At 66.3% G+C, this 57,671-nt stretch carries 49 protein-coding genes, 1 tRNA gene and 3 pseudogenes (1 of these 53 running past the window's edge); 28 read left to right on the top strand and 25 right to left on the bottom strand.

Going from position 1 to position 57,671, the window contains the following annotated elements; all coding sequences use genetic code 11:
- Positions 1-760: 760 nt before the first annotated feature.
- From J3P31_RS17350 to J3P31_RS17375, 6 genes are all read right to left on the bottom strand, one after another.
- Positions 761-2,404, bottom strand: a complete 1,644-nt coding sequence (locus tag J3P31_RS17350) for a primase-helicase family protein (RefSeq protein WP_210529774.1) — start codon at positions 2,402-2,404, stop codon at positions 761-763.
- A gap of 83 nt (positions 2,405-2,487) precedes the next feature.
- Positions 2,488-3,738, bottom strand: coding sequence for a bifunctional DNA primase/polymerase (locus J3P31_RS17355; RefSeq protein WP_210529775.1), 1,251 nt, complete (start codon positions 3,736-3,738; stop codon positions 2,488-2,490).
- Positions 3,739-4,066: 328 nt separating this feature from the next.
- The gene (locus J3P31_RS17360) at positions 4,067-4,564 is read right to left on the bottom strand and encodes a hypothetical protein (RefSeq protein WP_210529776.1); all 498 of its coding nucleotides are present in this window, start codon (positions 4,562-4,564) and stop codon (positions 4,067-4,069) included.
- Between the two features lie 391 nt (positions 4,565-4,955).
- Entirely contained in the window at positions 4,956-5,411 is a 456-nt protein-coding gene (locus J3P31_RS17365; RefSeq protein WP_210529777.1) for a hypothetical protein, read from the bottom strand.
- A gap of 1,015 nt (positions 5,412-6,426) precedes the next feature.
- Entirely contained in the window at positions 6,427-6,747 is a 321-nt protein-coding gene (locus J3P31_RS17370; RefSeq protein ID WP_210529778.1) for a hypothetical protein, read from the bottom strand.
- Complete coding sequence (locus J3P31_RS17375; RefSeq protein WP_210529779.1) at positions 6,744-7,082, bottom strand: hypothetical protein; 339 nt, start codon at positions 7,080-7,082, stop codon at positions 6,744-6,746. The genes J3P31_RS17370 and J3P31_RS17375 overlap by 4 nt, the downstream gene beginning before the upstream one ends.
- Positions 7,083-7,554: 472 nt before the next feature.
- On the opposite strand from J3P31_RS17375, the gene J3P31_RS17380 reads away from it, so the two are divergent.
- Positions 7,555-8,418, top strand: coding sequence for a GIY-YIG nuclease family protein (locus J3P31_RS17380; protein ID WP_210529780.1), 864 nt, complete (start codon positions 7,555-7,557; stop codon positions 8,416-8,418).
- Positions 8,419-8,450: 32 nt separating this feature from the next.
- Here J3P31_RS17380 and J3P31_RS17385 read toward each other — a convergent pair whose 3' ends face one another.
- Together J3P31_RS17385 and J3P31_RS21890 are read right to left on the bottom strand one after the other, a co-directional pair.
- Positions 8,451-9,440 carry a tyrosine-type recombinase/integrase gene (locus tag J3P31_RS17385; RefSeq protein WP_246849625.1) on the bottom strand — a complete coding sequence of 330 codons (990 nt, stop codon included), beginning with the start codon at positions 9,438-9,440 and terminating at the stop codon, positions 8,451-8,453.
- 192 nt (positions 9,441-9,632) lie between these two features.
- Positions 9,633-10,088, bottom strand: a pseudogene (locus J3P31_RS21890) (Arm DNA-binding domain-containing protein); the annotation flags it as partial.
- Positions 10,089-10,612: 524 nt separating this feature from the next.
- On the opposite strand from J3P31_RS21890, the gene J3P31_RS17390 reads away from it, so the two are divergent.
- The 4 genes from J3P31_RS17390 to J3P31_RS17405 all read left to right on the top strand — a co-directional run bounded on the left by J3P31_RS17390 (position 10,613) and on the right by J3P31_RS17405 (position 15,639).
- Complete coding sequence (locus J3P31_RS17390; RefSeq protein WP_368373105.1) at positions 10,613-11,500, top strand: mechanosensitive ion channel family protein; 888 nt, start codon at positions 10,613-10,615, stop codon at positions 11,498-11,500.
- A gap of 152 nt (positions 11,501-11,652) precedes the next feature.
- On the top strand, positions 11,653-14,847 hold the full coding sequence (locus J3P31_RS17395) for a response regulator (RefSeq protein ID WP_246849639.1): 3,195 nt from the start codon (positions 11,653-11,655) through the stop codon (positions 14,845-14,847).
- Entirely contained in the window at positions 14,840-15,217 is a 378-nt protein-coding gene (locus J3P31_RS17400) for a response regulator (RefSeq protein WP_210529783.1), read from the top strand. The genes J3P31_RS17395 and J3P31_RS17400 overlap by 8 nt, the downstream gene beginning before the upstream one ends.
- A complete protein-coding gene (locus tag J3P31_RS17405; RefSeq protein ID WP_210529784.1) occupies positions 15,214-15,639 on the top strand; it encodes a CBS domain-containing protein in 426 nt (141 codons plus the stop codon). Before J3P31_RS17400 ends, J3P31_RS17405 begins: the two co-directional genes overlap by 4 nt.
- 10 nt (positions 15,640-15,649) lie before the next feature.
- Here the strand turns inward: J3P31_RS17405 and J3P31_RS17410 are convergent, their stop codons facing one another.
- Positions 15,650-16,159, bottom strand: coding sequence for a DUF533 domain-containing protein (locus J3P31_RS17410; RefSeq protein ID WP_210529785.1), 510 nt, complete (start codon positions 16,157-16,159; stop codon positions 15,650-15,652).
- Positions 16,160-16,332: 173 nt separating this feature from the next.
- Between J3P31_RS17410 and J3P31_RS17415 the strand changes: the two genes are divergently transcribed.
- Positions 16,333-18,117: an SLC13 family permease gene (locus tag J3P31_RS17415; RefSeq protein WP_368373106.1), complete on the top strand. Its 1,785-nt coding sequence runs from the start codon at positions 16,333-16,335 to the stop codon at positions 18,115-18,117.
- Between the two features lie 207 nt (positions 18,118-18,324).
- A complete protein-coding gene (locus tag J3P31_RS17420; protein WP_210529786.1) occupies positions 18,325-21,012 on the top strand; it encodes a PAS domain S-box protein in 2,688 nt (895 codons plus the stop codon).
- A 141-nt stretch (positions 21,013-21,153) separates the two neighbouring features.
- Here the strand turns inward: J3P31_RS17420 and J3P31_RS17425 are convergent, their stop codons facing one another.
- Positions 21,154-21,807, bottom strand: a complete 654-nt coding sequence (locus tag J3P31_RS17425; RefSeq protein WP_210529787.1) for a hypothetical protein — start codon at positions 21,805-21,807, stop codon at positions 21,154-21,156.
- A 392-nt stretch (positions 21,808-22,199) separates the two neighbouring features.
- Between J3P31_RS17425 and J3P31_RS17430 the strand changes: the two genes are divergently transcribed.
- Positions 22,200-22,670 carry a hypothetical protein gene (locus J3P31_RS17430; RefSeq protein ID WP_210529788.1) on the top strand — a complete coding sequence of 157 codons (471 nt, stop codon included), beginning with the start codon at positions 22,200-22,202 and terminating at the stop codon, positions 22,668-22,670.
- Positions 22,671-22,962: 292 nt separating this feature from the next.
- Positions 22,963-23,418, top strand: a complete 456-nt coding sequence (locus tag J3P31_RS17435; RefSeq protein ID WP_210529789.1) for a hypothetical protein — start codon at positions 22,963-22,965, stop codon at positions 23,416-23,418.
- A gap of 448 nt (positions 23,419-23,866) precedes the next feature.
- Here J3P31_RS17435 and J3P31_RS21475 read toward each other — a convergent pair.
- Positions 23,867-24,405, bottom strand: a pseudogene (locus J3P31_RS21475) (IS5 family transposase); the annotation flags it as partial.
- 108 nt (positions 24,406-24,513) lie between these two features.
- Here J3P31_RS21475 and J3P31_RS17445 point away from each other — a divergent pair.
- The 3 genes and pseudogenes from J3P31_RS17445 to J3P31_RS17455 all read left to right on the top strand — a co-directional run.
- Positions 24,514-28,218, top strand: coding sequence for a PAS domain S-box protein (locus J3P31_RS17445; RefSeq protein ID WP_210529791.1), 3,705 nt, complete (start codon positions 24,514-24,516; stop codon positions 28,216-28,218).
- Entirely contained in the window at positions 28,211-28,588 is a 378-nt protein-coding gene (locus J3P31_RS17450) for a response regulator (protein WP_210529792.1), read from the top strand. Before J3P31_RS17445 ends, J3P31_RS17450 begins: the two co-directional genes overlap by 8 nt.
- Before the next feature lie 227 nt (positions 28,589-28,815).
- Positions 28,816-29,076, top strand: a pseudogene (locus tag J3P31_RS17455) (IS110 family transposase); the annotation flags it as partial.
- A gap of 1,608 nt (positions 29,077-30,684) precedes the next feature.
- Here J3P31_RS17455 and J3P31_RS17460 read toward each other — a convergent pair.
- Positions 30,685-30,774 (bottom strand) — tRNA-Ser (locus J3P31_RS17460).
- Between the two features lie 534 nt (positions 30,775-31,308).
- Here J3P31_RS17460 and J3P31_RS17465 point away from each other — a divergent pair.
- From J3P31_RS17465 to J3P31_RS17480, 4 genes are all read left to right on the top strand, one after another.
- Entirely contained in the window at positions 31,309-31,467 is a 159-nt protein-coding gene (locus J3P31_RS17465) for a hypothetical protein (RefSeq protein ID WP_210529794.1), read from the top strand.
- 378 nt (positions 31,468-31,845) lie between these two features.
- Entirely contained in the window at positions 31,846-32,883 is a 1,038-nt protein-coding gene (gene obgE, locus J3P31_RS17470) for a GTPase ObgE (RefSeq protein WP_210529795.1), read from the top strand.
- A complete protein-coding gene (gene proB, locus J3P31_RS17475; protein WP_246849637.1) occupies positions 32,880-33,986 on the top strand; it encodes a glutamate 5-kinase in 1,107 nt (368 codons plus the stop codon). The genes obgE and proB overlap by 4 nt, the downstream gene beginning before the upstream one ends.
- Positions 33,986-35,251: a glutamate-5-semialdehyde dehydrogenase gene (locus J3P31_RS17480; RefSeq protein WP_210529797.1), complete on the top strand. Its 1,266-nt coding sequence runs from the start codon at positions 33,986-33,988 to the stop codon at positions 35,249-35,251. The genes proB and J3P31_RS17480 overlap by 1 nt, the downstream gene beginning before the upstream one ends.
- 280 nt (positions 35,252-35,531) lie before the next feature.
- On the opposite strand, the gene J3P31_RS17485 is transcribed toward J3P31_RS17480, so the two are convergent.
- Positions 35,532-36,080 (bottom strand): HD domain-containing protein, encoded by a 549-nt coding sequence (locus tag J3P31_RS17485; RefSeq protein ID WP_210529798.1) that lies wholly within the window; start codon positions 36,078-36,080, stop codon positions 35,532-35,534.
- Positions 36,081-36,134: 54 nt separating this feature from the next.
- Positions 36,135-36,764, bottom strand: coding sequence for a histidine phosphotransferase family protein (locus J3P31_RS17490; RefSeq protein ID WP_210529799.1), 630 nt, complete (start codon positions 36,762-36,764; stop codon positions 36,135-36,137).
- Positions 36,765-36,829: 65 nt separating this feature from the next.
- Between J3P31_RS17490 and J3P31_RS17495 the strand changes: the two genes are divergently transcribed.
- The 3 genes from J3P31_RS17495 to olsA all read left to right on the top strand — a co-directional run bounded on the left by J3P31_RS17495 (position 36,830) and on the right by olsA (position 38,682).
- Entirely contained in the window at positions 36,830-37,024 is a 195-nt protein-coding gene (locus tag J3P31_RS17495) for a DUF3553 domain-containing protein (RefSeq protein WP_210529800.1), read from the top strand.
- Positions 37,025-37,087: 63 nt separating this feature from the next.
- Positions 37,088-37,873, top strand: coding sequence for a GNAT family N-acetyltransferase (locus tag J3P31_RS17500; protein WP_246849624.1), 786 nt, complete (start codon positions 37,088-37,090; stop codon positions 37,871-37,873).
- Positions 37,870-38,682: a lyso-ornithine lipid O-acyltransferase gene (gene olsA, locus J3P31_RS17505; RefSeq protein ID WP_210529801.1), complete on the top strand. Its 813-nt coding sequence runs from the start codon at positions 37,870-37,872 to the stop codon at positions 38,680-38,682. Before J3P31_RS17500 ends, olsA begins: the two co-directional genes overlap by 4 nt.
- 5 nt (positions 38,683-38,687) lie before the next feature.
- Here olsA and J3P31_RS17510 read toward each other — a convergent pair whose 3' ends face one another.
- Positions 38,688-39,311, bottom strand: a complete 624-nt coding sequence (locus tag J3P31_RS17510; RefSeq protein WP_210529802.1) for a thiamine phosphate synthase — start codon at positions 39,309-39,311, stop codon at positions 38,688-38,690.
- A gap of 104 nt (positions 39,312-39,415) precedes the next feature.
- Between J3P31_RS17510 and J3P31_RS17515 the strand changes: the two genes are divergently transcribed.
- From J3P31_RS17515 to J3P31_RS17555, 9 genes are all read left to right on the top strand, one after another.
- On the top strand, positions 39,416-40,156 hold the full coding sequence (locus tag J3P31_RS17515; RefSeq protein WP_246849623.1) for an RNA methyltransferase: 741 nt from the start codon (positions 39,416-39,418) through the stop codon (positions 40,154-40,156).
- A gap of 103 nt (positions 40,157-40,259) precedes the next feature.
- The gene (gene ctaA, locus J3P31_RS17520; RefSeq protein ID WP_210529804.1) at positions 40,260-41,402 is read left to right on the top strand and encodes a heme A synthase; all 1,143 of its coding nucleotides are present in this window, start codon (positions 40,260-40,262) and stop codon (positions 41,400-41,402) included.
- Positions 41,399-42,868 carry a carboxypeptidase M32 gene (locus J3P31_RS17525; RefSeq protein ID WP_210529805.1) on the top strand — a complete coding sequence of 490 codons (1,470 nt, stop codon included), beginning with the start codon at positions 41,399-41,401 and terminating at the stop codon, positions 42,866-42,868. Before ctaA ends, J3P31_RS17525 begins: the two co-directional genes overlap by 4 nt.
- 311 nt (positions 42,869-43,179) lie before the next feature.
- On the top strand, positions 43,180-43,641 hold the full coding sequence (gene rplM / locus J3P31_RS17530) for a 50S ribosomal protein L13 (RefSeq protein ID WP_210529806.1): 462 nt from the start codon (positions 43,180-43,182) through the stop codon (positions 43,639-43,641).
- A gap of 1 nt (position 43,642) precedes the next feature.
- Positions 43,643-44,137 carry a 30S ribosomal protein S9 gene (gene rpsI, locus J3P31_RS17535; RefSeq protein ID WP_210529807.1) on the top strand — a complete coding sequence of 165 codons (495 nt, stop codon included), beginning with the start codon at positions 43,643-43,645 and terminating at the stop codon, positions 44,135-44,137.
- Positions 44,138-44,466: 329 nt separating this feature from the next.
- Positions 44,467-45,357: an ABC transporter permease gene (locus J3P31_RS17540; protein WP_210529808.1), complete on the top strand. Its 891-nt coding sequence runs from the start codon at positions 44,467-44,469 to the stop codon at positions 45,355-45,357.
- Positions 45,354-46,166 carry an ABC transporter permease gene (locus tag J3P31_RS17545; RefSeq protein WP_210529809.1) on the top strand — a complete coding sequence of 271 codons (813 nt, stop codon included), beginning with the start codon at positions 45,354-45,356 and terminating at the stop codon, positions 46,164-46,166. The genes J3P31_RS17540 and J3P31_RS17545 overlap by 4 nt, the downstream gene beginning before the upstream one ends.
- Positions 46,163-47,248, top strand: coding sequence for an ABC transporter ATP-binding protein (locus J3P31_RS17550; RefSeq protein WP_210529810.1), 1,086 nt, complete (start codon positions 46,163-46,165; stop codon positions 47,246-47,248). The genes J3P31_RS17545 and J3P31_RS17550 overlap by 4 nt, the downstream gene beginning before the upstream one ends.
- Positions 47,249-47,441: 193 nt before the next feature.
- A complete protein-coding gene (locus J3P31_RS17555; RefSeq protein WP_210529811.1) occupies positions 47,442-48,194 on the top strand; it encodes a hypothetical protein in 753 nt (250 codons plus the stop codon).
- 40 nt (positions 48,195-48,234) lie between these two features.
- Here J3P31_RS17555 and J3P31_RS17560 read toward each other — a convergent pair whose 3' ends face one another.
- The 10 genes from J3P31_RS17560 to guaA form a co-directional block, all read right to left on the bottom strand.
- Positions 48,235-48,852 (bottom strand): TetR/AcrR family transcriptional regulator, encoded by a 618-nt coding sequence (locus tag J3P31_RS17560; protein WP_210529812.1) that lies wholly within the window; start codon positions 48,850-48,852, stop codon positions 48,235-48,237.
- A gap of 2 nt (positions 48,853-48,854) precedes the next feature.
- Positions 48,855-49,736 (bottom strand): polyphosphate kinase 2, encoded by an 882-nt coding sequence (gene ppk2, locus J3P31_RS17565; RefSeq protein ID WP_210529813.1) that lies wholly within the window; start codon positions 49,734-49,736, stop codon positions 48,855-48,857.
- A gap of 45 nt (positions 49,737-49,781) precedes the next feature.
- On the bottom strand, positions 49,782-50,780 hold the full coding sequence (locus tag J3P31_RS17570; RefSeq protein ID WP_210529814.1) for an alpha/beta fold hydrolase: 999 nt from the start codon (positions 50,778-50,780) through the stop codon (positions 49,782-49,784).
- The gene (locus tag J3P31_RS17575; protein ID WP_210529815.1) at positions 50,755-51,675 is read right to left on the bottom strand and encodes a homoserine O-succinyltransferase; all 921 of its coding nucleotides are present in this window, start codon (positions 51,673-51,675) and stop codon (positions 50,755-50,757) included. Before J3P31_RS17575 ends, J3P31_RS17570 begins: the two co-directional genes overlap by 26 nt.
- A 74-nt stretch (positions 51,676-51,749) precedes the next feature.
- A complete protein-coding gene (locus J3P31_RS17580) occupies positions 51,750-52,625 on the bottom strand; it encodes an ATPase (protein WP_210529816.1) in 876 nt (291 codons plus the stop codon).
- Positions 52,622-53,533: a DMT family transporter gene (locus J3P31_RS17585; protein ID WP_246849621.1), complete on the bottom strand. Its 912-nt coding sequence runs from the start codon at positions 53,531-53,533 to the stop codon at positions 52,622-52,624. The genes J3P31_RS17580 and J3P31_RS17585 overlap by 4 nt, the downstream gene beginning before the upstream one ends.
- A 112-nt stretch (positions 53,534-53,645) precedes the next feature.
- The gene (locus J3P31_RS17590) at positions 53,646-54,788 is read right to left on the bottom strand and encodes an OmpP1/FadL family transporter (protein WP_210529818.1); all 1,143 of its coding nucleotides are present in this window, start codon (positions 54,786-54,788) and stop codon (positions 53,646-53,648) included.
- An 80-nt stretch (positions 54,789-54,868) separates the two neighbouring features.
- Positions 54,869-55,765, bottom strand: a complete 897-nt coding sequence (locus J3P31_RS17595; protein ID WP_368373108.1) for a DMT family transporter — start codon at positions 55,763-55,765, stop codon at positions 54,869-54,871.
- Positions 55,762-56,754 carry an alcohol dehydrogenase catalytic domain-containing protein gene (locus J3P31_RS17600; protein WP_210529819.1) on the bottom strand — a complete coding sequence of 331 codons (993 nt, stop codon included), beginning with the start codon at positions 56,752-56,754 and terminating at the stop codon, positions 55,762-55,764. Before J3P31_RS17600 ends, J3P31_RS17595 begins: the two co-directional genes overlap by 4 nt.
- A 60-nt stretch (positions 56,755-56,814) precedes the next feature.
- Positions 56,815-57,671, bottom strand: partial view of a glutamine-hydrolyzing GMP synthase gene (guaA, locus tag J3P31_RS17605; protein WP_210529820.1) — the 3' portion only. The gene runs 727 nt beyond the window's last position; only the last 857 of its 1,584 coding nucleotides appear in the window; the start codon falls outside the window, past its right edge; the stop codon is at positions 56,815-56,817.

The raw sequence follows: 57,671 nt of genomic DNA on the forward strand, positions 1-57,671 counted from the left end.
CCGAGCCGCTTCGCCGGCCACCCCAGCCGTAGCCGCCAAACCCGTCATGCATTAAGACTGAACCCGGACCACCCGATGGGGGCAGGCCATGACCTACTGGAGCCGCTGTTGAACCAGCAGGGCCTGACCGTGGACAGCGCGGTTGTCCGACAGGAACTGCCTTCAGGACGGGCGTTCGTGAGGTCTGGCGATATAAGGATCGCTTGCATTCGAGGCCACTCAGCGAGGCAAGCCGTGGTTCCTGGCGTCGTGGCCGACTTGATTGGCAAGAGGGCTGGGGGTTACCGGGGGGCTGTGCCGCGCAAGTCCGCCGCGACCGGTACAACCCTCAGGAAACTCATCGCCAGAAGAGGTTCCGTGTTTTTCCCATTGAAGGGCTCCAATCCTACTATTCTTCCATTCCTCTGAGATTACTGAGGGTGTTGAGGGAAGAGAAGAAAAGGCCAACGACTTCGGGAACTTGGACCGGAGCCTTTACCCTCAGGACTTCGGGCGACCCGCAGGATGCTCTGAGGGCGAACCGGCGGTCCTGGGCTCCGGGAAAGCGCAAGCGTCGATCCTCGACCACTGCATCACTCTACACTCCGTCAGTGCACCGGTGCCTCACGGCTTCTCTCCCTCTCTCCACGTGGTTCGCCCAACTTGCTCGCCCTAGCGGGCAGCGCGGGGTCGGCTTTGCAACGCAGAAGGCGATGGCTGCACCACCGCCTCACTGCCTGCCTACCTCACTCTACCACTGTCTCAGTGGCCAAGTGCTTCACTACTCTTCGCTTTGCTCCCCTGCGCCGAGGTCCTCGCGAGGTTCGCCAAGCGGAGCGATGCCCTGGCTCATGCCCCACTTGGCAAGCCGCTGGCGACACTCCTTAAGCGACGGGATGCGATAAACGCGGGTGCGGATGGTTACGACATCACGCTCGTCCTCACTCATGCGGGTGCAGTAGCGAAAGTTGTCAACCTGCGTGGGCCGGTAGACGTCGGCACCCAGCATCATGTCGATGGTCCGCTTCGGCGCACGGGCGTTGCCACCGTGGCGACCGGCACGAAGAGCTTGGTTCATGTGGACTGTCGCAATGTCGGTGTAGGTGTCCTCGTTCAGGACGTAAACGAAAGACTCACCGGACGCCATGTGACCGGCCACAACGCCATCCTCGATGGCCATCACGAGCGCGGCCTGCTCCCCGGTGACGGAGTGCTGGGCCTGCTCCTGCCGGGCAGCGGTCTCCGGCGCGCGGCGTAAATCGTCCCAGGCCATCCCGTAGGCGGACGGGTCCAGGGTGCGAAGCTCTTCGAACATGGCGCCGACGCCACCGGCATGCTCCATCTCGTCGACGATCTTGGCGAAGTAGCCCACGTTCTGGGCCTGCGCGTTCCCGGCCTCCAAGACGAAGTAGCGGCGTGCATCACCGCTGCGATCCGCGGGGACCAGCCATTCATCGTTCCCGATGATGCCCATGCGGATGTAGTTGGAGCGCTGCACGGCGGCGGTGTGCTTCTTGTTGATGGAGATGTCGTCCTCGGTGATGAGCGCCTTCAACTGACCGGCAGCCTTCTTGTCGCCGCTCCATGTTGCCTCTTCGGACAGCACGAACAGCTTGCCGTCCAACTGCGAGTTGAACGAGCCGACAAGATCATCACCGCGCGCGGTGGAAAAGGCGAGGTCGCCCAGCGCGCGGCGGAGATAGCGGAAGAACAGGCTCTTTCCGACGCCTTCCCGGCCACGGACTACAACGCAGGTCCCGAGCTTCCGCCCCGGGTTCTGGATGATGTCGGCGCACCACACCAGGAACCAGCCGAACTTCTTCTTGGCGTCCGCCTCGTCCCGGGCGTTGGGGCGAATGAGGTTGTCATAGACGTGCGTCTTCAGCAGGTCCCAGGACGGACCGACGTCGGCATGGACCGGGAACCCGGACCACAGGTTGTAGTAGCCGGGCCGGACTTTGCGGGCATCAGGCTCCCAGCAGGAGCCCTGGAAGGTCTGCCGGTCGTGGTTCTCCATGAAGAGCTTCACCGGGTCGATGACCCGGACCTTCTTATCCTCGTCGAGATACTTGTACCGTTGGTTGGCGAAGAGGTCGTCCATGCCTTTGCGGCTCAGCGCCATGGGCATCGAGCCGGGCTTGGGCTTGCTGTAGAAGACGCCGGGCATGTTCTCGACGACGACGAGATTGAAGCGGTTCAGCATGGAGGCGAGGACCTGCGCGCGGACCTTTTCGACGGACTTGCCGGGGATGATCCATCCGTCGGCCACGAGCTTGGGATCACAGAGCCGGTCCCAGGTTGCGGTGGAGGCCGGCGCCTTTTTCGGCGGGCCAAGAGTCTCGAAATCGACCACCTCCTCGTCCGGGTTGGGACGCGGTGCCGGGTTCTCGATGACGGTAAAGGAGTGTTTGGGTTGTTCGGTCACAGTGTAAGTCCGTGTTTGAGGAATGTATGGAAGCAGAGGAGCCCGCAGCGCAGCCGAGTTCGGCGAACCTCACGGGCCAGCAGTCAGAAGTTCTCGACCGCGTAGTCGTGGGCCCGGTTGATCTGGCGGTGCAGGTCGTCTTCGGGGCCGCCGAAATAGCGGCTGACATCACGCCCCGGACCCTTGGGCGCCGCCTTGATGGCCGCTCGCAGGAGGCCGAGGAGCTCGCCCTTGTCGGCCTTGATGCCCTCCCGGGCGAACCAGGACAGGGCGGCTTGGAACAAGACGTCGTTGAACCCGCGCTTGCCTTCGCCATCCCCGAGGAGGCTCAGCTTGCCCTCAATGCCCGAGGGCCAGTCCGTCTCGGCCCGCTCCGCCATCGCCGCCGTGTGCATCTCGCGCACCCAGGCCGGGACAGCCGCCGACTTGGCGACCTTGTCGCTGCCGCGTCCGGTGGACTTCTTCGAGGCAGCCAGCATCAGGGCGATGAGCCAGTCCGGGGCTATGGCGATGCCGACCTCCATCGGGGTCAGCAGCCACTCGTAGAAGTTCAACGTCGGGTGGATACTGGGTCCGCACATCGCGAAGCCGCCCTGGCCTCGGGCATCCAGCCCTTCGCCCATCCGGCCCGCCGAGTTGGGGACCGCGACATCGGGCGTAACCCGGAGGAAGTATTGACGGCCGCCGTCGAGCCGGCCCGTCTTCTGCATCGCCGTTTCCGGCAGCTTGCCGTTGCGCTCCTGCAATCGGGCCAGTGAGGCACGCCCACCAGGGCCGTCCTCATCGAGGACAACGATGCCGTCGCCCGTCGCGATACCGACGCCACGCGGCGCTCGAATCCAAGCCACAGGGTACTCGATGCCGTCAGCCGTCGGCGGGTAGGTGTCGCCTTTCTCCGGAATGTAGAACCGGGTCACCTTTTCCGGGTTGCGCTCCGCCCTGATCTGCCAGCCCTTGGCGCGGGCCAGCTTGCACGAGCGGCCGGTGGATCTGCCGCTGTCGTACATGCTGTGGGTGTCCACGACCCGCAGTCCGAAGTCGGCCAGGGACGCCGCCATCGCGGCGCAGCACGTCGTGTGCTTGGCCGCGTTGATCCACTCCAAGGGCCCGAACGGGTAGTCCGGATCGGCCGCCTTGTAGCGTTGGATCATGGCTGCCAATGCGTCCTCGGGCAGTTGCGCCATCACCCGGTCCAGGGCCGCTTTGCCGCGCTGCGTGTGGAACGGCGAGGTCGGCGGGCACAGGGATTTGGGAACCCGGGCCGGACGCGGCAGGGCATCCTCCGGCACAGGAAGATCGTCATCAGCCACGGGGCTGAAGCGGTTCGTCGTCATCTCGGTTGTCTCTACTTGGGGGTATGGGGACGGCAATTGCCGCCGTCCCACCAGTTAGCGGGTATGATGTCTGCCCTTCGCTGGGGGGCAAAGCGCGGGGGTCAAGGCTCCGCCGCCCCACTGGCCCGCTTACAAAGGCCAGCCAGCGAGTCGGTCGGCTCACCGATGTGTCAGATCGCCATCCGCATCCGGCTGCGGGGCATTAGGATGATAGTGACATCGACAGAAGTCCTTCGCGGCCAGTTCATCCTACGGAGCATGTTCAGCCCGATGCGCGGGACGACTCCTCATCGACGGGCTTTCTTCAACCTGCGCGAGGCACAAATCGTCACACCTGCTGCGGGGCCAAGGTGGCGATCTCAGCGAGTAGCTCCTCAAAGGACCACAGCCGGGCCCTCGAGATGAGAGTAACGCGCCAGTTGGGTCGCGGGAGCGGCACCCACAGGAGGTCCCGCACTTGCTGTCGATACACGCCCCAGATCTTGTTCCATTGCCGTCGCGTCGGATAGGGCTGTCGAAAGCAGTAGAGGGCGAACGGGCAAGGCCAGCCATCACACTCGATGATCAGGTTCACGCCTGAGACAACGACCGGGCAAACCATGGCCCGAACGCGTCCTTGTGAGTCATAGAGCCGAAGTTGGTGCAGCCGCTCGGAAGGAACGCGAGCGTCGAAGTCTTCCTCAAGGTCGACTTCGAAGGTCGGTCCGTTCCAAGCCCTCCTTATCGCCACCGGACCGCAGTCAACGCCATAGATGTGCTCCACCACATCGCGTCCTCTGGCTCGGAGGTCGGTGTCGTTGGTCAGGACCACAGAGTTCTCACTCATTGGACGATCCTCTACTATCCGCCGCCTAAGGTAGAGACTCGGCGGTGCCGTGTTGCTGGAGGCGCTCAGGCGCCTGGTGATGTCAGGTCGGTCTCACCGGTCGCCGGAGGCTCGGCGTGACGAGCATCAGCGCCATATGGCTACTCTTCATTCGACGACGTTCTCCTAGGCCCATCTCGCGCTCAGGCGAGCAGGGTCTGAGCCGACAGTAGGCTGGGTTGGCTACCCGCCGGGCGACGGATCTGCCGGCTGCAGCTCTGTCTCACATCCTCAGGCACGGCGCAAGCAGATTTTTCGTCAAGCCATTGAAAAGAATGTTAAAATTAACGACGTTGCCTCTAGGGCAGCGTCACGTTTCGTGACACGCTGCCGCAGACTGCCGCTGAGAGCCCTACGGACTGCTCCCTCCTGCGCGGGGCACGAACTCGCGCTCATCCCAGAACACATCGTCAAACGTGGCCAGTCCCGCAGGCTCCCGCTCGGAACCGGAGGGCGCATCTGTCCAGACCTGTGCACCGCGAACTTGCCGGGCCCACACGCCCGCGAGGAGGAGTCCTAGGCGCGCGACCTTCCGGCCGCCGACCACTTCGGCGAGCGTCTCGAAATCCACGCGGGCATAGCAGGCATCGCTCTGTCGGCTCACGTCCGAGAGGTACCGGTCTAAGGCGCGCTCGAGGCAGAGGAGTTCAATCGGACAAAGGCCGTCGCCCTCGCTGTGGTGAGCCAGGAGCTCCGCCCAACCTTGGCGGTGGGCTTCCACGCTGCACTTGGGCTCGCCCTGGAGCTTGAGAGCCGACCGGGTCTGTCGGAGAACGGTGGCTGGGTAGATGATGTCAGGATGATGCATAGCAATGTTCCTTGCAAATAGGGCTGGATGAAAAGGCCCACCGAAGTGGCGAGCTCTGCGGGGACCGGCGAAAGAGGGGTGAGGAGGTGGAGCTTCACGCCCCGGCTGTCACGGACGCTGCACCAGAAGGGCAGCCAGCGATCTGCCTTGAGACGTGTGAGACTAGAGGCGGACGCCATTGCAAGTGGCACAGAACCCGTCTGGTTCTTGGAGGCGGTGCATGCGTGCGAGAAGCGCCCGAACGTCGGCAATCGTAAGCGTGTCAGCCGGGCTGGCGGGCACACTCGGCTCAAGTCGAGGCGAGACTGCCAGCATACGATCCAGCCGGCCCAGAGCTGCGCTGAGGGTCTCGGCTTCGTCGGCTGCCCGGCGCACGTTCTCGGGGGCAAAAGCGAGGTCTGCCAGAGCTGTTCGCAGAGCCCGCAGAGAGGCTCTCACAATCCCGACCAGGGCGAGAACCGTGTCATTGTCGGGACAACCGCTCATGAGTGAGTTCCAGATCCTGAGCTCTGCTGCGACCCGTCACAGGAGCAAAGGTGCAGTCGCTCCAAGGCGGCCAGGATCGGATCTTCGCCTTGACTATCAGGCGCTGAGGCGGCCCGGCTCTGTAAGCGCTGGACACGGCCGAGGTGCACCGTAGTGGCCCGGCGCAGGGCTGATAGCAGGGCCGGAGAGGCTCGCACCCGCTCGCCTTCCGTCAGAGCCGCCTGGAACGCGGCCGTGGCCTCGGCCATCAAGGTCCGGATCCCAACCTCGGTGATGTCCTGGGGCTCGCCCTGAACGCCTCGGGCCAGTTGCTCTCTGATGGCAGCGACTCTCTGGCCAATCGCCGGCTCCTGCCGAACGCGATGGGCGTTGGTCTTGGCCGTGGTAGGGCTCGTGACACCCCAGACTAAGGCATAGGCACGACTGGCACTCACAGCACCCCGAGCAAGGTGCTGGCATAGCAGCTCGCGTTTTCCATCAGGATGGGGCTGGTCCGGGCTCCAATTCGTCGGAACAACTCGGCCCATCATTAAGCCTGCTTGGACTGGTGGCGGGCCTGAGTCATGCGGAGTGCGGGCGACAGGCCGTCAGCATCCGATCTGTCCCGCTCCTCAGAACCGTGCTCGATTCCAAAGATCATCCGGCCCACCTCGCTCTGCTCGGCCTCGCCGATCACCTCGGCCAGGGGCAGAGGCGTGCCGCTGGCGGTGTGATAGCGAAACGCGCCAGACTCGGCAGCAGCGGCCACGAGACGTGCCAAGGCACGATCATTCAGATCGCGGTGCTTGCGGAGGAGCGCCTTCTCAATGGTCGTGCGGGCCAGGAGCTCCCGAACCTCTAGCGGGGTCACTGCTGTGCCTCCACCCCGTCGAATAAGCGGGCTGGCTGGGCCGACCGGGCGAGCTCAGTGGCTATCTCCGGGTCTAGGCCGCCGCCCATCGCCGCATTGAGCCAGACTAGAAGCCCATCAAGAGCCAAAAGGTCGGCTCCGCGCCCGGCGGCATTCCCGCGAGGGCGAACTACATGGAGGGCAGGACGCAACACGCGCCGGGCGGCGCGCAGGTCGGATACGGTTGCGTGCAGAGCTCGGGCAATATCGGTCATGCTGACAAAAAGAGTCATCGAAGGTGGTCCATGAAAAAGATCTGAAGAAAAAGAAGCGGAGAGCTCTTCAAGGCAGTTCATTCTCAGCTTGTGACCATAATATAAATCAATCGAGTCGGAATGTCAACAAGAATGACATAGGTGGTCGAAGAAATGTCACCTTATCTCCGGATTGGATCTGGCGGTTTGCCTGGAGCGACGATTGGAATGACTCGGTGTGCACCGGAAATGTTGGAGCCAATGCAGAGGCATTTCCTTGGCTGACGCAATTGGCGGAGTCACCAGCCAACAAGCCTTGAGTTGAGATAGATGGACGTGCCAGTAGGGCGGTGTTGGGGTAATTGGGGGTCGAAAATCGACGTGGTCGCAATACTCTCAAACTGAGCTGTGATGCACTCGCCCACTTATAGAATTCCGGCAACGAAACGAGATGACCCGAACGCCGGTCGTCGGTTATCCTGCTCAGCCGTGCAATGTAGCAGCAGGACCGGTCGCCTTGGTCCCGTCGATCCCACAAACAACTGTCAACCTTATCTAATTTGGAGCGATTACTGTGTCTGAAATCTCTGCCGAAGATCTGCTGAACATCGGCTTTATCGAGCTCGGCGTCTGGATGCTTGACGGGGACAGGATCGACTACCGAGTTGAGGGAACCCAGGTTGATGGCCGGCGCGCAATCATGGAGATCCCCAACGCTCTTTACGCGTTCGCCGAGGGCAACACGGTCAGTTACATTGGTAAGACCACGCGGGGCATTCGACGGCGCTTTGCAGGCTACCGCCGCCCCGGAGCCACGCAGCGCACGAACGTACGCTGCAACGCTAAGATCAAGGAGGCCATCGGCGCTGGGCGCGTGATCCGCATCCTGGCTTTCACGCCGATCACGCAGCTCAGATACGGAGAGTTCGAGATCAACCTGGCCGCTGGTCTTGAAGACTCGCTGATACGGCTCGTCAACCCGTCCTGGAATGGCGGGGACCGAGGCGCCGCCATAACGGAAACGGCGGAGCGCGAGGCATGGGAAGATGGCGAGTCGCTCGCGGAGGAGCCGGGCAGGGACGGGACCGGTAGCCAAGACTCAATGCCTATTGCTCAGTTCCGCATCATCTTGGCCCCGACCTACTACGAGCGGGGGATCGTGAACCCCGGGGTGGAGGCCAGCCGATACCTAGGAGAGGACGGAGAGCCGGTCATCATCCACTTCTCAGATAACGCCTCGCCACTCTCGTCGTCGATCAACCGAACGGCCAACAAGTCTGGCGCGGTCCGGCTCGTGGGTAGCAATCGTCAGATCGCGGAGTGGTTCCAGCGGCACTTCCGCAGAGGCGACCCAGTGACGTGCGAGATACTTGACGCTCACACGATCAGGTTCTGTTCTCCAAAATCCAGAACGGATGAAAAAACCGAAGAGACGTGACGCGCCACCAGTCAGACAATGGCGCACTCCCCTCAACTGTCGGCATCTGAATCAGTTCGCACCCGGTCCACAGGAATCCAGTCATTTGTATCCTCACCTTCCCAGCCGTCGAACCGAGTCCGCTTAAGTGCCTCAGTCACGCTCTCATGCGACTGCTTCCTGCTCTCCTCGGCTTCTGCTTCAGCAGCCACGTCCGCACGGCTCCAGGTTTCGACCATTCCATCCGGGTAGCGCCTTCCAGCGATAGTTTCGTGAAAAGTCTGGTCCGTGACGAAGTCGGCCCACTTAGCCATGATCTGGCGACGCTGCTCCAAGAAGTCACTCCGCAGGTAGGCCCGCGTCGTCTCGTTATCGACAGAATGGGCAATACAGCGCTCGGCCATCTCCCGGTCGCACACTTTGTTCTCAAGCGCCCAGTCTACAAAGACCGACCGAACGCCATGCGGCACCATATCAAATCCGAGGTCCGCCAGCCGCTTGCGCCACGAGTCCGGGTTAATGTGACCCACGTTGCGCTTGGAACCCGGACGCCTCCCTTTCCCTGAGGCGGGGAAAACGAGTCCTGACCCATTGTCGTGCCGTCGAGCTTGCCTGAACAGGTCATTGAGTTGCCAGGAAACGGGGACACGGAAGGGTGGGTCACCCGTGACACGTCCCTTCATACGTTCCGGCGGAACAAGCCACACGTCCTCCGTCATCTCACCCCAGCGAGCTGGAGCGACACTACCGGTTCGCAACGCGGTCAAGACTACCACTTTCAGGCCAAGGTCGGCAGCGGAAACTCCTAGGGCTGCATAAACGGCCGGCATCTGCTGCCAAGGCAGGGCCCGTTGAGGTTGTACCCTGTGACCCTGACCACCAAGCTGGACCTTGGCCAACTCGACGATTTCTATCGGGACTGAAGGATCCACCGCTCGGGCGTGCTTGAGGATACGTTCCAGACGCAAGAGCGCCTTTCGCGCCTGCTCAGGCCGCGCCCCCTCACGCCCGCTCACCCAGTCTGGCTTGAGCGCATCAACCACGTCTCGGACGGTCAGTTCCCGGACTGGCTTATTCTCCAACCTGCCAAAGAAGTGGATCCGAATTGGTGCAATCCAGTCATCCGGTCGCAGGGTCTCCTTCAGGGAAGTCCGTGCCGTCTCAAACGCGGCAAGAGCGGCCTCTCGCAGGGTAGGGTGGCACTTCCGTGCGGCGACCCTTCCGTCCCGACGCTCCGCGACAGGGTCAATCCCTTCGGCCACCTTGCGACGTAGTTCGGCTGCCTTGGCCTTAGCTGCCTTAACGCCTACAGCGGGAAAGGAGCCCAAGCCAGTGTTCTTCCGCTTCCCGTCCCGCTGCCAACGGAACACCCAGGACGCGCGTCCAGTCCGCCCAACGCGGATCGTGAGATTGCTGTCTACATTATGCTCGCCGGGAGCAAGTTCGCGGATCGCTGCATCAGTACGTGGGTAGGGGGCCTGCACGCGGCGCATCGCAGCCGCTACTTTCGCCGCCTCGCGCCCTGCGGCACCCGACCGAGAGGTTCGGGGCTGAGGTACGACTCCCGCTGGAGCTGGGCCAGATTTTGGGCCACTAGGTATCGTGATGCCCTTTCCTCGTCTCGATACGAACACCGGCTGCGCCAGCAGGCCGTAGCAGAAAGGACAGCGTTCTTCATGGCTTGTCATCATAACATCACTTCACAACATCGGCATCGCGGAAGCGCTGGGCCTACACGTTGTGCATCATTCGTCTGTCGGGTGCGCCATAACTCCGGACGTCGCTGGGATGCGGCTCGGATTATGTGACCCAGATCGTCCGACAAACCTGCAGCGGGCCGGCAAATTGTCGGGCCTACGTCAGGATCGGTCAGCGATCACGGGCGATCTGAGACCATTTGCGATCCGGCGCTTTCGCATCGCAACCCTCACCAGATAAGCGTGGCGACCTCCCCGGGTGAGGAGCCGTCACGCTCGAGCCAGGTCCCGGCTGATATAGGCAGGGCGACTTCGAACTGTCAGCGCGGATCGGCACGTTCTGTTCAGCGTCCCGTCGCTGCCGTCGGCATCTGGAAAGCACCAGCGCCGCTGGTCACGTCAATAGGGTGCCCTCAGGGGCGGCTTACCGCGTGCAGCATCAGGGAACCCAATCCGGTCTGCGCGCTTGGATGGGCTGTCGACTACCGCACCCGACTTGCCTTAGTGGAGACGTCCTCGTGGAGGCCCTGCAACCTCTGGCCGTGATGCGCGATCAGCTCCTTGGTCTCGCGGCATCGTTCTTTGCGCTGATCCCGAACCTGCTCCTTGGCATCGTCGCGCTCGTGGTCACCTGGGGCGCCGCTCGGCTGTCCGTCCGGCTTGTGGATCGGTTCCTGGTTCACGAGCACGCGCGGGTCTCGCTTCGTGCGGCAGCGGCGACCCTGACGCGCACAGGGGCCTGGACGCTCGGCCTGCTCATCGCGGCGACGCTGATCTTTCCGAACCTCACGCCGACCAAGCTGCTTGCGGGCCTCGGCCTCGGCACCATCGCGATCGGCCTGGCCTTCCAAGACATCTTCGAGAACTTCCTGGCGGGTCTTCTCATCCTGCTGCGCGAACCCATGCAGATCGGGGACGACATCGAGTGTCAGGACGTTCGCGGGCGCGTCGAGGAGATCACGATCCGCGACAGCTACATTCGCCAGCGCTCGGGCGAACTGATCCTGGTGCCGAACTCGTTCCTCTACAAGAACCCTGTCCGGGTGCTGACGGACAAGCCGCAGCGCCGGATCGAGCTCGTGGTCGGGGTTGGATACGGAGAGGACGTCGCACGCGCGCGGGAGGTCATCCGGAGCGCCTTCGCCGGTCTGAAGACGCCGGACCAGACCCACGACATCGACGTTTTCGCCAGCAGCTTCAGCGAATCGTCGATCGACTTCATCGTGCGGTGGTGGGCAGGCTCCACACCGGTCGAAGAGTTGCGGTCGCGCGACGAAGTGGCCGAAGCGGTCAAGTCCGCTCTGGACCAGGCGGGCATAGAGATTCCATTCCCGTACCGGACGCTGACGTTCAAGGATCCGCTTCGCGTGCGGCAGGACCCGGACACGCCCGAAGCCCCGTCCTGACAGGCTTCGGGTCTGCCGCGACGGCAGCGTGGCCTGCGTGGAACGACCGCTTCCATCCCGAGTTTAGACGCTTGGCGACCTCTCCCCCCGGGTCGCGATCCAGGTCCGGAGAAGGATACGTGAGCAGGTCCGAAACGCCGACCGTCGACGACATGGACCAGACCGTCACATCCAGTCTCGACGCCCTTGGCTTTGGCGTGTGTCGCGTCGATCGATCTGGCCGCTGCATTCATATAAACCCGGCGGGCCTAGCCTTGCTGGGGTTCGAACCCGAGGATCTGCGCGGCCGCAGCTTCGCCAATCTAGTTCTTCGCGCCGACCCGCAATCCACCGGCACGTCCGATCTGGCGTCCTTGCTGCGCGCCATGCGGGCCGATGTACGGGCCCTGCCGCATTCGACAGAGATCCTGTGGCGCCGGGACGGAAGCTCCTTTCCCGCAGCCTGTTCGTTCTGGCCGATCAGGACCGAGGACCCGGTCGGAGGCGGTGTCGTCACATTCGTCGATGCCGGTCACCAGGGGGCCGCGCAGGATCGGCTGACCCTGCAGGTGGCCGTCAATCGCATCCTGGCCGGCATGGACGAGCCGGAGGACGTGCTGCCCCGACTGCTTTCGGCCCTGTGCCAAGGTCTTGGCTGTCGCGCCGGGGTGTTCTGGAACCTGAGCCATCGCGAGCGCCGGCTGAACGTCGAAGCCACATGGCCGGCCGTCGACGATCCAGATGGTCGATCCGTTCAGCAACTGGATGGCCGGACGCTCGGACGGGGACAGGGCGTTCCGGGCCGGGCCTGGGAATCCGGGGAGGTCGTGTCTCAGGGCGGGGAGGCTTGCCCGGGCTCGACCGATCGGGATGACCCCGCCGTCGGGTTTGAATTCGCCTTGGCCATTCCGGCCCGCGTCGGTCGCCGGATCCTGGGTGTGGTGGAGCTTCTCGCGGACGCTCCCGTGGCCCTGGACGACGACCTTCGGCAAAGCGCGACGGCCATCGGGCAGCAGATCGGACAGTATCTGAGGCGCAAGCGGGTCGAAGAATCGCTGCGCCAGCGCGAGGAAGAGTTTCGGGCCTTCGCCGAGAACCTGCCCCAGCTCACCTGGATGGCCGATGCGACCGGGGCCATGGAGTGGTTCAACCGGCGCTGGTACGATTACACCGGCACGCTGCCCGAGGACGTGCTGGGCTGGGGATGGCGGTCGGTCCAGCATCCCGATCACGTCGCCCGCATCGAAGCGACCTACCGGGCCTCGATCGACGCCGGGATGGTGTGGGAGGAGACGTTCCCGCTGCGCGGCAAGGATGGGCGCTATCGGTGGTTCCTGTCGCGGGCGGTCCCTTTGCTGGATGACGAAGGCCGAATCGAGCGGTGGTTCGGCACGAACACCGACATCACCGGGCAACGCCGGGCCGAGGCGCGGGCCATCGCGGCCGAGCGACGTTTGCGGTTCGCGCTCCAGGTGGCCCGGGTCGGATCCTGGAGCTGGGCCTTCGACGAGGACGCGATCGAGGCCGACGAAGGGTTTCGGTCGCTTCTGGACCTGCCGGCCGGCGAGGCCCGGCTCTCCCCCAAGGAGTTCCTGGACCATATCCATCCCGAGGACCTGCCTGCCGTGATCGCGACCCTGGACGGCGCGCGGGACAGCCAGGGGGAGTTCGACCTCGAATTCCGGATCGTCACCGACGCCGGGGAGGTGCGCTGGGCCGTTGCCCGCGGCGTTGTGGAGCGCCGGTCCTTTGCGCGCGGCGTCCACGCGCTCGGCATCATCTGGGACCTGACCGAAAGGAAGCGGCACGAGGAGGACCTTGCCGCCGCCAAGAACGCCGCGGAGGAGGCCAATCGCGCCAAGAGCCAGTTCATCGCCAATATGAGCCACGAGCTGCGCACGCCCCTGAGCGCGATCATTGGCTATGCCGAATTGCTGGAGGAAGAAGCCGAGGATCTTGGCCCCGCCGGTGAATCGTTCGCCGATGACCTGGCCAAGATCGAGGGCAGCGCCCGACACCTCCTGTCGCTCATCAATGGGGTGCTCGACCTGTCCAAGATCGAAGCCGGCAAGATGGAGGTGGACCTCGAGACCTTCGAGGTCGCTCCTCTTGTGCTGGAGGTCTGCGACACCGTCGCGCCCCTTATGGCGAAGAAGGCGACCCGGTTCGTCCAGGACCTGCCGCCCGGCCTGGGCTCGATGAGGTCGGACGCGGTGAAGATCAGGCAATGCCTGTTCAACCTGCTGTCGAACGCCGCCAAGTTCGCCGAAGGCGGCGACGTCACACTGGCCGTCCGGCGCGACTCTGACCAGATCGCGTTCGAGGTGACGGACACCGGGATCGGCATGACGCCGGATCAGCAGGCCCGCCTGTTCCAGCGTTTCACCCAGGCGGACGTCTCCACGACCCGGCGGTTCGGGGGCACGGGGCTTGGGCTCGCGCTCACGAAGGCCTTCGCCGACATGCTTGAGGGGACGGTTCAGGTTCGGAGCGAGGAGGGGCAGGGCACCACCTTCACCCTGTCGCTCCCCATCGCCCCGCGGCACTCGGGAGAGCGCGGTCCTGTGCCGGAGAGCCAAGCACCCGACGGCAACGAACAGGTGCTGGTCATCGACGACGACCCACATATGCGGGATCTCCTGACCCGCTTCCTGGCCCGGGACGGGCTGAGCGTCGTTGCGGTCGCCGATGGCGAGACGGGCCTGGCCCGTGCACGAGAGATGCGCCCGTCGGCCATCCTGCTGGATGTGATGATGCCGCGCATGGATGGCTGGGCGGTACTGGCGGCCCTGAAGGCGGACGAGATGCTGGCCGACATCCCCGTCATCATGATCTCCATGGTGCGGGAAAAGGGGCTGGCCTACTCGCTCGGGGCGGCCGACTACCTGACCAAGCCGATCGACTGGCAGCGCCTCAAGAGCGTCGTCGACCGGCATCGTTGCCAGGCAGCCCCGGGGCTGGCCCTTGTGGTCGAGAGCGACGCGACCACGCGCGAGGAGCTCGCAATGCTCCTCCAGGGCGAGGGCTGGCGCGTCTCGGAGACGGCCGACGCCGGTGCCGCCCTGTCCCGTCTTCGGCAGGACGGGGCAGACCTGATCCTCGTCAACGTTGAGATGCCGGAGGTCGGCGCCTTCGACCTCCTGCGCGACTTGCGTCGGACCCCGGATTGGCGGCACATCCCGGTGATCGGCCTGACGGAAGGCGGTCTCGATCCCGGTGAGCGGGCGCGGCTGCGGGATCAGGTCAGGCAAGTGGTTCGCATCGGGGAAGACAGCCTCGACGACCTCTTGGCCGAGATCCAGCGCATCTCCGTCGATCGGGCTTCAGGCCGGTCCGGCGGCAACCTTGGGGGACCGGGACATGGCTAGGCTGCTGCTTGTCGAAGATACCGAGGAGATCTGGGACTTCCTGTCGCGTCGGCTGGCTCGGCGCGGCCACGAGATCCTCCTGGCCCATGATGGCGAAGGGGGCGTCCGGATGGCCCGCGCCGAACGGCCCGAGGTGATCCTGCTCGACATGAACCTGCCGGTCATGGACGGCTGGACCGTCGCCCGAACGCTCAAGGGGGATCCGCAAACCTCGGTCATCCCGATCATCGCCTTGACCGCGCATGCGCTGTCCGGGGATCGCGAGAAGATCCTGGCCGCCGGATGCGACGACTATCACGCCAAGCCAGTCGACTTCTCCCGACTCCTATCGCAGATCGACGCCGCGCTCGGGACGGGAGCCGCCGCATGAGGGTTGGTGACATCATGAGCCGCTATGTCGAGTTCATCCCTGCCGACGCCCGGGCGTCGGAGGCCGCTGAACTCATGGGGGATCTCGACGTGGGCGCCTTGCCGGTCGGCAGCGCGGACAACCTTGAAGGCATCGTGACGGATCGGGACATCCTGTACCGCGTCGTCGCCAAGGGCCTGAGCGGAGCGGACGTTCCGGTCAGCGCGATCCTGTCGCGTCCCGTCATCGGCTGTGGCGCGGAGGACTCGCTCCAGGCTGCGATGGACGTCATGGCCGCCCACCACATCCGACGGCTCGCCGTGCGCGAGACCGGGGGGCGGGTGATCGGCTGGGTCACGATGGCGGACCTGGCCCGCCATCTCCTCGTGGAAAGCAGCCCGTTTCAGGAACTGCTGCGGGAGGTCACCGAGCCGCCCCGCTGACCGGGCCGAATCAGCTCCGGTAACGTCGGTCCAGGCTCCCCGCGACGTCCGCCGCGAGGCCAAGCCGTGCGGCCATATACGTCAGGAAGGCCTGGTTCGCTGGACCGCGACGATTGATCGCCAAGAGAGCGGCGGCATAAGCGTGGGTGGCGAGCCCCATTCTCTGGACCTCGGCCAAGAGCGCGGCCAGGTTCTGCAATTCACCCAACGCCGTGTCGAGCCACTCGGCCTCGGCTGCGCCCGCTCCGACCCGTTGGAGGGCGAGCTGGATCTGACGGCTTTCCCGCAGATCGACCTGTCCGTCCGCCTGGGCCGCAGCCGCCATGATGCGAAGAAGCAGATGACCTTCGTCGGAGGAGAGGGCCTGGAAATTCAGGGTGTGGGGAACCAGGATCTGGTGGCGGTTGGCAAGCCAGCCGTCCAGGAGCTTTGTGCCAAGCGCGACCTCCAAGGCACGGCCCGGCTCAACGCCGACGTGACCCCGGGACGGCGCTGCCGCCTCCTGGGCAAGGCTCTCCAAGGCCTTCGCCTGGCCATCTCGGTCGCGAACCGACCCAAAAAGCTTTCCGATCAGATCGAATCCCGTCATGCCTCGCCTAACTATCCTGCACCTCAGGCTTGTGGGAACCGATCACGCCGACGCCCGGTTCCGGTCACCCCTGACCTGTTCCCCATCATGGAGACGCCGCCCTCGTGACCTTGGACCAAATGCTCGCCTTCGGCCTCATGGCCACGACCATCGGCCTCTTCATATTGGGGCGGCTGCCCTACGACCTCGTGGCGGTCCTGGCGCTCGTGGTGGGGGTCCTGATCGGCATCATCCCGGCCGATGAGGCGTTCTCGGGATTCGGGGACGACGTCGTCATCATCGTGGCCACAGCCCTGCTGGTCTCGGCGGCCATCGCGCGGTCCGGGGCTGTGGAAACGGCGATGCGGCCACTTCTGGCGCATCTGCGCCGCCCGCAGGCTCAGGTTCCGGTGCTCGTGGGCGCCGTGACCGTGCTTTCGATGGTCACCAAGAACGTCGGCGCGCTGGCCATGCTGATGCCGGTCGCCACGCAACTGTCCCGTCGGACGGGAACGTCCCTTTCATACCTCCTGATGCCGATGTCCTTCGGGTCGCTGATCGGCGGCGTGGTGACGCTGGTCGGAACCTCGCCGAACATCCTGGTGTCCAAGGTACGCGAGGACATCACCGGCGAGCCGTTCGGGATGTTCGACTACACTCCCGTTGGAATCGTCATCGCCTTGACCGGGGTGGTCTTCCTGTCCTTCGCCTATCGCATCCTGCCGGGGGACCGACGCGCCGCCAGCGGCTCCATGGCCGCCGCCTTCACCATCGAGGAATACTCGACCGAAGCCCGCGTCCCGGAGGGCACTCCGTTCGTCGGCCGTCCGGTCTCCGACCTCGAGGTGATGGGGGAAGGCCGGGTCCGTGTGACCACCGTGATCCGCGAAAGGTTCCGGCGCTATTCCCCGCGTCCCGACTGGACCCTGCGCGCGGGGGACGTCCTGCTCCTCAGCGGAGAGCCCGAGGACCTGGAGCGCGTCGTCGCCCGGGCCCGGCTCCGCCTCGCGGGGGAGGAGGTCGCCGAAGCCGAGGAGGCCGAAGGCGATGATGCCGTCGCCGAGGGCGTCGTGACGGCGGACTCTCCTCTTGTCGGCGCGACTCCGGCCGAGGCGCAACTCCGGCGCAAGCATGGCCTGGGCCTGCTCGCCGTAAGTCGCAGCGGCCAACGCCTGAACCGACGCTTGCGGCGGCTTCGCCTGGAGGTGGGCGACGTGCTCATCCTCAAGGCGCCCCGTCACCGGCTGGGGGAATCGCTGGGCGCGCTCCGCATCCTGCCGCTGAGCGAACGCGACGTCGCCCTTGGAAGCCGCAAGCGGAGCTGGCTCCCCATCCTTATCCTCGCGGTCGCCATGGCGCTGGTCGCGGCCCACCTCGTTCCCGTTGCCATCGCCTTCGCCGGGGCCGCTGGGGCCATGATGCTGTTGCGCATCCTGTCGATGGAGGAAGCCTACCAATCGATCGAATGGTCGGTCATCGTCCTTCTGGCCGCGCTCATCCCCGTCAGCAACGCCATCCAGGCAACCGGCGGCACCGATCTGATCGCCGCGGGTCTCGAACGGGCCGCCGGGCCGCTTCCTCCCATCGCCGCGCTGGCCCTGGTGATCGTCCTGGCCATGGCCGTGACGCCCTTCCTCAACAACGCCGCGACTGTTCTGGTGATGGCCCCCATCGCAGCCAACCTCGCGGAGCGCCTTCAGCTCAATCCGGATCCCTTCCTGATGGGGGTGGCCGTCGGGGCAGCCTGCGACTTCCTCACCCCCATCGGTCACCAATGCAACACGCTGGTCATGGGGCCGGGCGGCTACCACTTCGGCGACTACTGGCGGCTTGGGCTGCCGCTGTCGATCCTTGTGGTCATCGTGGGGACGGTCCTGATCTCCGCCGTCTGGGGCCTGAACCCCGTCTGAGCCTTCGGCGTCCGACCTGCGGCCAAGGCCTTGTGCCTCGCCCTGCCTGGACGCCGTCAGCCTCACGGTGTCCAAACGGCCACTGGGCTTCACTCACGAAAACGTGTGAATGGGAATGGAACCAAACCGGGCTTCCTCTCACGCGATTGTCGCTCAATCACGACGTGTGTGCTAAAGAGGTGTCGCGTTATCTGGTTGAGAGTGCCGATGCGACAGTTGTCTTGGGTCGGGTTGCCGGCGCTTCTCGGTCTTGCCGTGCTGGGCGGCGCGGCATTCCAGTCGGGGCTCAGGGCGGACGCCGATCGCGCCGCAGCCGAGTCGAGGGCCCGCCACCATGTGGAAGTGCTGGTGGAGTCCCAGCGGGTGCTGTCGGCCCTTCAGGACGCGGAGACGGGGCAACGGGGATACCTGCTGACCGGCGATCCGGTCTACCTCGGCCCTTATATCGACGGCCGGGATCAGTTGACCCGCCATATGGGACAGCTCCGGGACCTGACGGTCGGCAACGTCGTTCAAAGCCTCCATCTGGGCGAACTGGTGGACATCACCGAGCGCCGCGTCGACCTGCTGGTCCGAACGCTGGATCTGGCGCAGCAGGGCGACCGCGAGGCCGCCATCGACCTCGTGAACACCGACCTGGGCCGCGCGGCCATGGACGAGGCACGGACCGTCATCGGCGACATGATCTCGGAAGAGGAACGTGTCCTGGCGGCCCGTTCCCAGGATGCGGCGATCGCGGCGCAGCACAGCATCCGGCTGTTCTATGCCGCCGGCTTGGCTGGTCTCGCGCTCATTCTGCTGGCGGCGATGCTCGGCGTTCGGGCCGTCAAGGCCGAGACGCGGGCGCGGGGGATGCAGGCTCTCGCCCGCAGCGAGGCGGAGCGGCTGACCTCCGTTTCGCGGCTTGAGGCCATCGTCGACACCGCGGTGGACGCGATCGTCGTCATCGATGAGCGGGGAATGGTTCAATCCTTCAACCCGGCGGCGGTGCAGATCTTCGGCTATCAGCCCGAGGAGGTCATCGGGAGGAATCTCCGCCTGCTGATGCCGCCCGGCAACGCCGAAAAGCACGACGGGTTCATGTCCAACTATCTTCACACCGGGCAGAAGAAGATCATCGGCATCGGGCGGGAGGTCGAGGGGCTGCGCAGCGACGGGACTCCAGTGTCGCTCGACCTGTCGATTTCCGAATGGAAGGACGCCAACGGACAGCGCTTCTTCACCGGCGTCATGCGCGACATCTCCCTCCGCCGCCGCGCCGAGGACCGCCTACAGGAGAGCGAGACCCGCTTCCGCCAGCTCGCCGAGACGATCGACGACACGTTCTACATCCTGGAGCCCGATGAGGGACATGTCAGCTACATCAGCCCAGCCTACGAGCGGATCATGGGTCGCGGGGCCGAGAGTTTCCTGCACGATGGCTCCGACCTCCTTCAGGCAGTTCACCCCGAGGATCGCGCCGACGTGGCCCAGGAGATGGTCCGCCAGTTCCAGGGCGATGACAGCGATCACGAATTCCGGGTCGTCCACAGCGACGGATCGGTTCGACATGTCCGCAACCGTGTCTTCCGGACGACGCATCCCAGGACGGGCCAGCGACGTGTCGTGGGGGTCATGACCGACGTGACCGACCGCCGGGCCGCCGAGAACGCCCTCCGGCAACTCAACGAGACCTTGGAAGACAAGGTCGCGACGGCCGTCGCGGAGCGGGAAGCCGCGGCCGCCCAGCTCCATGAGATGCAGAAGCTCGACACCATCGGCCAACTCACGGGTGGAGTTGCGCATGACTTCAACAATCTCCTGACGCCCATCGTCGGATCGCTCGAGCGCGCGCAGAAGAAGCTGGCTGGTGACGAACGGACGCTCCGGCTGATCGGAGGAGGCCTCGAGGCGGCCGAGCGCGCCCGGGTGCTCGTCAGCCGCCTGCTGGCCTTTGCGCGCCGTGCGCACCTGGAGGCCCGGCCAGTCGACATCGCCGGGCTCGTCCATGGGATGACCGACCTGATCCAACGTTCGATCGGGCCGCAGATCACGGTCGTCTTCAACGCGGAGGCCGACCTTCCCGCCGCCCGCGTCGATCCCAACCAGCTTGAGCTCGCCCTCCTGAACCTTGCCGTGAATGCCCGCGACGCGATGCCGTCGGGCGGGCTCCTGACCATCGCGGCCAGCCATGAGATCGTGGGGGGCCGCCATCCGACCGAACTGCCCCCAGGGTGCTATCTGCGCCTGTCCGTCACGGACACGGGGGCCGGCATGGAGGCCGAAACGCTTCGCCGCTGCATCGAGCCCTTCTATTCCACCAAGGGGGTCGGGCGCGGCACGGGCCTGGGGCTGTCGATGGTGCATGGCCTTGCGGCGCAATCGGGGGGACGGCTCATGATTGCCTCGACCCCCGGCATGGGCACGCGCACCGAGATCTGGCTGCCACGCTCCGAGGAGGCTGCCGCTCGTACCGTCGTCGAACCGCCCAGCGTCGTGCCGGCCGCCTTCGCCGCCCACGTGCTGCTGGTGGATGACGAGGAACTCGTCCGGGTTGGCACGGCGGACATGCTCCGGGATCTGGGGTACCATGTGACCGAAGCTCGAACGGCCTTCGACGCGCTGAAGCTCCTGAGCGACGGACTGGAGCCCGATCTTCTGGTCACCGATCATCTTATGCCCGGGATGACGGGAATGGAACTGGCCAGCCAGATCCGCCGCGACCGGCCCCGGCTTCCGGTTCTCCTGATCACCGGATATGCGGAGGTGGCGCAAAGCGCGATCGGCGGCGTGCCAAGGCTGGCGAAACCGTTCCGGCAGGCCGATCTGTCGTCCCGAGTTGCGGGGCTGCTCGACACAGGTAAGGTCGTGGGATTCGCCGCTGCAGCCAGCCTCAAGGCCGCTGACGGTGCCTGATGGCCTTTCGCCGGCACGGCCCCTAGGGGGCCAATCAGTCCGCGCGTTCACTGGCCTGTTCCTGACCTTGCGGTCGTGGGCCAAGCGTGCACGGACAACGGCAGGCGGCCGGGCATCCCCGGTCCGTCCCGGGCGGCTCGATCACGAGTCGCCCAGCCGGGCCAGCAACGACGACCAGAGACGGTGCAGGTCCGCGACGCAGTCCTCGAAAGGAACACCCGTCTCGCCATGCACGATGGTGAACTGGCTGGGGCCGCGCCCGCGTCCTGCTGCCCTACGCGGCGACGCATAGCGCGTGTAGGTCATCTCCACATCGCGCAGCCCGCGGGTCGGCGCCGGCGCGTGATGGACCAGCTCCATCTTAGGAGGGACGCCGAGAAGCGACGCGAGACACTCGAACTTTGTATCTGCCGAACGCACGATGTCCCAGAACTCGGCAGCTGAGCCCAACTGAGCCTGGTAAAGCAGCCGGAGCTGGTCGGCATATTCATCGAAGAGCCAGCGGTGGAAATCGACCAGGCAGGCAACAAGGTTCACCGCGCTGGCGAAAGTCGCAGTCTGCTCGAAGAATGTCTCGTAGTTCGGAGTGACCACAGCCGTGAAGTAGTCACGGCTGCTCTCGATCCTTCGACCCGACATGAACGATACGATCCGTTCCGGCACCGTCCCATCCCGACGCAAACCTGCCAGCTCCTCCTCGAGCGGCGGGCGGTTCTCAGGATACTGGGGATTTTCTGTGGCAGAATTGTGTTGATCGCTTCCGCAGGGAAAACGAAAGAAGCGTTTTGGCCGCATTCGACTGTCCTGCCGTTCACGGGAGGCTTCGGCGCTCCCGAGTCGCAAAGGTCAGTGGGCGGCTGAGTTGAATGGGATTGCTTACGTGTCGGCAATTTGTTTCTCGACGCGCGACGCTGATTGGAACTTCAGGGTCGCCAGTTTGGCTCATAATCAGAGCATCGTATCTGGACAGGAAATAGTTGGACCTTCCAGTTCTCAGTCGGCTCGTTAGCGGCAAGTGGCGGCGCATCGGGATATCGAGGATCGATCTGGATCAGGATTCCCGAGAATCCTGGCTCTTATTGTCCGAAGGTATGAAGTTTGCCACAGTCTACCACGAACGGCACTGTGCGAGCTTGTGGATTCCAGATCCAATTTCTTCAATGATCGCAATGATCTAGGAGGACTACATGTTGGAGCTCTGGCCAAGTTGGAGAACCAAGAAAACAGCCTCGACCCTGGCCAGCCTGGGCCGGCGTCTCCGAACCGAATTCCTTTCCCTCCCCCAAGCGACGTTGCTGCAGAGGCTAACTTCCGAGTTCTCGGACGTCATGGTGGGGTCTGATCAGGTCGTGGAATTCTCGTCGGCGCTCTTGCCGGACTTTCAGATTGTCATGTCGGAGCAGGGAACCGCGGAAGAGGCACGTTCGGTCGAAATCAATGGGCGGCGGCGCTACACGGGTTTTCGCCTGCATCTCGAAAAGGACAGGGCAGGGTGTTTCGCTGCGTTCTCCGAAGATCCCGATCCCGAACCTCATGCAACCCGTGCGGCACGCCGCCTTGCGAGACTGGTCGCCGACCGCCTTGGGGTCCTGAACTACAACGAAAGTCTAAGGGAGTTGGGCCTGCAGCCTGCCAGGTCGCGATTCAGGTTCCTTTAGGACAGCGGAGTTGCCGGATGGGACGCCTTCCGCACCGATGCGACCGATCTGCTCCGATGTCGGTCCTGTCCCTTTGCCATGGCCCAAGGATTGGTCGGCGGACCACGGGTGGGACATCCGGCAGGGTCCAGCCTGTCAGACTCTCTGCGAGAGGTCGGCTACCCTGAGGCGTAGGGCAGGGCCACACGCGGGGAGACGGCAGGTAATGGCTTGAGGCCGGACGCACGACGAACGATTCGACCGTTCCTTCGTTGACTGAGTGCCGCAGGCTGCGGCGTTCAGGAGGAGAGCTATGAGACAACTGATCGGATTGGTCGCAACCTCGATGCTGGTTGCGTTCCCGGCCCTGTCCCAAGAGGCCGCGCCGGATACCAGCACCATGACATGTGCCGACTTCTCCGGCATGGATGCGACGGCTCAGGCCGGCGCTATGGCGTCTCTGCAAGTCGGAGGAGCAGGGGAGGCTTCCGATTCGACGACCGCTGCAACCGCGGGTGACGCGTCCGGCGCGGCTGCGTCGACGGAAGGAACCTCGGGCGGAACCACCACCGGAGTCGCGGGCTCGGACGCTACAGCTGGAACGACCGGGCAAGCCGCCTTGCCCGGGGACATGCTGACCGCGCTCCAGTCAGCCTGTGCCGACAATCCTGACATGATGGTGACCGACGCAATGGCCCAAGCGCAGTCCGGCAACGGAGCGGCGGGCGAGACCACCGGGTCAGAAAGCGCCACGGGGAGCGGCGGCTGACTTCCAGCCTTTGCAGCGAAGGCGTCCGCCCGACGCCTTCGCTCTTGGCCCGCCAGAGATCCCCCAAAGCTTTGCAGCGACGGTGTCAGTCCAGCGAGAATCGAAGGTTTTCGCGGGTCTTCTGATTGTCGCCTCTCAGCGTTGGTGAAGTCGGCCTGACGTGAGCTTTCCATTCGTTGCGAAACATTCGGGCACGACTCTTTCACTTCAATGGTCAGCTACCTTGTCCATCGTCTGTGACTGGGGCGTCCCAGTCCGCTGACCTTCGGTCGCGTTTTGCATCGCATGATCGGGTCGAGCAGGGCGCACTATCGGGGACCAACGCAGCGCTCGCAGCCTAGCTGCCAAAGGCGAGAACCTCAGGCCTAAGTGCGCCTAAATCCCTCTGCTCAACGTGACGCCGATGCCCGGCTTGACAGGCGCATGCCCAAAGTCTGCGATACGCGCTCCAGACGGATCTAAAGCCCCGTGCATTCAGCAACATACTTGGGCGCCCGGCAATGACGAGGGCAGGGCTAGCGCCCCTATGTAGTCACTCCGGTGACCGGCGCTCAGAAACATCTGGATGGGCCGGCCTTGCGCATCGGCCACGACGTGGAGCTTGGAGGTGAGGCCACCCTTCGTGCGCCCGATCAGGCGACGACCTGACTTCAGACCTTTGAAGGCGCGCAAGCTCGCCGCCGTCCGGTGGACCTTCAGGCAGGTGGCATCCAACATCAGGGTCTTGACCTCAGGTCGCGCATGCGACAACGCCAGGAGGATACGTGCGAACACGCCGTTGCGGCTCGAGCGTCGCCACCGCGTGGTGAGTGTCTTGTGCGAGCCTTAGGCGGTGGGCGCATCGCGCCAGCGCAGGCCGTTGCGGTTCACGAATATGATGCCGCTGAGCCCCCGCCGGTCATCCACGCGTGGTCTGCCGTGAGGGCGAGGGAGGAAGGGTCTCGGACGGACCATCTGCGCCACGCTCAGCCAGAACAGGTTGTCCATGGGGAGCCCTCCTCGTGATACTCCGGCTCAGGAGATGGCCGGTCGGCGGGGAACCGGCTGCGGCTCGCCCTGTTCGGCATGAGCCCCTCGAGGGCTGGAGAGTTGGCGATGACGACCCGCAACACGAGTTCCGCCTGGCCGCCCGGCGACAGCGAGATGGCCCGCCGCATCCGCGAGCACGACTGGACGGCGACACCGCTCGGGCCCGTAGAGGGCTGGCCCGAACGGCTGAAGGTCGTGGCGGAGCTGATGCTCGCCAGCCCGCGTGTGTCCACCATGGTGGTCGGGCCAGAGCGGGTGCTCCTTTACAACGACACGGCCGCGCGGCTCTTCGGCGCCCGCCACCCCGGCGCGCTGGGCCGCCCGCACGCGGAGGCCCTGCCCGAAGGCGACCCGGCCGTGGCTCCGCTCTACGACCGCGCCTTCGCTGGCGAGGCCATCGACGTGCCCGCCCAGCCCGCGTCCGCGAGCGAGGCGGGTGGCGAGGTCTGGGATGGCGTGCTGACCCCCGTGTGGGACGGGGCGGGTGGCGTGCTGGCCGTGCATGGCTTCGCCACGGAAGTCGGCGCCCGGTTCCGGGCCCAGGCGTTCCTGCTTCGGCTCTCGGACGCGCTGCGGGCAGAGCCGGACGTGGATGCGGTGGCGGACCGCGCGCTCCGGATGCTCTCGGACGAGTTGCGGCTCGACCGCTGCTGCATCAGCCTCTACCGTCCTGACGAGGAGGAGGCGGTGTTCCCCTATCAGGTTGGCAACGACACCGTCCCGCCTCTCCCGCCCACGGTTCGCCTGTCGGACTTTCCCGAGGTCTACGAGCAAGCGCTCCACGGGACCTTCGTCATCGACGACGACGTCGAAGGGCGCGGCCTCCCAGAGTCTGAGCGGGCCAAGAGCAAGGCCCTGGGTATGCGGGCCATGTTGGCGTCGACCATTCGGCGCGGAGAAGGACGCGCCCCCACGTCGCTCATGGCCGTCTCGTCTCGGGCGCGCCGTTGGACACCCGAGGAGATCGCCCTCGTGGAGGAGGCGGCCGAGCGCACCTGGGCAGCGATGGAGCGGGCCCGCGCCGAGGCGGCGCTGCGCGGGAGCGAGGCGAAGTTCCGTACGCTGTTCGACGCGATCGACGAGGGGCTGGCGATTCAGGAGCTGGTCTACGACAACCAGGGCGAGATTATCGACGTGATCTTCCGCGAGGTGAACGCAGCCTACGAACGTCAGAGCGGCCTTCATGACGTCATCGGCCGGTCGCTCTTCGACGTCTTGCCGAGAGTCGAAGACTACTGGGTGGACTTGTACCGGGAGTTGGTGCGAACCGGTCGACCGGTCCGGGTCCAGCACTATCAGCAGGACGTCGATGGCTGGTTCGACGTCTATTTCTCGCCAGTTGGCGAGGGCGGACGGTTCGTCGCCCACGTTTTCAACAACATCACCGAACGTAAACGGGCGGAGGCGGCGCTGCGGGACAGCGAGGAGCGGCAGGCGTTCCTGCTGGCGCTTGGGGACGCCATGCGCGTCCAGACCAGCGCCGAGGAGGTGGTCGAGACCGCAGCTCGGCTCCTGGGGCTCCAGCTCAAGGCCTCCCGGGTCGCGTTCGGGGAGTTCGACGACGAGCACGACCTGGTCCATATCCGCCGGGGTTGGACCGCGGAGGGCGCCGAGACGCATCCAGCCACCTTGCGGCAGTCCGACTTTCTCGGGCCGCTGCTGGACGAGCTTCGGGCCGGAGTGACGGTCTGCTTCGACGATGTGGGCGAGCCGCCCTATGCCCGGCCGGATCTCGAAGCGCTTGCGGCGATCGGCGTCCGGGCAGGCCTGAGCGTGCCGCTGATCGACGGTGGCCGCCTCGCGCTCAACCTGATGGTCCACAACCACGAGCCTTATCCCTGGACCGACGCGGAGGTGGCGCTCACCCAAGAGACGGCCGAGCGCACCTGGGCGGCGATGGCGCGCGCCCGCGCCGAGGCGGCGCTGCGCGACAGCGAGGTCCGGTATCGCTCGCTCTTCGAGAGCATGGACCAGGGTTATGCCTTGGGCGACGTGATCTTCGACGAGGCCGGGCACGCAGTGGACGTCATCTACCTGGAGGCCAACCCGGCCGCCGCGCGCATCCTGGGCGTCGACATCGCGGGCCGGCGCATGAGCGAGATCGCGGACTGGGAGCTCGCCTGGTACGAGCACTGGGGACGCGTGGCCCGGACAGGCCAGCCCGAGCGGCGGGAGGACTTCGCCAACGCCACCGGCCAGTGGTTCGACTTCTACTTGTTCAAGCCTGATCCGGAGGACGCGAGCAGCCCCCGCGTGGCGGTCCTCTTCGAGGACGTCACCGAGCGGCGGACGGCCGAGGATCGTCTGCGCGCGAGCGAGGAGCGCTTCCGCGCCATCGTGCAGACGGCCGCCGACCACGCCATCTTCACCACCGATGCGGCAGGCCGGATCGAGACCTGGCCTGCCGGCGCCCAGGAGGTCTTCGGCTGGTCGGCCGAGGAGGCGGTGGGTCAGCCCGTCGGCATGACCTTTACCCCCGAGGATCGGGAGGCGGGCCAGCCCGCGAAGGAGCGGCAGGAGGCCCGGGAGAACGGCCACGCGCCCGACGTGCGCTGGCACCAGCGCAAGGACGGCAGCCGCGTGTTCATCGAGGGCATGACCCGGCCGCTCACGGGACCTGACGGCAGGGTCACGGGCTTCCTCAAGGTGGGCCAGGACGTGACCGAACGGCGGGCCACCGAGGAGGCCCTGCGGTCGAGCGAGGCGCGCTTCCGGCAGTTCGGCGAGGCCTCGGCGGACGTGCTTTGGATCCGCGACGCCGAGAGCCTCGCCTTCGAGTATGTCAGCCCCGCCTTTGAGGAGATCTACGGGACCAAGCTCGAAGACATCCTGGGCGGCAACCACGTCCGCCGCTGGGCGGATCTCATCCTGCCCGAGGACCGCGACAAGGCACTCGAGGCCCTCCGGCAGGTGCGCGAGGGCGAGCACGTCCTGCACGCCTTCCGCATCCTGCGCCCCGACGGGCAGGTCTGCTGGATCCGCGACACCGACTTTCCGCTTCTCGACGAGGCGGGCCGGGTGCAGCGCATCGCCGGCATCGGGCATGACGCCACCGCCGAGGTGGAGCTGCAGGACCGCCTGCGCGTGCTGGTGGCCGAGCTCCAGCACCGCTCGAGGAACCTGGTGGGCGTGGTGAAGGGGGTGACGGAGAAGACCTTCGCCACCGCGGAGACGCTGGACGACTTCCGCGCCCGCTTCCGGCCCCGGCTCGACGCGCTGGCCCGCGTCAACGGCCTGCTGTCCCGCCTGGAGGACGGCGACCGCATCACCTTTGACCAGCTCCTCCAGACCGAGCTCCAGGCCCACGGCATCGCGGACGGGGACGGGCACGGCCAGCAGATCAGCTTGCGCGGCCCCAAGGGCATCCGCCTGCGCTCGGCCACGGTGCAGACCTTTGCGCTCGCCCTCCACGAGCTGGCGACCAACGCCCTCAAGTATGGGGCCTTGTCGAAGCCCGAAGGCCACCTCGAGGTGAAGTGGAGCCTGGTGCCGGGCCAAGAGACCGAGCAGCGGCTGCGGGTGGACTGGCGGGAGAGCGGGGTGCCGGTGCTCCACCCTGATGGGGCCCCGAACGAGGCGGCGATCAACGGACAGCCCCAGCGCCGCCGGCAGGGCTACGGGCGCGAGCTGATCGAACGGGCGCTGCCCTACCAGCTCAAGGCGCAGACCACCTACGAGCTGACCCCCGACGGCGTGCGCTGCACCATCATCGTGCCGGTGTCCTCCACGCTCGACGTGGCCTTCTCCAGCCAGGGAGATCCCGATGGCTGAGCCGGTCGCACACGTCACGCTCCAGGGCCGCCGCATCCTCCTCGTGGAGGACGATTACCTCATGGCCCAGGACCTCCAGGCCGAGCTCGAGGACGCGGGCGCCCTGGTGCTGGGCCCGGTGCCGGACATCGAGGGGGCGATGGACCTCCTGAACACCAGCCCCGCCCCCGACGCCGCCGTTCTCGACATCAACCTGGGCTGCGACATGGTCTACCCGCTGGTCTACACCCTGCGGGAGCGGCTCATCCGCGTTGTGTTCGCCACCGGCTACGAGGCGTGGTCGATCCCGGAGCGCTACCGCGACCTGCCCCGCCTCGAGAAGCCGCTCAGCGTGCGGCAGATCGCGGAAGCGCTCAACCGCAATCAGTGAAGTCCTGATCGGGTGGACGCCCCCGGTGGCCTTGCTGGGCCAGAGTGGGGGTGTCGAACACCACTCGAGGGAGGCGTCCATGGGAGGGGCGACCACGGTTGGGCTGGATCTGGCGAAGCTGGTCTTTCAGGCGCACGGTGCCGATGCGGCAGGCCGGGTCGTGTTTCGCAAGACGCTGCGACGAGCGAAGGTGCTGGAGTTCTTCGGCCAGTTCTCGCCCTGCGTGGTCGACAGGAGGCAAGCAGAAGCTGGGCACCATCTCCCGGATGGGCGGGCGCACCCTGCGACGGCTGCTTGTCGTCGGGGCCGGCGCCGTGGTGCGCCATGCGAGCCGACGCGATCTGGCCGCAGGCTCCTGGCTGGCGCGGATGCTCGCCCGCAAGCCGCGCATGCTGGTCATCGTGGCCCTCGCCAACAAGATGGCCAGGACGGCTTGGGCGTTGCTCGCAAGGGGTGAGGTCTACAGAGCTCCTCCTGTGGTTGCCTGATCAGGGCCGTCGGTGGGAGGCTGCTGGGGAGGCAGGAGGGGCAGACGGACGGTACGGCGCAACGGGCGACGAGACGGGACAGGACAGAACCAGACAGGGGCAGCGTGCCCACGAGCCCGCGGTTCCGACATGGAGCCGGTCCGCGAACTCCCATACGGGCCTGCGGCATCTCAGGGCCGCACCAAAGGCCGGACAGATGTCGGCACCCGACTGCGCGCCAGACGTTCAAGAAGCCACCTTGCCTCCCAAGGGACGTCCACAATGTGCCTAGAAGGGAGCAAAGAAAAGCGCGCGGGTGCTCCGGTGTCTGGAGCCGCTCCTCGCAACTGCCACCCTGGCCGATCTGCCCCGATGGTGGTGGCTCGACGTGTTCTGCGGCTGTCCCGAGCTACCGGCTCACGAGCCCGCCCCTGGCGAGGCTGGCGTCCCGGATCGGGCCGGGCGCCCGGCTCCTCGACGTGGCGGCGCGGCTCCGCTGTTTCGGCTGCGGGGGGCGCCCCACCCGCGTCGTCCTGGCCGATCAGCCCGGCTATCCGTCCATCGGCAGCTGTGCCCCGGCCGCGAGCTTCCGCATGGTCCTGATGAGTGACGGCGCGGCCATGCCGCGCGGCCCCGAGCCGAGGCGCGAGGGGCTGTGACCTCAACCCCAAGGATTACTGCTTCCCTAAACCTCCGGAGCATGTGCCGCACTTGGATAGCGCTGTCCGTTTCGTTCAGCCTGTCCTTAATCCGCACCTTCCGTGCGAGGCCACAGGCACACATCAGGAGGAGTCATGGACCTCACATTTCAGGAGTTCACGCCTTCCCCGAGGTTACGGGACCGGGGCCTCAGCGACGCCACAAAGGACCTACAGGACGTGCAAACCGAGACCGCAGCATGGCTGCGCCAAATTGTTCTCGCCGCCAACCACGCCGTGGCCGTTCATGGAAGCAAAGCCAAACCGGGACATGAGTAGCGACCTTCGACCCTCCTGGCCCTTGGCCCACCATCTTGGTTGGGGGCGGTCTCCGACAGAGAACGAGCAAACCCAGCCGCCCCGCCGCGCCCGGGTCGGGCTATGGGTGGCTCTCGCCTTGGGAATTGGGGCCACGCCCTGGGGCTTGCTCGCCCTTAGCCTCATCGGGCTCTGAGCCGTGGTCCGGATCAACAGTGCCCTTTAGCGGACAGGCCCGTCCCGCCGCGCCAGCGCATGGAGCAAGCGATGGGAGCAGTCGTCGTAGGGATCCTCGGGCAAGGGACTGGCCCGGCGTAGACAGGGCTAAACGGCCTCGCCGATGGAGCCGCCTGTGAGGCTGGAGCCGGTCGGGATACTGAAATACCGGTAGGAGTCGTCACGGGCCATAAGGCGCACCGGGCTGTGATTGTTACTGAACCAACTCACGCCAATGCGAGGCGGTTGCAGGAACGCGTCTCCTACTTGTCGAGTCATCCGCTGGCGATCCCAACCGTAGTCCTGATCAGCAGCGGTGGGCCAGTATTTGGCCCAGAATTGGTCGACAACTACCAAGGTCTACTTTTCGGCCTGAACCGCTAGGTGGGAAGCGAGGTGGGAATGCACGACAGTCATGGCTTAAACGCATGTCAGGCGTGGAAGAACTTGAGGTAAATGGCGGAGACGAAGGGATTCGAACCCTCGAGACGGTTTCCCGTCTGCACCCTTAGCAGGGGTGTGCCTTCGACCACTCGGCCACGTCTCCGCCGCGGGGTTTAGCAGCACAGGCCGCGCAGGAACAAGCCCTCATCCAAAATTATAGTACGACCAGCTCTTGGGGATCCAACCTGGCAAAACTCGGGCCGATGTCGTCCTGCTCGCTGATCAAGCAACCTCTCTACGGCGGCGTCGGAATGGCGCTCCGCTCTGCCGCGTTCGGCCTACCTCGGCGATGGCCTCGGCCGACCGCAGTTGATCCTAGCGGAGTTCGCCTGCCGAGATGCCAGGCGACAGCGGTGCAGCCGGAGCGACACAGGACAATGTACTGCAGGTCCTCGCGATGAGCGGCCCAAGGTCCGTAACTCTCCGGAGTCGCGGCGGCGTTGGTCGATCGTGCCCGTGGAGCAGCCTCAGCCCGGGCGGGGATCGGGACACTTATCCTCCACGAGCTGGCAACAATGAAAAATCATTCTCTTGATAATCACGACAAAGATGCTCGTATTTTGTGAGGACAGCCTAGTCCAGCGGCCTGTGCCCAGCGGCGCACAGGCTTCGCTCAGCAAAGAGGGAGCGCAGAACCATGACCGACTATGAGGAAGAATGCTTCTTCAACTGGGATTACCCGGTTGCGCCGACCCCCAGTCCCGATGATCGCAGGGCCTGGGTGCTACGTCGTGCGGTCGGGCTCGTCGTGGGGCTCTCGGCGCTTGTCTGCACCACCTATGTCTTTGTCGCCTAGCCGGAACTGGTCCGATGAAGTGGTTGGGTGGGAACGGCCCTGAGGGGCGGGCTCTGCCTCAAGGCTGACGACGGTATCGACTTTCAGCTTCGGGCCGACTCAAGCGTTACCGTAGCCCGTCATGTGGCCAGGTCCGGCCGGTCCGGGAGACTGACCCGAGTCCCTTCCACCGGTCCCCTGGTCCGCCACGCGCAGGAACAGACGCGACCAGCGATGGAGCCGACATAGACGACCTGGAGACCTTCAGTAATAGACTGGTCTTCGTGGCTGCCTGCCGGAGTTCGACATGGCCTACGATTCTCAGGGTGCATCAGCCCGCGCTTGAGCCGACGCCGCGGTTCCGCTATGGCCTTCAGCCTGAGAAAAGGACCGCCATCCATGAAATTCCTCGATCTCGCGAAGGTCCATGTCCGTTCAGGTTCGGGCGGAAACGGCTGCATCTCGTTCCGCCGCGAGAAGTTCGTGGAGTTCGGCGGCCCGGATGGCGGGGACGGGGGGAAAGGCGGCGACGTGGTGGTCGAGGCGGTCGAAGGGCTCAATACCCTGATCGATTTCCGCTACCAGCAGCATTTCTTCGCCAAGAACGGACGATCCGGGCAGGGCAGCCAGAAGACAGGGGCCACTGGCGATGACGTCATTCTGCGGGTGCCGGTCGGGACCGAGATCATCGACGAGGACGAAGAGACTCTCATTGCGGACCTGACGGAGCCGGGCCAGAAGGTCATCCTGGCCCAGGGCGGCAATGGGGGATGGGGCAACCTGCATTTCGCGAGTTCGACCAACCGTGCACCCCGACGGGCGAACTCCGGGCAGGAGGGAGTCGAGCGGACGGTCTGGCTCCGGCTCAAGCTGATCGCCGATGCCGGCCTGCTCGGCATGCCCAACGCCGGCAAGAGCACATTCCTGGCAGCGACGTCGAACGCGCGTCCGAAGATCGCCGACTACCCGTTCACCACCTTGGTGCCCAACCTTGGCGTCGTTGGCGTGGATGCGGCCGAGTTCGTCATCGCCGACATCCCCGGGCTGATCGAAGGGGCAAGCGAGGGTCGGGGCTTGGGCGACCAGTTCCTGGGCCATGTGGAGCGCTGCAAGGTCCTGCTCCACCTGATCGACGGCACCTCGGAAGACGTGGCGCATGACTGCGAGGTCATCATCAACGAACTCGAGGAGTATGGCGGCGATCTCGCGGACAAGCCTCGCATCACGGTCCTGAACAAGGTCGACGCGCTCGACGACGAGGAGCGCGCAGCCAAGCGGGCAGAGCTCGAGGAGGTGGCCGAAGGACCGGTCTACCTGATGTCGGGCGCAACCAAGGAAGGCGTGACCGAGGTGCTTCGCGCGCTTCGCGCCATCATCGAGGAGGCCCGCCAGGAGGATCGCAGGGACGCGGAAGAGGTCAAGCCGTGGCAGCCCTGACGCCGTCTCTGGCGGCGGCCAGGCGGCTGGTCGTCAAGATCGGCTCCGCCCTCCTTGTCGACCGGACCAGCGGTCTGCGCGCGCCATGGCTCCGCAGCCTGGCCGAGGATGTCGCCCGAATCCGTGGACGTGGCACCCAGGTCGTGCTCGTCTCGTCGGGGTCCATCGCGCTTGGCCGGGGCGTCCTGGGTCTGCCCAGCGGGGGATTGGCTCTGGAGCAGTCGCAAGCGGCTGCAGCCGTCGGACAGATCCGTCTGGCCCGGGCCTACGAGGAGGTGCTCGCGCCCCATGGCATCGTCGCCGGACAAGTTCTTGTCACCCTTGAGGATTCGGCTGACCGGCGCCGCTACCTGAACTCCCGCGCGACCATGGAGACCATGCTCTCGCTGGGCGTCGTGCCGATCGTCAACGAGAACGACACCGTGGCGACGGATGAGATCCGTTACGGGGACAACGACCGTCTTGCCGCGCAGGTGGCGGTCACCATAGGGGCGGACACGCTGGTGCTGCTGTCCGACGTGGACGGATTCTACTCTGGCAATCCCCACGTGAACCCTGAGGCTCGTCGCTTCGAGGTGGTGGAGCGGATCACGCCGAACATCGAGGCCATGGCCGGGGAGGGCGTCTCCGGGCTTTCCAAGGGGGGCATGATCACCAAGCTCATGGCCGCCCGGGTCGCGACGGACGCCGGCTGCGCCATGGCGATCACCCTGGGATCGCCGTTGAACCCTCTCCTCGGGCTCGAGTCGGGCGCGAATGCGACGTGGTTCCTGGCTCAGACAGACCCCCAGGCCGCGCGCAAGCGCTGGATCGCGGCCATGAAGCCCAAGGGCGAGTTGCGCGTCGATGCCGGTGCGGTCCGCGCCCTCATCGAGGGCAAGAGCCTCTTGCCGGCGGGAATCACAGCCGTCCAGGGCCGCTTTGGGCGTGGCGATCCGGTCTCGATCCTGTCGCCGGACGGCATCCGCCTCGGCCTTGGACTGACGCGCTACACGGCGGAAGAGGCTCGGGCCCTCACGGGACGCAAGAGCGGCGACATCGAGGCCGTCCTCGGCTACAAGGGCCGCGCCGCTCTCATCCATCGTGACGACATGGTGCTCTGATGCTCGATCTTGCCGAACTTCCCGCCCTGATGAATGACATGGGCCGGCGGGCACGCGCGGCCGCGCAGGTTCTCGCGACGACGGGATCTGAGCGCAAGTACGCCGCCCTGATCTCCGCTGCCCACGCCATCGAGGCGAACGAGCAGGCCATCATGGATGCCAACGCGGAGGATCTCGTCTTCGCCGAGGCGCGCGGACTGCCGCCAGCCATGATCGACCGCTTGATCCTTGATCCCCGCCGGATTAGGGCGATGGCAGACGGGCTGCGGGCGATCGCGGCGCAACGGGACCCCGTGGGCCGGACCCTGGCAGAGTGGGACGTCCCCTCAGGCTTGCATATCAAGCGGGTCAGCACCCCGCTGGGGGTCATCGGCGTAATCTACGAATCGCGCCCGAACGTGACAGCCGATGCCGGCGCGCTTTGCTTGCAGGCGGGCAATGCCGTTATCCTGAGGGGCGGCTCCGAAAGCCTGCATTCCTCGGCCGCCATCCACCGGTGCCTCGTCGAGGGGCTCCGCCAGGCGCGTCTGCCGGAGGACTGCATCCAGATCGTCCCAACCCGCGACCGCGCGATGGTATCGGCCATGCTTGGGGCCGTGCAGCACATCGACGTCATCGTTCCGCGCGGCGGCAAGGGACTGGTCAGGCTGGTCCAGGCCGAAGCGCGGGTTCCGGTCTTTGCCCATCTGGAAGGCATCTGCCATGTGTACGCGGACCGGGACGCGGACCTCGACAAGGCTAGACGCGTCGTTCTGAACGCCAAGACCAGGCGCACAGGCATCTGCGGCGCGGCTGAATGTCTCCTCATCGACTGGCGGTTCTACACGCAGCATGGTCCAGTCCTCATCGAGGACCTGCTGAAAGCGGGCGTCGAAGTCCGGACGGAAGGGGAGCTTCTGAAGGTGCCTGGCACGGTGAAGGCCGCGCCCGAGGACTTTGGGCGGGAGTTCCTGGACATGGTGATCTCGGCCAAGCTGGTCGACGGGGTCGACGAAGCGATCGCGCACATTCGGCGGTACGGCTCGGGCCATACCGAATCAATCCTTACCGAGAACGATGCCACCGCCGACCGGTTCTTCGAGCAGCTCGACAGTGCAATCCTCATGCGCAACGCCTCGACGCAGTTCGCTGACGGAGGCGAATTCGGCATGGGCGCCGAAATCGGCATTGCGACGGGCAAGCTTCACGCACGTGGTCCGGTCGGCGCCGAACAACTCACGAGCTTCAAGTACATCGTCACTGGCGACGGCACGGTCCGGCCCTGATCCGGACGGCGGGAGCCATTGGCCAAAGGTTCCGGTCCAAAACGCAACCCGAGGTTGGCCATGACGAGGGAGCACCCGCAGACGGTCTCGGCGCCGAGCGGAGCTTGACCCGAGGGGCAAACCCAAACTGGCGCCTCAGGCACGCGGCGGGTCAACTCGCTCCGGAAGTTTTTGCACCCGTTCGTGCCGTACCTGACTCCCGTTCACCGGATGGGCGGACCTGGCGCTCCGCCGGGCTTCGGCGCAGCATCGGCGCTTGCTCACGGGATTTGTCGGACCGTCAAGATCCGACAGCGCTGTCGGCACGTCGCCATTCCACGTCGAAGTCGGCTTCCAGGTCGGGATCGGTGCCGGTCAGCCCCGACACGACCTGACGTGCCCAGTCGACCTCACCGCGGACCTTGGACCGGTTCCACCAGCGGGGAGGCGTCTCCGCGATCGATGCCATCTTGGAGGCCTTGTCGGCCAGTTTGACACGTTTGGCCCGAGACGAAAGGGAGGGAGCCTCCTCGATCTGGCGTCGCCGGCGCGCCTTCCGGCTCAGGCTCGGATCGTCGGTCATCTCGCCCACAACCTTGGCGACCTCGGCTCCGAAGGTCGCCTCGATGTCATCGAGCGTATGATCCGTCTTCTCGACAACGTCGTGCAGCAGGGCGGCGATTATCGTCGTTTCATCGACAGCGGCGCTCCGGGAGACGCGCCGCGCGACATCCGCGACGTGGTTGATGAACGGTTCGCCCCGGCCATGTCCTCGTCTCTGGCCCTCGTGCGCCCGAGTCGCCATGTCGAACGCCAACGCGATGCGTTGCAGGCTGTCGGCATCGATCATGGCATCCCTCCTGGTCGGCGCAGAGCGAACAGGGTGGCCGTCAGGGAAGTTCCATCAGAGATGGGCCACGATCCGATCCGGCGCCTGATGCAACTTGAAGGGCTGCCCCCTCTCGGCGAGGACGGCGCCGAGCAGGGTGAACTGGATGTGCGTCGCGCCCGCGGGCTTCGGGACCGGTCCCGCTCCGACGACCTGCCAGGCGGGAAGGTCCAGGCGAAGCCGCGGCCCCGCGGCCACCACCTCCCAGCCCGTGCCGGACGAGGTGACCTGGATACGACCGCCTGCTGGCATGGTCGCCTCAAGGCACTGGATCAACAGGAAAACCGTCTTCACCTCGGCGCGCGGAAGCTCGGCAGGCGGCGTCCAATCGTAGGTGATCCGTCCGCCACGCGACAACGCGGCGAGCGTTCGTGTCACCTCACCGCGGCCGACGTCACGACCGCTCGCCGCACCGTAGGCCAGCCGGAAGAAGCGGAGCCGGGCGTTGGCGCTGTCCACGCTTTGGGCGATCAGTTCGAACTCCGGCGTCCGCTCGGCACCCGAAAGCGTCATCAACTCGACGCCATTGGCGATCGCGCCCAAAGGGCTGATCAGGTCGTGGCAGATCCGCGAGGCCACGCAGGCCGCGATGGTGCCATCCGCATCCCAGCTTTCATCGGGGAGGCTGTGGACTTCGTTGTTCAAGCATTGCACCCTTCTACCGAACTACCATTCATCGTGCCGCACCGGTTTCCGCCACGGGGGTCCAGATGTCCGGCCTGAACTCGATCCTTACCCCAGGCATGCTGGTGATGCACCCTGGCCGCCCGGAATGGGGCACGGGACAGGTTCAATCGGTCACTGGCCAACGGATCACCGTCAACTTTCCCGAACAGGGCAAGGTCCTGATCGATGGCGCCCTCATCTCTCTAACCCTTGTGTCGCTTGGACCCGGAGGCATATAGCCAATAGGCCAAGCTCTACTGCAAGTTGGTTGCGAAAGAGTTAAAGCACGCGGGAAGCGTGCGATGATTCACAGGCCCCGATCCTCGATGTCCCACCTCATGCAACATTTCGCGCTGCACGTGGCCACTTTCGGGCCGTTGGTCACGGCGGCCCAGACCCTGCGCTACGACGTTTTCGTCACCGAGATGGGTGGATCGGGCGGAGACCTGACCGATCACTCCGCCGGATCGGAAGCCGACCGGTTCGACGCATTCGGAACCCATCTCATCCTGACCGATCCCCTTCGGGACGGGGCGGTCATCGGCACGACACGGGTGCTGACGGAGCAGGGGGCAGCGGCCGCCGGAGGGTTCGCCACCGAGGCGGAGTTCGACATCCGTGGGCTGCGGAGGTCCGGGCGCAGGATGCTCGAGGTGGGCCGGACCTGCCTTCATCCCGACTATCGGGGCGGAGCCGCCATGCATCACCTCTGGCAGGGGCTGGCTGCCCTGGTCGAAGATCAGGACATCGAGATCCTGTTCGGCCTCGCCTCCTTCCCCGGAACCGATCTGTCCGCGCTCGCTCCACCACTGGCCTGCCTCCATCATCTGCACCAGGGACCGGACGAACTTCGGCCCGTCTCGCGGCAGGACGTTCGCCTGGACCTTCCCGCCGTGGAGGGGGTCGACCGCCGCGCGGCCATGCTGGCGACCCCCCCGCTCGTGAAGGCCTACCTGCGGCTGGGCGGCAAGGTGGGCGAGGGCGTCTTTGTGGACAGAGCCTTCGGCTGCGTCGACGTCTGCATGGTTCTGGACACGTCCACGCTCGGAACCCGGGCCCGGGCGCTCTACGGACGCCAGCCCGCATGAGCCTCGTGTGGCGGGGCAGCCCCGAGTTGGAGTTCCGGCGGCCCGGGCCGGCGGACCTGTGCCGCGCGGTGCTGCGCGGGGTGCCGCTGGCCCTGCTTCTATCCGGCGGGCTGGCGCTCAACTGGATGGTCCGACTGGTCGAGCGTCCGCTCTGCCATCCGCGCACCCCGGTCAGCCCCGGCATCACCGTCGTGGTCTGCCGCGTGGCGCTGTGGCTCATCGGCCTCCGGCTCGAGGTCGCTGGCACCGCACGCTCCGGGCCGGGCGCGGTGCTGGCCAACCATTCGTCCTGGCTGGATATCCTGGTGCTGAACTCGCGCCAGCGGGTCGTCTTCGTGTCCAAGGCCGAGGTCGCGTCCTGGCCGGGGATCGGCGCCCTGGCCCGCGCCACCGGCACGCTGTTCATCCGCCGCGAGGCGCGGGCCGAGGTGGCAGAGCAGGCGCGCGCCATCACGGAAAGGCTCGGGCGCGGGCAGACCCTGGTCCTCTTTCCGGAAGGCACCTCGACGGACAATCAGCAGGTGCTGCCGTTCAAGCCCGCGCTCCTTGCCGGGCTGCTCGCCGCCGGGGCGCCGGAGGGCGTTGCCGTACAGCCCGTGACTCTGCGCTACGACGCGCCGCCCTCACAGGACCCGCGCTTCTACGCCTGGTTCGGCGACATGGATTTTGCCCCACATGCCCTGGCCGTGCTGTCCGCACGCCGGCGCGGACAGGTCCGGCTGACCTACCACCCCCCGATTCCGGTCGCCGGGCGGGACCGCAAATCCATCGCGGCCGAGGCCGAACGAGCGGTGCGCAGCGCCTTCTGACTGGGTCAGTCCACGGCCGAGACGAGGGCGCGGAACCGCGCCACCGGATCGTCCGCCGACCAGACCTCGGCCCCGAAGCTGAAGAAGTCGGTCACCGGGGCAAGGCTCCGGACCAGGGCCTCATCGAGTTCGCCTTCGGCGATGACCGGAACTTCGATCATCTCGGACCACCATTCGAAGAGTTCGCGCTCGGCGATCCGGCCGTCGCCCAGCGGGCTCGCTCCGACCGGACCAAAGCTCACGTAGTCGGCGCCCAGTTCGGCCGCGGTCATGCCGTCGTGCCTCGAGGTTCCGCAATGCGCGCCCACGATCGCATCATCGCCCAAATCCTTGCGGATCTTGCGGACCGACCGGGCCGCATCGAGCAGGTGAACCCCGTCGAGGCCCAGCCGCCCCACCATCAGGACGTGGTTTTCGATCACGATGGGGATGTCGCGGGCGTGGGAGACCTCGCGCAGCGCGTCGGCGACCCGGGCGATCCGATCCTCGTCGCGGGTCGACAGGCTCAGCCGCAGGCACGCGACCGGAACGGCGTCGAGGCAGCGGGCCAGGAGGTCCGGGAACACGGAAAGCTCCAGCTCCGGCGGAGTGACAAGGGTGATCTGCGGCTTGTCGCGCGCGTCGGTCATGGCGGTTCTCTCCGGCGGGGTCGTGGGGCTTCTAGCCGGGCGGCAGGGGTTTGCAAGCCTGAGCAAGCTTGCCGCCCGCGCCAGGGACTCCTATGGAGCGCAGCATGCAAGGACCCACTGAACCCGCCTTCGTGCTCGTGCGCCCCCAGATGGGCGAGAATGTCGGCGCCGCCGCGCGCGCGATGTGGAACTTCGGCCTGCAACGGATGCGGCTGGTCGACCCGCGGGACGGCTGGCCCAATCCGCGGGCCGTGGCCATGGCCTCGGGGGCCGGACGGGTTCTGGACGGGGCAGGGATCTTTCCCGACCTTGAGGGGGCGGTCGCGGACTGCACCTTCGTCTACGCCACCACCGCACGGCCGCGCGACCTGACCAAGACCGTCTTCTCGCCCGAGGAGGCGGCCGCCGACATGGCCCGCCGCATCGCCGGGGGGGAGCGGGTGGCCTGCCTCTTCGGGCCGGAACGGGCCGGGCTCGAGAACCAGGACGTCGCCCGCGCGAACGCCATCATCACGGTCGACCTCAACCCCGAGTTCTCGTCCCTCAACCTCGCGCAGTGCGTGCTTCTCGTCGCCTATGAATGGCGGCGGGCCACGCAGGCCGCCGTTCCCGTGCGGACCGAGATGGCGGGCGCGCAATGGGCCTCGGCGCTCGAGGTGGATCACCTCGCGCGGCACTTCGAGGAGCGGCTGGAGGAGGCGGGGTTCTTCTTCCCCGACCACAAGGCCGAAAGCATGAAGCTTTCGCTCCGAAACCTTTGGAGCCGGATGCCGCTGACCGGCCAGGACGTCCAGACGCTCCACGGCGTTCTGCGACAGATGGTCCGCTGGGCGCGCAAGGGCTGACCTCCCACCTCATCTGCGACAAGGTGAGCGGTCCGGACCGCGGCGGTGGTCTTGATGGGTCGCTCCGGCGGGTCTAGACCCGCGTCGACTGATGGGGGACCCGATGGCGACCAAGCCACGCACGATCTTCGAGGAAGTGACCACGACCGAGCGACCTGCCGTCGTGACGGGCGCGATCGACCGCGGACGGCCGGACGCGCGGCGATGGGTCCGGCTCTGGCTCGGCGTCCTGTTCGTCCTGGTGGTCGCCATGATCCTGGTCGGGGGCCTGACCCGGTTGACCGACTCGGGGCTGTCGATCACGCAGTGGAACCTGGTCACCGGAACCCTTCCGCCGCTCAGCGCGTCCGACTGGCAGAGCGAGTTCGACCTTTACCGCGCTTCGCCCCAGTATGAGCTGATGAACCAGGGCATGACCCTTGGCGACTTCCAGTACATCTATTGGTGGGAATGGAGCCACCGGCTCCTGGGCCGGGTCATCGGCCTCGTCTTCATCGGCGGCTTCCTGGGCTTCCTCGCGACCCGTCGCCTTCCGTCCGGCTGGACGCCGCGCATGCTGGTCCTGGGCGCGATGATCGGGATGCAGGGTGTCGTGGGCTGGTGGATGGTCCACTCCGGCCTTCAGACCGGGATGACCTCGGTCGCTTCCTACCGCTTGGCGGTCCACCTTGGCCTGGCCTTCGCCATCCTGGGCTTCATCGTCTGGCAGATGCTCCTGCTCTCGCGCCGCGAAACCGAGATCATGACGGCCCGCCGACAGGCCGAGCCGCGCCTGTTCGGAGGGGCCACCGGTCTCATGCATCTGCTGTTCCTGCAGATTGTCCTGGGCGCCCTGGTGGCCGGCATCGACGCAGGCCGCGCCTATCCGACCTGGCCCGACATGGCAGGGGGCTTCCTGCCGCCGGACCCGCTGGACCTCGTGCCCGTCTGGCGCAACTTCTTCGAGAATCCGGGCCTCGTGCAGTTCATCCACCGGATGACCGGATATGCCGTGGCGGCGCTGGCGGTCATCGTCTGGCTGCGCGCGCGGAGATCGCCCCATGCCACGACCCGGACGGCCTTCAACCTCATCCTCGGCGCGGTCGCGCTTCAGGTGATCCTGGGGATCTGGGCGGTTCTCAGCATGGCGCAGCTGCACGTGGCCATTACCCACCAGGCCAGCGCCATCCTGCTGTGGGCGCTCGTCATCCGCGGCCGGTTCCTGGCCCGCCATCCCATCACCTCCTCGATCCGGGGGCGCGCATGAACGCCTATGCGGAGCTGATGAGCTTCCAGCGCGAGACCGAGGCCCTGGCCCAGATCATGGGGCGGCTCGGCTGGGATCAGGAGACGGTCATGCCATCCGGGGCCGCCGCGCAAAGGGCCGAGGAGATGGCGGCGCTCGAAGGCGTGCTTCACGCGCGCCGGACCGATCCGCGCCTGGGCGAATGGCTCGACCATGCCGTCGCGCTGGACGAGGTGGCGCACGCGAACCTTCGCCACATCCGACGCCGATACCAGCGCAACCTTCGCGTCCCGGCCCGGCTCGCGGCCGAGCTGGCCCGCGTAACGTCGCGCGCTCAGGGAATCTGGGCCGAGGCCCGTCGCAACGAGGATGTGGCCGCCTTCCTGCCCGTGCTGGAGGACGTCGTGGCGCTCCGCCGGGAGGAGGGACAGGCCATCGCCGATGGCGGGGACGTCTATGACGCCCTTCTCGACGATTATGAGCCGGGCACGTCCTCGGCGCAGTTGGCCGAGATGTTCGGCGCCCTTCGTCCGCGCCTCGTGGCGCTACGGGACAGGATCCTCGGCGCCGCGCCCGGACCCGAGCTGCGGGGCACCTTCCCCGAAGAGGGGCAAGTCCTCCTGGCCAATCTGGTGGCCAAAGCCTTCTGCTACGACTTTTCCAAGGGGCGGATGGACAAGGCCGTGCATCCCTTCTCCTCGGGAAGCGGGACGGACGTGCGGATCACCACCCGGACCAGTCCGGCGGATCCGTTCAACTGCATCTACTCGACCATCCACGAGGTCGGTCACGCGACCTACGAGCAGAACATCGACGCGGCGCATTTCCTGACGCCGCTGGGGCAGGGCGCCTCGATGGGCGTCCACGAAAGCCAGAGCCGCATCTACGAGAACCAGCTCGGCCGCTCCCGCGCCTTCACGGGCTGGCTCTTCGGGCGCATGAAGGACGTCTTCGGCGATTTCGGCATCGCGAACGAGGACGAATTCTACCGCACCGCCAACCGGGTTTCGCGCGGCTACATCCGCACCGAATCCGATGAGGTCCAGTACAACCTACATGTCCTCATGCGGTTTGACCTCGAACGCGCGTTGATGCGAGGGGATCTCCAGGTCCGGGACCTCGAAGCCGCCTGGAACGACCGATTCCTGGCCGATTTCGGGTTCGCGGTGGACCGGCCGTCCCACGGGTTGCTGCAGGACGTCCACTGGTCGGTCGGGCTGTTCGGGTACTTCCCCACCTACAGCCTGGGCAACGTCTATGCAGGCTGCCTGCACGAGGCGATGCGCCGTGCCCTTCCGGATCTCGACGATGAGCTGGGGCGCGGCGACGCGAGCGGGGCCGTCCGCTGGCTGCGCTCTCACGTCCAGCGGCACGGCGGGCTCTGGGAGCCGCGCGACACCATCGCCCGCGCCGTCGGCGCAGAGCCCGGCGAAGGTCCGCTGCTGGATTACCTCGAGTCCAAGTTCGGCGACCTGTACGGCCTTTGAGCCCGCTCGGAAGGCGACGGCACCCCGGTTCGGTGCCGCCCTGGCTGCATCCGGCTCGGGGCCGGAGTCCTGCCTGACGTAGGCCATAGCGCGGGTGGAAGGCCGCCCTGCGGCTGTGCATGGCTTCGCCGTCAGCGTTCGGACAGCGCGAAGGACCAGCACAATGGAGGTATCACTATACCTCATGTTCCAACGTGTTGGTTTGCTTCGGGATTATGTTACGCACTGCTGTTGACGCGAGCGGCGGAATCCGTATAACCCCGACATTCCGACGCGGGGTCCTCCCCGCCCTTCAATCCTGGGACACCCCGATGAAAACCTTTACCGCGACCCCCGCGGACATCGAGAAGAAGTGGATCCTGATCGACGCCGAGGGCGTCGTTCTGGGCCGCCTTGCCTCGATCGTCGCGATGCGCCTTCGTGGCAAGCACAAGCCCACGTTCACGCCCCACATGGACATGGGCGACAACGTGATCATCATCAACGCCGACAAGGTCCAGCTCACCGGCGACAAGCGGGAAGAGCACTTCTACTGGCACACCGGCCATCCGGGCGGCATCAAGTCCCGCACGAAGGCCCAGATCCTTGAGGGCGCGCACCCCGAGCGCGTGGTCGAGAACGCCGTTCGCCGGATGCTCCCCCGCAACCGCCTGTCGCGCAAGCAGCTGTCGCACCTGCGCGTCTTCGCGGGCACCGAGCACGGCATGAACGCCCAGCAGCCCGAAGTCCTGGACGTCAAGTCCATGAACAAGAAGAACACGAGGACCGCGTAAAATGGCCGACCAGATCAGGTCCTTCGACCAGCTCTCCCAAGCTGCCGTCGCGCCCGCCGCCGCCGAGGCCGCGCCCGCTCCGGCCCCTCGTGAGCCCGTGCGCGACGCGCTCGGCCGCGCCTATGCCACCGGCAAGCGCAAGGACGCGGTCGCCCGCGTCTGGGTCAAGCCCGGTTCCGGCAAGGTCATTGTGAACGGCAAGGAGATGGCGGTCTACTTCGCGCGTCCCGTGCTGCAGATGATCCTGCGCCAGCCCTTCTCGGTGGCTGGGGTGTCCGACCAGTTCGACGTCATGGCGACCGTGACCGGCGGTGGCCTGTCGGGTCAGGCCGGCGCAGTCAAGCACGGCATCTCGAAGGCCCTCCAGCTCTTCGACCCCGCCCTGCGTCCCTCGCTGAAAGCGGCCGGGTTCCTGACCCGCGACGCCCGCGTCGTCGAGCGCAAGAAGTACGGCAAGGCCAAGGCACGCCGGAGCTTCCAGTTCTCGAAGCGCTGACGCTTCGTCGAGACCGATATACGGAAATGTGGAGTACGCGGCCCCCGGGTCGCGTATTCTGTTTTTGGCCTCACGATCAGACCCTTGGTGCTGCAAGCTCGACAGCGGTCCCGTGGAGCGTTGTTTCAATTCTCCGGAACGATCATCCCGACCCGGTCGGTCATGGTCCTGCACAAGGCCAAGCCCAAACCTCGCGCCCTTGCCGTCGAATCGCTCGCGGCCGGACACAACCTCGCGCCCAGTTCGGGAGCGCCGCCACAAAGCCGTTGACCTTCCCACGCCAGCGTTGAACAACCCTCCCAATCGGAATAGGGGGGCCTGCCAGCTTCATGGGCATCTTCGCCACGTCACCCAAGGCGCGTGCCGCCGCCCTTGTCGCGCCGCCCCTGATCTATTCGCTCCTCCTGCTGGCCTTTCCCCTGGTGGCGATCGTCGTCATCTCGTTCTGGACCCAGAGCGGGCTGAACCTGGACCGCACCTTCACGACGGCCAACTACCGCGAGATCTTTTCGGGCCCGATCTACATCTGGGGCAACGCGAACCGTTGGGGCGTGCTGCCGCTGTCGATCTTCGTGTCGGCCACCGTGACCCTGATCACGGTCGCATTGGCCTATCCGATCGCCTATTTCGTGTCCTTCGTCGTCGCGCCCGAGCGGAAGTCGCTGTGGCTGTTCCTGATCACGATCCCGTTCTGGACCAGCTACCTGATCCGCGTGTTCCTGTGGAAGGTGATCCTCGGCTACAACGGCGTCGTGAACACCGGGCTGATCGAGCTCGGGATCATCCAGGAGCCCTTGAACGTCCTGCTCTACAACCTGAACTCGGTCATCATCACGCTGGCTCATGCCTATGCCGTGTTTGCCATCCTGCCCATCTACGTCGCGCTCGAGAAGATCGACCGCAGCCTCCTCGAAGCCTCGCAGGACCTGGGCGAGAACCGGTTCACCACGTTCCTTCGCGTAACCCTGCCCCTTTCGGTGCCGGGGATCGTGGGCGCGGTGCTGATCGTCTTCATCCCGACCATCGGGGACTATGTCACGCCGGAACTCATGCTGGGCTCGGGGGGGCGCCTGATGTCGAACGTGATCCAGACGCAGTTCCTGCAACTCAACAACTGGCCGCTCGGGGCGGCGCTCTCCATCATCACCATGCTGGCCGTCGGCATCGTCAGCCTCCTCTTCATCCTGCTCAACCGCCGCTGGCTTCGGGGGCGGGCATGAGGAGGGCCTGGGGGCTTCGCACCTACGCGATCATCTATCTCGTCTTCCTTTATGCGCCGATCCTTCTGCTGCCGCTGTTCGCCTTCAACGACGCGGCGATCATCGCCTTCCCGCTGACCGGTTTTTCCACCCGCTGGTTCGAGCAGCTCTGGACGACACAGGCCCTGCATCAGGCGCTTCGCAACTCGCTTTTCATTGCCTCGATCACGGCAATCCTGGCGACGCTGCTGGGCACCTGCGCGGCGCGGGCTGGAACGATGCCGAGCTTCCCTGGCAAGCGGGGTGCGCTGGGCTTCGTCATGCTGCCCCTCGTGCTGCCCGAAATCGTCATCGCGGTCGCGTTGCTGATCGTGGTGCGGCAGGTGCTCGACCTGAACCTGTCGAACTGGACGGTGATCGCGGCGCATACCGTCATCTGCATCCCGTTCTCGATCGCCATCCTGAACGGGGCGTTCCAGAACCTCGACCCCTCCTTCGAGGAGGCCGCCATGGACTTGGGTGAGACGCGCTGGGGGGCGTTCCGGTTGGTGACGCTGCCGCTCGTGCTGCCCGGGATCATCTCGTCGCTGCTGATCTGCTTCATCATCTCGCTCGATGATTTCGTGATCGCGCAGTTCCTGACAGGCTCGAACCCGACGATGCCGGTCTACATCTACGGCCTGACCCGTTTCGTGGATGCCCTGCCGCTCATCATGGCGCTGGGGACGATCCTTGTGACCATCTCGATCACCCTTCTCATCATCGCTGAATACTTCCGCCGGCGCGGAGTTGCCCGTGCCGGCTTCAAGGATACCGGAGGCTTCCTTTGACCGCCCTCATCCAGCTTCGCGGCATCCACAAGCATTACGGCGATTATCACGCCCTTCGTGGCATCGACCTGGAGATCCGGCAGGGCGAGTTCTTCTCGCTGCTCGGCCCGTCCGGTTGCGGCAAGACGACTCTGCTGCGCACCATCGCGGGCTTCGAGACTCCGTCCTCGGGCACGCTGATGATCGACGGCAAGGACATGGCGGCGGTTCCGGCGAACCACCGGCCCACGAACATGGTCTTCCAGTCCTACGCCATCTTTCCGCATCTGACGGTCGCCGAGAACGTCGGTTTCGGCCTTCGCCGCGAGCCCATGTCGAAGGACCAGAAGACCAAGGCGGTGGCCGAGGCGCTCGCCATGGTGGGCCTGTCCGGCTACGGCACCCGGGCGGCGCACGCCCTGTCAGGGGGACAGCGGCAGCGGGTCGCCCTGGCGCGCGCGCTCATCCTCAAGCCCAAGGTGCTCCTGCTCGACGAACCTCTATCCGCTCTCGACAAGAAGATGCGCGAGCAGATGCAGGTCGAGCTCATCCGTCTGCAGCGGACCGTCGGGATCACCTTCATCCTCGTCACTCACGACCAGGAGGAGGCGCTGGTCATGTCCGACCGCATCGCCGTCATGTTCGAGGGCGAGATCGGGCAGATGGCCGATCCCGAGACGTTGTATCGCCGGCCCAACTCGCGGCGGGTGGCGGAGTTCATCGGCAAGATGAACATCCTCCCCGGTCAGGTCGGCATGGAAGGCAACCGGATCGTCGTCGACGTCGCAGGCCTGGGCCGTGGCGCGGTCGAGACTGACCAGGCTCCGGGGGGGGTCGTTCCCGGCAACACTTCCGTCGGCATCCGTCCCGAGACCCTGGGGGTGCTCTTCCCGGGCGAGACGACGGACCGCCGCGTGGCCGAAGGGGTGGTGGACGAAGTCGTCTATTACGGCGACATGACCTACTACGATGTCCGGGTTCCGGGCGTTCAACAGCCGCTCACGATCTCGATGAAGAACATCATCGGACGCCCCGTGCTCGAAGTCGGGGCTCCGACGCGGGTGGTCTGGGATGAACGTTCGCTGGTCGTCCTGAGCCGCTAGGCCGACCTCCGCATCACGCGCCCAAGTCCCCGTAGGGCGGTCGCCCCGACCTGCGGGGCGCTGGATGTCGTGATGTCGCAGACGGGAACGGTTTGGGGTCCCACAGGTTGTCCTCACGCAGACGGGCCGCGGACGTGGCCGGTCGCGTGCGGGAACCGGGCGACTGATCCGGTCCCAACCTGGAGGAGACCCTATGAAACTCGTTCACCTGACCGCCTCGACGGCGGCTCTTCTGCTTTCGTCGACGGCGCTCTTCGCGCAGCAGGGCACGTCCCAGAACCTCGATAACGTCTACATCGATGTTGGCGGGACTGCGGTCCAGATCCCCGTCGCCCAGGCGGCCGAGGCCTGTGCCCTCGATGAAGCGACCATTCAGCAGGTCGCCGCCACCCGACTCCAGGAGAGCGGGATGGATCCGGCGGTCGTATATGGCTTGGGCAACGAGACCGCCGATGTGTCGGGATCCGGCGCCGCGATGGACTCGGCCGGCGCCGACGCCATGAACTCGACGGACATGGCGGCTGACAGTGCCGCGACGACCGGCGAAGCCATGGACTCGACCGGTGCGGGAACCGCGACCGCCGATGCGGGCGCCGGGTCGGCCAGCGGTTCGATGGAGTCATCGGGCGGCGCGACGGCTGGGACCGACATGGCGGCCACGGACAGCGGGGCCATGGGGACCCAGAGCGGCGCTGGAGCGGCCACCGACAGCACTGGCATGGCGACGGCGGATGCCGGCGCCACCGGGGCCGAGGGCGACCTGTCCGGCACGATCAGCAACACCCAAGCCACGGCGGCCGATACCTCGGCCACGGGCGGCCAGGACCCGATGCTGGCTCTTGCAGTCTGCCAAGTCGATCAGGCCCGCGCGACCGAGCTTGGCATCGACGCCAGCGGAGCCGCGAGCGGCAGCATGGATTCCACCGGCGGCACTACCACCCAGTAACCGGTTGATCGGGCGCGCGGGACTTCGATCCTGCGCGTCCTCACCTGTCCGGCGGTATGAGCCCCAGCCCCCTCAGGTAGACGCCGATCCCGGTCTCGAGGAGATCCTCGGGCGGGAACGGGCTGCGGGTCCCAGGGGTGCCGCGGGCGAAGAGTTCGACGACCCCATGCGACAGCGCCCAGATATGGGCCCAGAACATGGCCGGGGGCGGACGTTTCTCCGGCGGGATGTGCTGGCTCAGGTCGCGGGCTGCCTTTTCCATGACCTCCATCGACCGTCGCGCCGCCGCCGCGAGTTCCGGTGTTCGTTGCGTGGAGACTCCCGACTCGAACATCGCCACGTAATGGCCTGGAAACTTTCGGGCAAAGGCCAGATAGGCCCGTCCCGTCGCCTCGAAGGAGGCGAGGGCGGACGGCTGTCCCTTGCCGTAGGCGTGCTCCAGAAGGTCGGCGAACATTTCATAGCCCTGACGGGCGGCTTCGGCGATCAGGTCCTCACGCCCCTCGAAATGCCGGTAGACGGCGGCCGGCGTGACGCCAGCCTCGCGTGCGGCCTCGGACAGCGTGAAGCCGGTCGGGCCCTTCTCGGCGATGAGGCGCAGGCAGGCTTCGACCAGCGCCTCGCGCAGGTTCCCGTGGTGGTATCCTCGCTTGAGCACGCTCACGCACCCCCGCCGGTCGTGACGACCTCGGGTCCGCCCACGATCTTGGGGTCGAGCGCGCCGACGGCCTTGGCGTCCTTGCGGGCGTAGCCGATCGGGGTGAGGACCGAACGGATCAGGTTCAGCCGCGTGCGCCGCTTGTCATCCGCTCGAAGCACCGTCCAGGGCGCACGGGCGGTGTGCGTGCGGATCAGGGTCTCGGCGATGGCGGCGGAATACTCATCCCACTTCCGCAGGCCTTCGGCGTCGATCCAGCTCAGCTTCCACTGCTTGAGGGGGTCCTTTTCCCGGTCAAGGAAGCGCTCGAGCTGGGTGGCGCGTCCGACGTTCAGCCAGAACTTGAATAGGTGAATGCCTTCGTTGACGAGCATGTCCTCGAAGGGGCCGACCTGCTCGAACCAGTGGGCGCGCTCATCGGGGGTGCAGAAGCCGAAGACATGCTCCACGACGCCGCGGTTGTACCAGGACCGGTCGAACAGCACGATCTCGCCCGCGGTGGGAAGCTGCGCGATGTAGCGCTGGAAGTACCACTGCCCGGCCTCGATCTCGGTCGGCTTGCCCAGGGCTACGACTCGCGCGCCGCGTGGGTTGAGGTTCTCCGAGAAGGCCTTGATCGAGCCACCTTTTCCCGCCGCGTCGCGCCCTTCGAAGACGATCAGGACCCGCGCTCCCGACTCCTTGACCCAGGCCTGGAAGCGCACGAGTTCGACCTGGAGGAGGTTCATCTCCTCCTCGTAATGGCGACGCTTCATGGCCTCGGGATAGGGATACCGGGGGTTGGTCACGTCGTCCTTGTCGGCGGTCTCGAGGATGCGCCGAACCTCGGGCGTGGCCTCATCGTGGAAGTACTTCGAGATCGCCCCGTCCAGCGGCAGGTCCATGATGCCATCCTCCTTCCGGATACTATGGGGAGCCGAGCGCGCGCTTCAACTGGCGAGCCCGGCGCGGGCCCGCGCGCGGTCGATGGCCGCCACGACCTCATCAGGCCGGGAATGGTGGGGCATATGGCCGACGCCCTTGAGGATGACGAGGTTGGCCCCGGGAACCTCGCGGGCCAGGGGCAGGGAATGGATGCCGGGCGGGACGATGATGTCCGCTTCGCCATGGACGATCTCGAGCGGCAGGCGCAGCGTGTGGTAGTCGCGCGACATGGCGACGACATGGGATCGCAGGATGTTCACCTGCCTCGCGTTCGCCCGCAGGGTGTCACGGCGGAGCGAGAGGCCGACGCCGAAATAGTCCGCATAGCCGGCGGGGACCGGGTCCGGGTCGAAGATCGCGGCAAGGGCCGCATCGGTCGCGCGCCGCGGCACGAAGGCCGTGATCAGCGGCGGCAGCCAGGCCCCGCCCAGGACCGAGCCATTCAGCCGATACAGCAGATCGAGCGCCCCCGGCCAGGGCATCGACACCCCCGAGACGTCCACGACCGCAGCGGTGCCCACGGGATCGCCAAGGGCCCAGGCCAGCGCGACGGCTCCGCCAAGCGAATGACCGAGGATGATAGGTCGCTCGATTCCCATCCGACGGGCGGCCTCGCGCAGGAGATCGGCCTGCTCCTGCGGACTTTCGCCCGCCGTCCCGAACACCCCGCCCAGGTCGCTCCGCGCCCGATCGGTGTATCCCAGTCCGGGGCGGTCGAAGACCGTCACGCGATAGCGGCCGGTCAGGCGGCCCACAAGGCCGAAGGTCATGTCACGGGTGCTTCCGGACGCGCCGTGCAGCAGGACCAGATCCGGCCCCGAGCCCTGAGTGACCGCATGAACGCGACGGCCCCGAACCTCGACGACCCGGCCTTCGGGGGGATACTTCGCCTCGGCCTTGGCCTCCCGCCGGGCGGCAACCGCCTCGGTCACGGCGATGCCGCCCAGGGCTGCGCCCAGGGCGGCGAGGCCGATCACTCTAGCGGCCGATCTCGGCAAGGTCATAGGGCGTGGTCTGATAGATCTCGTTCAGCCAGTTGCCATATAGAAGGTGAGCGTGGCTCCTCCAGCGGTTTGCCGGCGGCTTCGACGGATCATCGTCCGGAAAGTAGTCGCGCGGCAGCTGGATCTCGGCTCCTGTGGCCACGTCCCTGTCATACTCCTGCTTCAGCGTGTCGCTGTCGTATTCCAGGTGGTTGAAGATGTAGAGCGCCCGACGCTCCTCATCCTGCACTAGGCAAGGCCCGACCTCGTCCGATGACAGAAGCGTGGCGAGGCCGGCCATTTCGGTCTCGTCGCGCCGCATTTCGGTCCAGCGGCTGACAGGCACGACCAGCTCATCCGAAAAGCCGCGCAGGTACGGCGAGGCGGGCTGCAGCGCCCGGTGCCGGAAGAGGCCGAACGCCTTCTCACCCAGCATGTGCTTTTCGACGCCGTGGAAGTGGTAGGCCATCGCCATGCCACCCCAGCACACCCCGAAGGTCGAGTGGACATGGGTCTGTGTCCATTCGAACACCTGCTGGAGTTCATTCCAGTAGGTCACCTCCTCGAAGGGCAGGTGCTCCACCGGCGCGCCGGTCACGATCAGGCCGTCCAGCTTGTCGCCGGATTCGGCCACCTCGGCGAAGGGGCGATAGAACTCCTCCATGTGCGCGGCGGCGGTGGTCTTGGTCTGGTGCTCCGTCATCCGGATGAGCGAAAGCTCGATCTGGAGCGGCGTGGCCCCGATCAGCCGCGCGAACTGCGTCTCGGTCTGGATCTTCTTGGGCATGAGGTTCAGCAGCCCGATATGGAGCGGACGGATGTCCTGCCGCGCGGCGCGCGTTTCGGACATCACCATGACCCCTTCGTTCGTCAGGATATCGAAGGCGGGCAAGTTGGCAGGCAGCTTGATGGGCATCGCGGAAACCTCGGAAAGGGCAGGGGAATAGGCCAGGACGGCAGCGACCGCAAGGGTCGGCCCCCGGTTTGTGATCACGCCGCCCCGCGCATTCGCTCCCGCATGGCCGCGGCCACCACCTCGACGAAGTCGGCCTCGCCCTCGATCCGCGCCATGTCTTCGGCCCGCACCACGAGCCCCCAGTTCCGCGCCATCGCCGCATAGAGTGGCTGCCGGTGCGCCAGCGCCTTGGCGTAGGTGAACCGGATGAAGTCGTCGGGGTTCACCCGGTCCTCGGCCACGTTCCGTTGGGACAGATACTCGTGCCACATCCGCAGGAGGAAATCCGGCCGATAAGCCATGGGCTTCGGAGCGCTGTCGAACCGCCGGACAAGTTCGGCGGTGTGGGCCTCCGATCCTTCGATCCAGATCATCAGGCAGTTCGCGGACAGCGCCCTCAGGACGGGGTCGTCGCTGTCCTCGGGATCGACCCATTCGCAGATGGACCCGCCGGTGTCGCAGACGAAATGGGGATATCCATAAAGCGCCTTGGCCCTGTCGATGAACCGCCCCGTGTCCAGGAGGGCCGCAACCTCGGCGTCCCGGAACTCGGTCTGGCGGCGCTGGTACTCCGCGAACGGAAGGCCGCCCCGACCCGGATCGCCTGGCTTGCCAAGGTAGGTCGAGACCGGATCGAGGTTGTCGAAGGTGATGTTCGAGCCGATGTAGATCGAATCGCTCATCAGCAGGTCCCGCAGGAACGGGACTTTCATCGCCTCGCGCTTGGCGTTGTCCACGATGAGCTCGCCCATGTAGCGTGTCCCGATGCGGTAATCGACCGAGTAGTGGAACCAGCCTCCAGCCCGGCGGAGGCATTTCGCGACATGGGTCTTGCCCAGCCCGGACATCCCGAACAGGAGCACGCGCCGCTCCTTGGCCGCGAGCCAATCCTCCGCCGTCCCGTAGATCATTCCGCCGGTTTCCCCATCGAATCTGCGCGCCGTCCCCGCGCCAGCCGTCCATCCAGGATCAGGAGCCCCAACGCAAGCAGGCCAAAGCCGCCAAAGGCCCGCAGCGGCAGCGCCTCGGACAGGACCACCGCGCCGAGGAGGATCGCGATCGGGGCGACCAGAAGCGTCACCAGGGAGGTGTTTCCCGCGCCGGCCATGCGGAGCAGGCGGTAGAAGATCAGGTAGGCGAAGGCCGTCGAGACCACCGCGAGATAACCCAGCGCGCCCCACACCTCGGGCGACCACATCATTCGGGGCAGCCCGTCGAGAATGAGGGCGGCAGGCCCCATGATGACCGAAGCGCCGGTCAGCATCCCCGCGGCCGCGACCTCCGGAGCGAGCCCCCGGGCGGCAAACCGGGCAAAGGCGCCGGACAGCGCATAGCTGAGCGCCGCGCCCAGGATCGCGATCTGGGCGAGGGAGGTCGGGTCGAAGTTGGCCAGCGAGGCCGGTCCGATCACCGTGACCACGCCCGCGAACCCTGCCGCGACGCCCAGCATCTTGCGCGGCGTCAGCCGTTCATCCCGGAACGCCAGGGCGGCGACGATGACGCCCATCAGCGCCGTGGAGGCGTTCAGGATTGCCGCCAGCCCCGAGGGGATGGTCAGCTGCCCCCAGGTGATTAGCGAGAACGGCACCGCGTTCCCAAGGAGCCCCATCAGCAGGAACGCCGCCCAGAGCCAAGGCTGCCGTGGCACGGGAAGGCCCTGCCGCCAGACCACGATCCAGAGCACCGCGCAGGCTCCGACGACCCGGACGGCGACGGTGGTGGCCACCCCGACTTCGTGCAGCGCCACTCGGTTCGACAGGAAGGACGCGCCCCAGATGCAGCCCAGCAGCCCCATCTCGAGCCAGGCGCGCGCGGACATGGATTTCTGCTGTGTCATGCCGGCCAATCACCGCAAAGCGACTGGCCGTGCAACCCGGAACCTGCGGAACGGCCCCGCGGTCACAGGGCCGTTCCCGTCGCTGTCGGGCAGCTCAGAAGTGGAAGCCGACCCGGACACCGACCGAGACCGCGTCGTTGTCCTCGAACTCCGCGCCGAAGCCGCGCGTGTTGGCATCGCCCAGACGGGTGTAGCGGATACCGCCGCCGACCTCGATGCTATCGGTCACCCGGTAGCTCGCGGCCAGTTGCAGCCCAAGCTGCCCGCTCGTCGGCGCGAGGTTCGAAACGCCGCTCCCGGTGACCGCGGGGTCAAAGTCGCTGGCCGTCGAGGGCTCGTAGATGACGGCCGCCGACGCGGCCAGCCGGTCCGAGACCTGTCGCCCGACCCCCAGGGTGTAGGTGATGATGTCATCCTCGTAGTTCACCACCGGGTTCAGGGCGTAATCCGGAACGCTGATCACCGTCTCGGACCAGTCGGCCCAGCGGATCGAGCCGAACAGGAGGGTACGGGGCGCGATCCCGGTCTGGAAGTCCAGGTTCACCGACTGCGGGAGCGTGAACTCATCGACCTGTCCTTCGCCGCTGAACGCTCCGAGGGGACCCGTGACACTGTAGGACGTCCCATTCTCGAAGGTGGTCTCGCTTGAATAGGTCAGCGCGACCCTGAGCGCGATGTCGGGTCTCTCGTAGGCGGCGCCGACGACATAGGCCAGGTCGCGCTCACGCTCGTAGTCTGCATCGTAGGTGTAGGGCGGCACCGCCGCAGGCGTGCCAGGGGCGACATACTGAATGAACAGGTCGGCATCGACGCTGACTGAACGAACGCCGCCATGGACGCTGAAGTTGTCGTTCAGCTTGTAGCGCGCCAAGGCCGTGATGGACGAAGTGCTGAACTCAGCGCGGGAGCCTGCGATGGGGTAGCCCGGCTCCGCGTCCCCATAATCCACGTCGGCGCCGAAGGGCGCGTCCAGAATCAGCCCGACGGACAGCCGGTCGCTCAGGTCGTACTTGAACGACAGCGCGACCTGCTCGTAGTCGCCGCCGACGTCTCCGGACCCGACCACCCCCAGGAATGTTCCCTGAACATCCGGCGCGGTGAAGCCATAGCTCAGTTCCAGGTAATTCCCGTCCTGGAAGAGCACGCTCACCGGCTGGCCGGTGCGGTCCAGTCCCCCGGCGTTGGCCAGCGACGTTGACGCCAGCAAGGCCGCCGTACCCAGCGCAACCCGACTCATGTAACCTCCCTTATGCGTTCATTCTTGTTTCGGCCAAGCATCGCGCGTTGCTTGGCGGCGCGTCAACGAAGGACTCAACGTCAGGGCGAATTCGTCCCGAGGCCGTTATCTTTCGGGCGAAGCGTCAGAAGGTTGCCGCCAAGGATCAGCGCTGCGCCCACGAACACCAGCGGGTCCAGCACCTCGTCATAGACCAGCCACCCCACGACCGCGATGACCGGCAGGCGGACGAAGTCGAGGGGCATGACGATCGAGGCCGGCGCGGCGTTCAGGGCGCTGGTCAGGCACCAGTGCGCCGACAGCCCGGTGACGCCGATCAGCAGGAACCAGGGCACCTGGGCCGGGGACGGCAGCGGCAGATCCCCCCTCCAGTGCACGGCGACCAGAGCAAGAATGAACTGCATCAGATTGAGCCAGAACAGGATTCCGGTCACCGGCTGGCTGCGGGTCAGCCGCTTGGTGATCATGGAGGTCACCGCAAAGCAGACGGCGCACAGCGCCGCCGCGACGATGCCGGGATGCAGGTCGCCAAAGTCCGGACGGGCGACGATCAGCACGCCGGCGAACCCGATCAGTCCGGCCACGACCCCGCGGACGGTCAGCGCCTCGCCCAGCATCAGGGGCGCCAGCAGAATCACCCAGAGCGGCGTCGTGAACTCGAGCGCGAAGACCTGGGCGAGCGGCAGCACGGTCAGGGCGTAGAACCACAGGTTCTGGCCCGCGAAATGCACGACGTTCCGAAGCGCGTGAACCGGGAGCGTGCGGGGGCGGGCCTCGCCCAGCCGCCCCGCGAGTGCAAGAAGCGCCGTCACGATGACGGCACCGAGGCCACTCCGGTAGAGCATGATCTCGAAGGTATCGAAGTCGCTGCTCACCTGCCGCCCGGCGACCGCAAGGGTCGAAAACGACACGATCGCGCCGGCCATCCAGGCCGCCGCGATCGCCGTTCCGTTGCGTCGAGCGACGCTGGCCGTCACCCGGTCACCAGGACCTTGACTTCGGTCGGCCCCGGCTTGGCCGCCAGGATCGCCGGGAGCTCATCGCGTCCCACCTCGCGGGTGACCAGCGGGCGCGTCTGGACCGCCCCGCTTGCCAGGAGCTGAAGCGCTCGGCTCTGCGTGAAGGGATTCACGAAGGCCACCCGGAGGTCGACCTCGCGCGTCAACATGTCGAACGGCTCGAAGGCGACCATCTCGCCCTTGGCGAGCACGCCGACGATCACGACCCGCCCGCCACGGGCCGCGAGCCGCGGGGCCTCTGCCATGGTCTCGGCCACGCCGGCGCATTCGAGCACCACGTCGGCGCCGCGCGGCCAGGCAGACCGGGCCTCCTCGGGGGTGGCGGCGGTCAGGCTGGCTCCCACGGTCTCGCCGATGCGACGGCGATCCGGCGACCGGGTGATCAGCATGGTCTCGGCCCCGGCCAGACGCGCCAGCTGGAGGCAGAGGAGGCCAATCACGCCGCCACCAATGATGATGGCACGCTCGCCAGGACGTATCGCAGCGATGTCGAGCGCGTGCACGCAGCAGGCGAGCGGCTCGGAGAAGGCAGCCGCCTGGAGCGACAGGCCCGCCGGAAGCGGAACCGCCCGATGCGCCGGGATCGAGCTGTATTCCGCGAAGCCGCCGTCGCGGTGGATGCCGACGGCCACCAGGTTCTCGCAAAGGTTGATGCGGCCCAGCAGGCAGGATGGGCAGGATCCGCAGGCGATGTTCGGATCGCAGGCGACGAAGTCGCCCACCTTGTGCGTCGTCACGCCCTCTCCGACGGCGACCACGGTCCCCGAGAACTCGTGACCAAGGACCACGGGCGGCTTGCTGGGGAACTCACCTTTCAGGATGTGGCGATCCGTGCCGCAGACCCCTGCGGCGGCCACCTTCACCACCACCTCGCCGCGGGCCGGCTGCGGGTCCGGGATCCCTCCCACTTCCATCCGTCCGATATCGATCAGCCGAGCTGCATGCATGCCCCATCCTCCTCTTGGCCCGGAGACCGAAGCATGCAGCGGCGGGAGATTCCAGAGGCTCTATTCGAGCTCGATCGTCCCCGGCGGCTTGGACGTGCAGTCATAGAAGACGCGGTTCACGCCCCGCACCTCGTTGATGATCCGCGTCGCCGTCTCGCCCAGGAACTCGTGGGTGAACGGGTAGTAGTCGGCCGTCATGCCGTCCACCGAGGTGACGGCGCGTAGCGCGAGCGCATAGTCGTAGGTCCGCCCGTCGCCCATGACCCCAACGGTCCGCATCGGCAGGATCGCCGCAAAGGCCTGCCAAATTTCGTCGTAAAGGCCGTGCCTGCGGATCTGGTCGATGTAGACCGCATCAGCCTCGCGCAGGATCGCCAGCTTCTCGCGGGTGATGGCGCCGGGGCAGCGGATGGCGAGGCCGGGACCGGGAAAGGGATGCCGACCGATGAAGGACTCAGGGAGGCCCAGCTCGCGGCCGAGCTGCCGGACCTCATCCTTGAAGAGCTCCCGCAGCGGCTCCACGAGCTTGAGGCCCATCTTCTCGGGCAGGCCGCCCACGTTGTGGTGACTCTTGATGGTGACCGAGGGGCCGCCGGAGAAGCTCACCGACTCGATCACGTCGGGATAGAGCGTGCCCTGCGCCAGGTACTCGGCCCCGCCGACGGCCTTGGCATGCTCCTGGAAGACGTCGATGAACAGGCGGCCGATGGTCTTGCGCTTGGCCTCCGGGTCGTCGAGCCCCTCGAGCGCGGTCAGGAACCGGTCGGATTCGTCCGCATGGACCAGCGGGATGTTGTAGTGGTCGCGGAACATGGACACGACCTGCTCGGCCTCGCCCTTGCGCAGCAACCCGTGATCCACGAAGACGCAGGTGAGCTGGTCGCCGATCGCCTCGTGGATCAGCACCGCCGCGACCG

Origin of the sequence: Rubellimicrobium arenae, assembly GCF_017916275.1 — a bacterium.
Classification (GTDB): Bacteria; Pseudomonadota; Alphaproteobacteria; order Rhodobacterales; family Rhodobacteraceae; genus Rubellimicrobium; species Rubellimicrobium arenae.

What these genes read in the sequence shown, in the direction of transcription:
- J3P31_RS17355 (WP_210529775.1), bottom strand. Translation starts at nt 3,738, where the DNA reads ATGACGACGAACCGCTTCAGCCCCGTGGCTGATGACGATCTTCCTGTG.
- J3P31_RS17360 (WP_210529776.1), bottom strand. Translation starts at nt 4,564, where the DNA reads ATGAGTGAGAACTCTGTGGTCCTGACCAACGACACCGACCTCCGAGCC.
- J3P31_RS17365 (WP_210529777.1), bottom strand. Translation starts at nt 5,411, where the DNA reads ATGCATCATCCTGACATCATCTACCCAGCCACCGTTCTCCGACAGACC.
- J3P31_RS17375 (WP_210529779.1), bottom strand. Translation starts at nt 7,082, where the DNA reads ATGAACTGCCTTGAAGAGCTCTCCGCTTCTTTTTCTTCAGATCTTTTT.
- J3P31_RS17395 (WP_246849639.1), top strand. Translation starts at nt 11,653, where the DNA reads ATGGACCAGACCGTCACATCCAGTCTCGACGCCCTTGGCTTTGGCGTG.
- J3P31_RS17400 (WP_210529783.1), top strand. Translation starts at nt 14,840, where the DNA reads ATGGCTAGGCTGCTGCTTGTCGAAGATACCGAGGAGATCTGGGACTTC.
- J3P31_RS17405 (WP_210529784.1), top strand. Translation starts at nt 15,214, where the DNA reads ATGAGGGTTGGTGACATCATGAGCCGCTATGTCGAGTTCATCCCTGCC.
- J3P31_RS17420 (WP_210529786.1), top strand. Translation starts at nt 18,325, where the DNA reads ATGCGACAGTTGTCTTGGGTCGGGTTGCCGGCGCTTCTCGGTCTTGCC.
- J3P31_RS17425 (WP_210529787.1), bottom strand. Translation starts at nt 21,807, where the DNA reads ATGCGGCCAAAACGCTTCTTTCGTTTTCCCTGCGGAAGCGATCAACAC.
- J3P31_RS17430 (WP_210529788.1), top strand. Translation starts at nt 22,200, where the DNA reads ATGTTGGAGCTCTGGCCAAGTTGGAGAACCAAGAAAACAGCCTCGACC.
- J3P31_RS17435 (WP_210529789.1), top strand. Translation starts at nt 22,963, where the DNA reads ATGAGACAACTGATCGGATTGGTCGCAACCTCGATGCTGGTTGCGTTC.
- J3P31_RS17445 (WP_210529791.1), top strand. Translation starts at nt 24,514, where the DNA reads ATGACGACCCGCAACACGAGTTCCGCCTGGCCGCCCGGCGACAGCGAG.
- J3P31_RS17450 (WP_210529792.1), top strand. Translation starts at nt 28,211, where the DNA reads ATGGCTGAGCCGGTCGCACACGTCACGCTCCAGGGCCGCCGCATCCTC.
- J3P31_RS17465 (WP_210529794.1), top strand. Translation starts at nt 31,309, where the DNA reads ATGACCGACTATGAGGAAGAATGCTTCTTCAACTGGGATTACCCGGTT.
- obgE (WP_210529795.1), top strand. Translation starts at nt 31,846, where the DNA reads ATGAAATTCCTCGATCTCGCGAAGGTCCATGTCCGTTCAGGTTCGGGC.
- J3P31_RS17480 (WP_210529797.1), top strand. Translation starts at nt 33,986, where the DNA reads ATGCTCGATCTTGCCGAACTTCCCGCCCTGATGAATGACATGGGCCGG.
- J3P31_RS17485 (WP_210529798.1), bottom strand. Translation starts at nt 36,080, where the DNA reads ATGATCGATGCCGACAGCCTGCAACGCATCGCGTTGGCGTTCGACATG.
- J3P31_RS17495 (WP_210529800.1), top strand. Translation starts at nt 36,830, where the DNA reads ATGTCCGGCCTGAACTCGATCCTTACCCCAGGCATGCTGGTGATGCAC.
- J3P31_RS17500 (WP_246849624.1), top strand. Translation starts at nt 37,088, where the DNA reads ATGATTCACAGGCCCCGATCCTCGATGTCCCACCTCATGCAACATTTC.
- olsA (WP_210529801.1), top strand. Translation starts at nt 37,870, where the DNA reads ATGAGCCTCGTGTGGCGGGGCAGCCCCGAGTTGGAGTTCCGGCGGCCC.
- J3P31_RS17510 (WP_210529802.1), bottom strand. Translation starts at nt 39,311, where the DNA reads ATGACCGACGCGCGCGACAAGCCGCAGATCACCCTTGTCACTCCGCCG.
- J3P31_RS17515 (WP_246849623.1), top strand. Translation starts at nt 39,416, where the DNA reads ATGCAAGGACCCACTGAACCCGCCTTCGTGCTCGTGCGCCCCCAGATG.
- ctaA (WP_210529804.1), top strand. Translation starts at nt 40,260, where the DNA reads ATGGCGACCAAGCCACGCACGATCTTCGAGGAAGTGACCACGACCGAG.
- J3P31_RS17525 (WP_210529805.1), top strand. Translation starts at nt 41,399, where the DNA reads ATGAACGCCTATGCGGAGCTGATGAGCTTCCAGCGCGAGACCGAGGCC.
- rplM (WP_210529806.1), top strand. Translation starts at nt 43,180, where the DNA reads ATGAAAACCTTTACCGCGACCCCCGCGGACATCGAGAAGAAGTGGATC.
- rpsI (WP_210529807.1), top strand. Translation starts at nt 43,643, where the DNA reads ATGGCCGACCAGATCAGGTCCTTCGACCAGCTCTCCCAAGCTGCCGTC.
- J3P31_RS17540 (WP_210529808.1), top strand. Translation starts at nt 44,467, where the DNA reads ATGGGCATCTTCGCCACGTCACCCAAGGCGCGTGCCGCCGCCCTTGTC.
- J3P31_RS17545 (WP_210529809.1), top strand. Translation starts at nt 45,354, where the DNA reads ATGAGGAGGGCCTGGGGGCTTCGCACCTACGCGATCATCTATCTCGTC.
- J3P31_RS17555 (WP_210529811.1), top strand. Translation starts at nt 47,442, where the DNA reads ATGAAACTCGTTCACCTGACCGCCTCGACGGCGGCTCTTCTGCTTTCG.
- ppk2 (WP_210529813.1), bottom strand. Translation starts at nt 49,736, where the DNA reads ATGGACCTGCCGCTGGACGGGGCGATCTCGAAGTACTTCCACGATGAG.
- J3P31_RS17570 (WP_210529814.1), bottom strand. Translation starts at nt 50,780, where the DNA reads ATGACCTTGCCGAGATCGGCCGCTAGAGTGATCGGCCTCGCCGCCCTG.
- J3P31_RS17575 (WP_210529815.1), bottom strand. Translation starts at nt 51,675, where the DNA reads ATGCCCATCAAGCTGCCTGCCAACTTGCCCGCCTTCGATATCCTGACG.
- J3P31_RS17580 (WP_210529816.1), bottom strand. Translation starts at nt 52,625, where the DNA reads ATGATCTACGGGACGGCGGAGGATTGGCTCGCGGCCAAGGAGCGGCGC.
- J3P31_RS17585 (WP_246849621.1), bottom strand. Translation starts at nt 53,533, where the DNA reads ATGTCCGCGCGCGCCTGGCTCGAGATGGGGCTGCTGGGCTGCATCTGG.
- J3P31_RS17590 (WP_210529818.1), bottom strand. Translation starts at nt 54,788, where the DNA reads ATGAGTCGGGTTGCGCTGGGTACGGCGGCCTTGCTGGCGTCAACGTCG.
- J3P31_RS17600 (WP_210529819.1), bottom strand. Translation starts at nt 56,754, where the DNA reads ATGCATGCAGCTCGGCTGATCGATATCGGACGGATGGAAGTGGGAGGG.